The sequence below is a fragment of the Arthrobacter pascens genome (genome assembly GCF_030816475.1).
GTDB classification, from domain to species: domain Bacteria; phylum Actinomycetota; class Actinomycetes; order Actinomycetales; family Micrococcaceae; genus Arthrobacter; species Arthrobacter pascens_B.
Map to the genome: position 1 here is coordinate 2,463,586 of NZ_JAUSXF010000001.1, position 57,671 is coordinate 2,521,256.

Here is a 57,671-nt window from a genome sequence, read left to right on the forward strand (position 1 = left end):
ACTTGTGTAACTGCGAGTGATTATTGGTCCGCAATGCCACCTTCGCGAGGCGATGCATCTTGAAACCTCGATGCGCCTGTCGTAACGTTTTGCTCCATTGCGTGGTCCACCCGCACGATCTTCCTGCCTTCCGGCAACCGAAATGTAGACCTCCGATACGTGCCCGACCCGGTTCCGGCTGAGCAGGTCATCGCATTTGGTCCCGGCGTCACCGATCTGGAGCTCGCCGACAGTGTCGTTGTGTACCACATCAGTGGATGCGGGCTATGCCGCGACTGCCGCCTGGGATACCAGATCAGCTGCACTTCTTCAGAACGTCGCGCACACGGCTGGCAGCGCGGTGGCGGTCACTCCGACCTGCTTGTGACCGACAGCCGTGATCTACTCAGATTTCCTGACAGCATGACCTCTATCTGGACGGAGCCTGCGTTGCCTGCCTGTGGATTCGGAATCGCGTACGAGGCTCTCCTGAGGCTCGACCTTTCCGGAAGAGACAGATCGGCATCGTCTGGCAGGACCGACGATGCCCTGGCGCTGCCGCCCGGGTCCGTGCTGGTACTTACCAATCTCAAGGAAGAGCTAAGTAGATGAAAACCATTCCCAGTCACGCGATCAACTAACCGGTTCGCCGCCGTGTTCGGAGCAACGACGATGGCGGTGGGTGTGTTCGTTGGCGCCGCCGCGACTCTGCCCGCCCAAGCTGTCACCCGAGCGGAGCCGAGTGGCCCGGAATCGTCGGTAACGCTCAAGGGACCACATCTCTGAACTAATACGTGCTTCCGGCACCCACCGCCGGTAGCGCCCGAACCGGGCCCTTCAGATCGAGCGACCCGCTCGTGGATCAGCGCGACCGACGACTCGCCGATTACGGGCCCAGTGTGTTGATCGCTGCTGAAACGATTCGTCCCCGGCGCGTCCCTTTCGCTCATCAGGGTCATTTCTGTCGCAAAGATAGGGATTGACCTGCGAATGATGTGAGCGTAACGTTTCGCATTGGTAATTCCCGGGCAACTCCAGCTCCTCGTCGATAGGACATGCAAAGGTGCATTCGGCCAGCGAAGACGATGCTGTTGTCGAGCTTCGGTTGTCGTCATGACCCCTCGGGGCGGTCCAGCGATATGGAAAACGCCAGGATCTACCTGGTCGGGCGCGTACCGATCTTGCAGCCCTGGCACTTTTTACGACCATGTTCGACGTTCCGCAACAGCTACCTGCAGCGCATAATCGCGCTTCCCAATGACCAACCAAGCGAGGCTTCACTTCCCTAGTCGATTGGAAGCGCGGTTTGGTCGGAACCCAACGAAAGGAAGAGACAATGATGTACTCACCCGCCTCAAGACCGAAAAGAGCTGTCGCAAGACTCCTCGTTCCGGTGTTGATCGTGACTGCACTCGCGCTAGCGAGTCCATTCAGCGCAGCAGCAGCGACTAACCAGGCGACGGACGACTTCGAACGCGCCGACGGAGCCCTCGGGAGCTCGTGGACGTCGGACCGCGGTACTTGGAGCATCGCGAGCGGTGCCGCCCTGGCAACCAGCGCGACGAGCAACGCCGTCGCCACCTACAACCCCCTGCCAATTGCCGTCGACTACGCCGTCTCCGCGCGGATCAACCTCGTCACAACCGGAACTCCCGGTGGATCAGAGTGGGCAGGTGTTGCCGGCAACGTTCAGGGCACCACAGCCTCTAACCTGAACTACTACCTGCTCCGGGTCACGACCGGTTCTGGAACAGGCACCAACGGGCGCTGGCAGTTGCTGAAAATGACCAACAGCACTAGCACCGGACTGCTCGCCAGCGGCACCATCGTCGCCGCGTACGGCACGCAACTCGACTTGACGCTGACTCGCACGGGCAACTCCTTGCGGTCGCAAGTACTCAACGCCGGGTCGGGAGCCACACTCGCCGATCAGACGTACACCTCGGCTGATCCGAATGTCACCGGTGGCCGTGCTGGACTGTACTCCAACAGCGGAAACCTGCGAGCACAGACTTGGGGTCTGTCGACGACCATCCCCGCGGCGGACGACTTTGAACGCGCGGACGGAGCCCTCGGGAGTTCGTGGACATCAGATCGCGGTGCCTGGAGTATCGCGAGCGGTGCCGCATTGGCAAGCAGCTCGACCAGCAACGCCGTCGCCACCTACAACCCCCTCGCCCTTGGCGATGACTACACCGTCTCTGCGCGGACCAATATCGTCACGACAGGTACCCCGGGAGGATCAGAATGGGTGGGCGTCGTGGGAAACCTTCAGGGCACGAGTGCCACCAGCCTGAACTACTACGTGCTCCGGGTCACGACCGGTTCTGGAACGGGCACGAACGGGCGCTGGCAGTTGCTGAAGATGTCCAACAGCTCGACGGCCAGCGTGCTCGCCAGCGGCACAATCGTTGCCGCGTACGGCACGCAACTTGATCTCACGCTGACACGCACGGGCAACTCATTTCGGTCGCAGGTAGTGAACGTGGCATCGGGAGCCACGCTTGCGGACCAGACCTACACCGCTGCTGTCGTCGACCCGAATGTCACGGGGGGCCGTGCGGGGTTGTATTCCAACAGTGGAAACCTGCGTGCGCAGACCTTCAGCCTTTCGACGACGAGCCCGGCTGCTTCGCCTCCCGGCCCCCTGAACTGCGCACCGGGCGGAGAGAGCTACACCTACCCGGATCCCAACCTGACTGTCGTTTCGACCAGCACGGTCGGCACGACCTGGGCCGGAATGCAAGTGACGCAGCGAGTTCTCACCCACGGAAACGACCAGTACGTCGCGTACTACGACGTGAACCGCGGCATGACCGTCGCCAAGCACACGATCGGCGGCGCCTGGACCTACAAGACCCTTCCGTCAACTCTCGGATGGGACAGCCACAACTACGTTTCGATGGGGCTTGACCGGGATGGAAACCTTCACGTCGCAGGCAACATGCACAACGTTCCGTTGGTCTACTTCCGCACCACCGTCCCAGGCGACATCAGCACGTTGGTGAGAGTCACCAACATGGTGAGTGCCCCCGCGGAGGACTCCGTTACCTATCCCGAGTTCCTCAACCGCTCCGACGGAAGCCTTGTCTTCGACTACCGCGACGGTGGGTCCGGCGATGGCGTGACGTACTTCAATGTGTACAACGAGTCGACGAGCTCGTGGTCGCACATCGTCTCCGCGCCGATCTTCGACGGAAACGGGTCCGCGAGCAACCCTTCAGGAACGTGGAGTTCGTACTTTCAAGGTCCGACGAAGGGACCCGACGGCTGGTTCCACATGATCTGGGTCTGGCGTGACTCTGGTGACGCGGCCACGAACAGCATGCTGACGTACGCCAAGAGCCAGGACCTCGTGAACTGGGTAACGAACAACGGAACGCCTTTGACGACGCCTCTCAAGTACGGCCAAGGCGACGTGATCGACCCGGTCCCCGATCATGGTGGATTGCTGAACGGCAACGCGCGGATCGGCTTCGACGCCGCTGGCAAGGTGCTCATTACGTACCACAAGTACGACGCTCAGGGCCGGTCGCAGCTGTACGCCGCGCGTCCGACTACCTCCGGTACGTGGCAGATAAACCAGATCACCAACTGGACCGGACGTTGGAGCTTCGGGGGTGGCGGGAGTCTCAACTTCCAGGTCGCTATGCAGGGTTCTCGTCTCCTGTCCAACGGCGACATCAGCGTTGACTTCTTCTGCGACGGCACCAGCGGCAGGCAGTCCGTCATCATCGACTCGTCGCTTAATCGGATTGCCCAGGTGCCCACGCAGCCGCTGCCCGCTTCGGTGACAACGGTGACGGGCAGCTTCCCGGGGCTAGAGGTCCACCTCGAGAGTGACCTCGCCGGCGCCACAGCGAGCGGGCAGTACATACTGGGCTGGGAGACGTTGCCGGGCAACGAGGACCAGCCACGATCGAGCTACCCGACGGGAGGCAGCACCCTTCAGGTAATCCTGCTCCACTAACGATCAATCCCTCGGAGAACGGCCTCTGCTTGGCGGCGAGGCCGTTCTCCGCGCGGCTATTTGACCGCACCCATACCTAGGAGAATTACTGTGACCACAGAACTGTGGACACGTCTGCGAGCAGAGGAGCTCATTCCATGATTCACGGTTACGTTGCTCCAGGCTTCGAGCTAGTCGCCGATGCGTTCGAGCGTGGGCAATCAGACGATCCCGGCGCAGCCCAACTGTGCGTGTATCAGAACGGCAACGTCGTCGTCGATCTGTGGACGGGGGCCGACCCCGAAACACAGCTACCTATCGACGGCGACTCCCTGTTCGTGCTGTGGTCGACGACCAAAGGCATGATTGCGATCATCGTTGCGATGCTCATCCAGCGGGGCCAGCTCGACCCCGAGGCAGCTGTGTCGTCTGTCTGGCCAGAGTTCGGCGTCAAGGGCAAAGAGCACACAACCTTTGCCCACCTTCTCAGCCATGCAGCCGGTCTTCCCTTCTTTCCATCTGGCGCTGGAATCGAAAGTCGGCACTTGCCGAACTGGGAGCTGTGCACGGAGGTGCTGGCTGCCGCCGAACCACTGTGGGTGCCAGGGACCGCATCGTGGTACCACCCCTTCACCTTTGGCTATCTCAACGGCGAGGCGGTGCGCCGGGTGACGGGCACGAGTGTGAGCGAACTCTTCGCTGAACTCGTCGCCAAGCCACTGGGAGTCGACTTCTGGATCGGAGGCTTGCCCACGCACCGCGAGGGCGACGTCACACACCGCAGCGCGTGGAACTCTGCACCCCCCGTCGAACCCGCCGAGCTGTGGTCATCGCACGGAGTGGACATGTCGGATCCAGTCGTCCGTGAGCTGCTCGAAGAGGTGCAGTCGATCCCCGACATGGTCGAGTTTCTCAACAGCGCCGAAGGACATCAGATGGAGTTTGGCGGGGCAGGGGGCATTGCGAGCGCACGGTCGGTGGCAAAGATCTACGCCGCCACCATCGGTGAGGTCGACTCCATTCGCCTGCTCTCGCCCGGGACGCTAGACCTCGTGACCCGGCCGCGCACCGTGGGCCTCGGCCCCGTTCCTCAGCTGGCCGCCGTGCCCAACCAACAGCTTGCCGAGTTCGGGCTCGGTTTTTGGTTGGGGTCGCAGTTCGAGACCGGGCGGTTCGCGACCGGTGGAACCTTTGGGCACCCGGGGGCTGGTGGAAACTTCGCGTTTGCTCATCCTGCGTCGGGCATGGCCGTTGCGTACACCTGCACGAGCATGTCCAACCCCTCGCCACCTGACCCCCGACGGGTCTGGGCTGAGGCCCTCGCCGATCTGGCGGGTGCGTAGGAAAATTGGGAGACAACAATGCGTGAGCTAGCGGCATACGACCTGGGCGACATGACGGCCCACTATTGGGTGGACGACTCGGACCAAGTGGGACTCGTGCTTCGTCCTACTTCGCTGCAGCCAGTAACGGCGCGCAGTGGGATCGGCGACGAGCCATACATCGCAAGTCAACCCGGCGCCGGCAACCCGCCCGCGCGCCCGGTAGATCCGCTGGTGCACGTGAGTCTGCGGGGTGACGCCGCGACGGGCGGGTGGGGGCAAGGACGCACAATGCGGTGGTCGCCTTCCACCTCCCGTTTTCGGCTTGCGGAACACGTGGTCGAGCATGTCGGAGGCGTTCCCCGCATTCTCACCGCGATGCGGACCGTCGAGGGTCTCCGCCTTGAGCACACGCTGATCCACCGGGCCGGCGAGAACCACCTCGGGGTGGAGGTGGAGTTCGTCAACGATTCCCCAGAACCAGTCACCGTGGACGCCCTCACCTCCTTCAACTTTTCCGGTATCTCGCCGTTCGATTCTGCCGATAGCCCCGAGCGACTCGTCGTGCACAGGCTGCGCAGTTCGTGGAGCGCAGAGGCTCAACCGGTGAGCGACACGATCGAGAGCCTTCAGCTCGAGCGATCCTGGCTGGGGATCGCCCGACTGAGCGAGCGGTTCGGCCAGGTTGGCACGATGCCGGCCCGCGGCTGGTTTCCCTTCCTCGCGGTCGAGGACAAGGTGGCGCGGGTAACGTGGGGGGCACACCTTGCCTGGGCTGGGAGCTGGCAGATGGAGGTCGCCCGGCTCGGCGACGACGTGGCGATATCGGGGGGCCTCGCGGACCGCGAATTCGGTCATTGGTCTCACACCGCGATGCCGGGCGAACGCCTGGCTGCACCAACTGCCATCCTGAGCTGCACGCAAGGCACGGTTGACGACGTCGCCGATCGCCTGGTCGCAGCCCAGAACGAGGCCGCCGATGCGCAGCCTGAGAGCGAGCGCTCACTGCCAATCGTCTTCAACGAATGGTGCACCTCATGGGGCAACCCCGACCGCGAGCGTCTCATCGCCATCGCCGATCGCCTCTCGGGCGAGGGCGTGGAATACCTCGTGATCGATGCAGGATGGTTTCGCGGCACCTCTCCGGACGTGTCGTGGGCGCTGGCGCACGGCGATTGGATTCCAAGTCCGGATCTGTTTCCGCACGGATTGAAGGAAGTCGCCGACCGCATCCGCGATCGTGGGATGACCCCGGGTCTCTGGTTCGAGTTTGAGACCGTCGGGGAGGACTCCACCGCCTTCACACTGACCGACCACCTTCTGCAGCGCGATGGCGCGCCGTTCACAGTCGGCAACCGCCGTTTCTGGGATCTGACGGACCCGTTCGCTGTTGACTACCTCACTACCCGGGTCGTCGACCGACTCGAACACGATGGTTTCGGCTATCTGAAGGTCGACTATAACGAGCACCTCGGACTTGGCACCGACCACGCGGACGGGCTCGGTGAGGGCCTGCGCCGGCAGGTACTCGCCGGCTACCGGTTCCTCGATGGAATCCGTGATCGGTTGCCGCAGTTGGTGATCGAAAACTGCGCCAGCGGTGGCCACCGCCTCGAACCGTCCATGATCGGCAGAACGGCGATGAGCTCGTTCTCGGACGCGCACGAGGTGCCGGAGATTCCGCTCATCGCGGGGAACCTGCTGAGCGTCATGCTTCCCCGTCAAATGCAGATCTGGTCGGTGCTCCACCCCTCCGACTCCGACCAGCGCCTGGTCTACAGCCTGGCCGCCACTTTCATCGGCCGAATGTGCCTCTCCGGAGACGTAGTCGGTCTCGACGAGACGCAGTGGGACATCGTGCGTCGCGCGATCGCGCTGTACCAGAGGGCGTCGCCCATCATTCGAAACGGCCGGTCGCGCCGAGGAGGCGTGCACGGGCCGTCACTACGGCATCCAACGGGGTGGCAGTCGGTCACCCGGTACGTCGACGACGGCCGGGGACTGCTGGTCGTGCTGCACACCTTCTCGAAGGGACCCGGCAGCGTGCAGATACCACTTGACGGGTCCTGGCGCATCGAGGAATCACTGTCATGTGGTTCGACCTCGCTCCTCGTGGAGGAGGGCGAACTACGGATCGACGGCCTTCGAGACTTTGAAGGCGTCGTGGTGCGGTTGAAACCCGCCCGGACTGGGAAAGGAGAGAGCTTGTCAATGCCCAACCGTGACTGATCGTCGCGCTGCTTGTCGGGTTCGGCAACAGGACCGTTACGCCAGCCGAGACCTACGAGGGCCCTCCGGTGTTCGACAACGACCGGATCCGCTCCGCACCACCTCCAATGCCGGCAACCGTAAGGATACAGAAATGGCGAAACGTGCATCTATTTACGATGTGGCGTCGGCCGCAGCCGTTGCCGTGTCGACAGTGTCGAACGTACTGAACAGACCGAGCATGGTCGCCGCGCACACTCGTGAGCGCGTCCTAGTCATAATTGGGGAGCTCGGCTACGAACGCGACGAGAACGCAGCGTCGCTGAGATTGGGCAAGAAGGTGATCAGGAGTCAGTACCCACCAGGGCTGCCGCCTTGTGACCCTCTCCCCAAAGCGGTGCCCGCGGATGGGACCCGTGATGGACTAGCGGTTGGACGGGCTTCGACACTCCTGAATCAAGATTGGCGGGACTTTGCGTTGTCACGAGCCGTCCATGTCGCCAGTCACGGGGAAGAAGTCGGTGGCGGGATCATCGAAGCTTGCATGCCCGATGGTTCCGGTGCGTGGGTGAGGTTCGACGACGGCCGCGGCCGCCTCTTGCTGATGCAAGAGGACGGCTACTCCTTGCGCAGCGAGCAATAGGCTGGATGAATCGCAGGGGCCGGCTACTACAAGTGTGGCCACCCACACGTCGGGTCCGGGCTTGGTGGGCCGGTCAGCTCAGCCTACAGCCGGGGACCGCGTTGGCCTTGGCCCGGTCCCTCAGCGGGACCTGGCTGGTCCCGGCGGCCTCTCGCCTCGGCCGCTTCGGCTTCTGCTTATGACTCGAGGAGCTTTTCCACAGCCGATAAGGGGCCGGTTTGCTGGGCTGCCCGCGGTGCAGCGAGCGTATCTTCAGGTTCTGGAACGAGGCCATCCAGCTCTTCGGCGGATCGGTAGGTGAAGTGCGCAATCCGCCGGGCCAGCGCTAGGCCGGCCGTTGGCTCGGGCCCGCCATAGTAGTCCCCGCCCTTGAAATTCACGTCCTGCCGGATGGCCAGTGTCTGCGTCTGGGCGAAGGCAATCTGTTCGGCGGTGCTGCTGGCGCCGATGGAAATTACGCCGCAGCGGCGTACCCGCTCCGGATAGCTGACGGCCCATTCCAGAGCGCGGGCCCCGCCCATTGAACCGCCCAGCACCGCATACCAGCTGCCGATGCCCAGGGCATCAGCCAGCCGGGTTTCGGCCGCGGTGGTGTCGCGGAGGGTTACAAGGGGGAATCTGGAACCCCACGGCTGCCCAGGCGGGGCGGGCTGGACGGTCCCGTGGGGCCATAACAGCCGCCCACAATATTGATGGAAACAACGAAATACCGGTCCGTGTCCACAGGGGCGCCGGGGCCAGCCAGCTGCTCCCACCAGCCTCCTTCATCGCTGGCTCCCCTTGTCACATGCGTGTTGCCGGTCAGGGCGTGCTGGATGAGCACCGCGTTGGAGCGGTCCGGATTCAGGGTGCCACACGTTTCGTAGGCCAGCATGACATCAGGAAGGTGCCCTCCGCCTTCAAGGTCCAGGCTGCCGATGCGGAGGCACTTGACCGTGCCGTCAGGAACGGGCACACCGGCTTTCTCAATGTGGCTCTTTATTCCGGGTACACCGCTGCGGGCGACGGAAACCGTCATCTGAGGACCTTTTTCTTTGCCCTTACCCACCGTGATCTGACCGGCAGGCGACCCTCAGTGGTGACCACGAGGCGATGGCCGCCCGATGAAACCCCGCTGCGTCAGTGCAGCGTGTTGAAACTCTGCGCGCCGGTGGCTTGATAGGTGAAGCGGCCTCCGACGGCGGTGGCAAGCACTTCTAGTGCCCCTATGTCCGGGGCATCCAGGGGAGAACCTGAAAGCACCGTGAAGTCGGCCAGTTTTCCCGGCGTCAGGGAGCCTTTGATATCCATAGTTCCGGTGGCGGCCGCTGCGCCGTTTGTATATATGTCGAGCGCCTGGCGCGCGGTCAGCCGTTCGTCCGGGTTGCCGAACACTGCCCCGGAATCGGTGCGGCGGTCCACAAAAGCCTGCATGCCGCGCAGGACATTCCCGTCCGCCACGGGTCGATCCGAGCTTCCGGCCAGGGTAACTCCCGCTTCGAGGAAGCTTGCGGCCCGGTATGCCCAGGGCAAGCGGTCGGGTCCGAGAGACGTTGTCATGCCGTCGCCTCCTTTACGGAAGAAGCTTGCCTGTGGGGTGACCGCGATGCCTGCTGTTGCCAACCGGGCCAACTGGTCCGGCCTGGTAATGGAGGCGTGTTCGATCCGGTTGGGCACGGTCCTGGGGCCGTAAGTAGCCTGGCAATCGGCGATGACGTCGATGGCCAGGTCGATCGCACGGTCCCCGATGGCGTGGGCAGCTATGGACCAGCCTGCGGCGTAGGCCGCCTCGATCCGCTCCCTCAACCGCGCGGGGTCAGCCTGGAAGTATCCGATGTTCCCCGCGTTGTCCTTTTGTCCGTGGCTGCAGAACTCGTGGCTCACGGCCGCGGTCTCGCCGAGGAGCGAGCCGTCCAGGAAGACCTTGGTGGGTCCCAGGGACAGGTAGTCGTTCCCGAAGCCTGTGCTGATCCCCAGGTCCAGTCCCTTTGGAACGGCCCCGGGGCTGTCCAATCCGTGCCCGTCCAGTGCGTGCAGCACATCCAGGACCGGCATCACCTGCGCGCGGGCGTGCAGTCGTCCCCCGTTCGCGGCGCGCAGATAGGCGGCCAGTTCCGCCGGACTGTGCCCGATCCAGCCGCCTCCCACACCGGCCTCGGTGAAGCTGGTGATGCCTTCGGAGGCGTAACGGCGCGTGGCGCGATCAAGGGCGGCCTCGATGTCGGCGATTGAATAAGGCAGGATGAGTTGCTGGACCAGTTCTTGTGCCGTCTCCTGGACGAGTCCCGTGGGACGACCCGCGGCGTCGCGGACTATCACGCCGCCGTCGGGGTTCTGGAACGACGGCGATTCCGCACCTGCCAGCCGCAAAGCGGCTGAGTTGACCACTGTCATATGGCCGGAGTTGTGCCGCATGAACAGCGGCCGCTCGCCCGTGATCCGGTCCAGCACCGCAATGTCCGGGAACTCGCCGCCGTGCTGGGTCTGGCTGAAGCCCGTGGCCATCAGCCATTTGGTGTGCTGATCCGAGGTTTTCTCCTCGCCGGTGGCTCCAATCGTGGCCATGTCCGCTTCGAGCATGGCGTAGAGCTGGTCGAGGCCGCGGGCGCCGGAAACATCCACCTCGCCCAGGCCAAGCCCGAACCAGGTGGTGTGGCAGTGGGCGTCGATGAACCCGGGCGTCACTGTGGCACCGTCAAAGTCCAGGACCTCGGCCGCGTCCAGTCCGTCCAGCTCGTCATCGAGGCCGACGATGCGGCCCTGCCAAATTCCCAGCGACGTGGCGTGCGGGCGGCGGTCATCCATGGTGATGATGTCCGCGTTGCGCAGTAGCAGATCGAGTTTCATGGGGTTCCTGGCGTTAGCGGTGGGAGGTGGTGACGGACTTGATGCGGGTGTAGTCCTCGAGCCCGAAAACGGACAGGTCCTTGCCGGTCCCGGAGTGCTTGAAGCCGCCGTGCGGGGCCTCGGCCGGGATCACCTGGTGGCAGTTGATCCACACGGAGCCGAAGTCGAGCTCGTTGGAGACCCGGGTGACCACCCCGTGGTTGTTGGACCAGACGCTGGAGGCCAGCGCGTACTTGGTGCCGTTGGCAAGGTCGATGGCTTCTTTCTCCGTGGCGAACGGCTGCACGGTGAGCACGGGACCGAAGATCTCGTCGCACACCACCTCGTCGCTCTGGAAGACGCCGTCGATCACCGTGGGCTGGAAGTGGTACCCGGTGCCGGTGCGCTTGCCGCCGGAGAGCACCGTGGCGTTCGCCGGCAGCCGGGACATAAAGCCCTCCACCCGCTCCAGCTGCGCGGCACTGTTCAGCGGGCCAAGATCCGCGTCGTCGCCGCCCACGGTGAGCGCGGCTGCCGCGGACCCGAGGGCAGCCGCGAACTCGGTGTGGATGGACTGCTCCACCAGTACGCGGGTGACGGCGGTGCAGTCCTGGCCGGCGTTGAAGAAGGCGCTCAGAGCGATTTCCTTGGCTGTCAGCTGAATGTCGACGTCGCCGAAGACAATCGCCGGCGCCTTGCCGCCGAGTTCCAGGTGGACGTCCTTGAGTGTTTTGGCTGCCGCGGACATGACCTGCGCGCCGGCACGGGTGGAGCCGGTGATGGAGACCATTTCCGGGATCTCGTGATCGACCATCGCCGCACCGGCGTCACGGCCGCCGCAGACGATGTTCACGACGCCGGCCGGGAACACCTCCTGGGCCAGCTCGCCCAGGATCAGGGTGGACCACGGCGTGGTGTCGGCGGGCTTGAGGACCAGGGTGTTGCCGGCGGCCAGGGCCGGGCCGATCTTCCAGATGGCCATCATAAATGGGTAGTTCCACGGGGTGATCTGCGCGACCACGCCCAGCGGCTCGCGCCGGATGGTGGAGGTGAAGCCCTGGACGTACTCCGTGGAGGCCGTCCCTGACACTACCCGGCAGCCGCCGGCGAAGAACCGGAGCTGGTCCGCGCCGCGCAGGATCTCCAGTTCACGGGTCGCGGCCCGGGGCTTGCCCGTGCACGCGACTTCGGCCTCGAGCAGGCGGTCCGCGTTGGTTTCGATGAGGTCCGCGAGCTGCAGCAGCAGCGCCTGGCGTTCGCCCGGCGTCGTGCGCTTGTAGCTTTTGAATGCCTGCTGCGCTGCCTGGAAGGCGAGGTCGACGGCGGCTGCGTCGCTGTCCGGGGCTGTGCCGATCTGGCGTCCCGTGCTGGGGTCGACGAAGGGCAGGCTTGCCAGGGCGTCAACGGCCTGGCCGTTGATGATGTTCTTGAGCGTAATCACGTTGGGGCTCCGGTCAGTCGGTGGAGGTCGGTCGTCGGAAGTTTTGGAGGGGAACGGGCGCTTTCGCGGGGGTGTGGTGTTTAGGGCAGGCTGATTCTCTGGTCTGTGATGACGTGGATCAGCGCGGACCTGCGCTGCCCCATCACAGCCTTGAGGGCACGTTCGACGGCGCCGGCGGCCTCGGCGTCCGACGTCACGGTTTCGGCGTGGCCGCCGAAGGCGCGCACGAGTGCGGCGAAATCGGGATTGGACAGCTGGGTTCCGGAGACGCGGCCCGGGAAGTGGCTCTCCTGATGGTCGCGGATTGTGGCGTATTGGCCGTTGTCCATGACGATGCCGAGGATCGGGACGCCGTATTGGGCTGCTGTTGCGAGTTCCTGGCCGTTCATGAGGAACTCGCCGTCGCCGCAGACCGCGACGATGAGGCGCTCGGGGTTTTCCAGGCCTGCCGCGACGGCGGATGGGATCGAGTACCCCATTGAGCCGTTTCGTGTGGCGAGCTGGGACGGGAAGACGTTCGTGGGAAAGAAGCGTTGCGCCCAAATGGTGTGATTGCCCGCGCCCAGCGTGCACATGGCGTCATCCGGCAACCGCTGGATGAGCTCGTTGATAACCACGCTCATGTGTGCGGTGCCTTCGGCCGCGGCGGGCAGGTCGGCGTAGTCACCGATGGCCGACAGGGCCAAGTGGGCCTGGTGGCCCCTGGCGCGCCAGTTGTCCCACTCCGCCGCCCGGCCGAGGTCAAGGTCCTCGACGGCCTCGGCGAACGCGACCGGTGAGGCGAGCATGTGGGCCGTGACTGCTCCGGAGCGTCCACGGAGCGTCGTGTCGATACTCACGATGTAGTTAACGGCGTCCGGCCGCTGGCGGAGGGTGAATCCGTCGGTGGGGACATCTGTCGGGAGGGCGCCAATGGCGAGCAGCACGTCGGCCTCGTCGAACATTTCGGCGGCAGTAGCACCGCGGCCGTAGCCGAGGGTTCCGATGTTGACCGGTGATGTGAAGGGAATCCTGTCGGACGCGTGCCAATCCTGTGCGACAGGGATGCCGTTGCGCTCGGCGAAGCGCGTGATCGCAGCGGACGATTCCCGGGTCCATCGTTGCCCGCCCACGTAGATGAGAGGATTCTCGGCCGCGCTGAGGGCAGTGCGGAGCTGATCGAGTTCGCGCGGTGAAACTGCGCCTTCGGTGACCGGGATCGGCGTGGCGATCTCGCCGTCAAAATCCTTGGCGATGACGTCTTCGGGAAGCCCAACTATCACGGGCCCGGGCCGGCCGGACTTTGCAGCGAAGAACGCTTCGGCGACTATTTCGGAAGCCCGGCCGGGCTCATCCAGCACGAAGACGCGCTTGGTCTGTGTCCCGAACCAGGCATTCGGATCGAACTCCTGGAAGGATTCGCGCATGCGGTCAGCAATTGGAACCAGCCCAACGAAGAGGACCAAGGGGGTGCCGTCCTGCCATGCGCTGTGGATGGCAACGGACGCGTTCGCTGCCCCTGGACCGCGCGTGACCATGGCAACGCCGGGCTCCCCGGTCAACTTGCCATGGGCCTCCGCCATGTACGCCGCGCCGCCCTCATGGCGGGCGACGACGGTCTCGATGGACGTGCCGTGCAGCCCGTCGAGGACCGCGAGGTAGCTTTCGCCCGGGACCGCGAAGACGCGCTTAACGCCGTGGACGGCAAGCGAATCGACGATGGCCTGGCCTGCATGACGCAGTTTGTGGTTCAAAGAGGGTCTCCTGATCCGAACATTGTGGGGTCGGTATCAGTATTAGGAACGCCACTCCATGCTGTCCAATACATAGTTGGCACCAAGTCAATGCCAAACGGGCATTGAGTTGCTGAGCGTCATTCGTCGAGGGTGATGCCCTCGGCCCTGAGAAAGCCGCGGATTCTGTGTGCCATCCGCTGGATGACCTCTTCGGCGTAGTGGCCGGGGATCCAGGCCACGTGCAGCGGTAGCGCCAAGGGCTCCAATTTGCCGTCCGATCTGGCGTCGTGAAGCACTACGATCGGATGCGCACCGTACAGGGAGCCCTCGGTCACGAAGCCAACCCCCCGGCCGGCAGCAGCCAGTGCAACCACGGTTTGCCCGTCGTCGCACTCGGTCACCTCTGGGAACGTCATATCGGCCTTGCTGAGCGCGTCGTCCAGGATGTAACGGCTAACGCTGTGGTGCGACGCCAGAATTGCAGTCGACCCCGCGAATCCCGTAATCGGCAGCTCCGTCACGCCTGCGCGTGCCCACCGGTGGTCCGCTGATACGAACGCCCTGACGGCCACCCTCCCCAGTGGAACGTGCCGTAATGCCCCGTCGCGGGCTGCCGGAGAGATTGCGAAGTCGCTGCCACGCCGTAATGAGTCAGTCATGTCGAAGTGGCTGACCTCGCGCGGAATGATCTTCGGGTCATCCGGCCCCGTCGTGGCGATGAACGGCGCGAGGATGCGACGCAGCGTCGTGCTGGTCGTCGCGGCTACGAGTTCCTCCACACGCCCTGTCCGGAGAGCCGTGGCCGCTTCCTCGAATCCGCGCGTCTCGCCCATGAGCCGGCGCGCTACCGGTACGAGTGCCCGCCCCGCTGAAGTGAGGGCAAGGCGGTTGCCCTGGGCCTCGAAGAGTTCAAGGCGCAGCTCGCGCTCCAGCGTCTTGATCTGTCGGCTCAGGGCCGGCTGGGCGACATGCAGCGTTTCGGCAGCGGCAGTCACGGTTCCGGCATCGACCACTGCCAGAAAGTACTGAAGACGTTGAAAGTTCATGCCTCAATGATGTGGCATCAGCCTCTCCGCGCCATGGCCGCAATTCCGTTAGAACAAGGGAAGACAGGAAAGAATGAGCGGGAACCATGCCTAAACGGCATAGACGTTAGTGATTCTCGGTCTTAGACAGCATCCCTGGAAGGTCCGATAGTTGAGGGAACATCCGCACAATACCCGTCGTTCCCACATGCGAAAGGAACAGCTTCCATGGCGCAATCGCCACCCGCCCAGACTGCCTTCGACATCGCACTCTCAGACCGGGCCGAAGCCGGTCTGCCCTCCGCGGTCCGGAAGGTCTTTCGAGCGTCACAGCGCCCTGGCATGATCTCGTTTGCCAACGGAGCTCCGTTCCTCGGAGCGCTGCCGTTCGGCAAACTGGCCGAGGACGCGCAGCACATCCTCGCAGACCAAGGCTTGGTCGCCCTTCAATACGGGTCAAGCGATGGAATTCCGCAACTGCGCCGACACATCGTTGACATCATGGCGCTCGAGGGGATCACAGCCCATCCCAATCAGGTCATCGTGACGGCGGGATCACAGCAGGCCCTCAACATGGCCGCTCATGCAACGATCAACCCAGGCGACGTCGTTTTCGCCGAGGGTCCATCCTACGCCGGCGGCATGGCAGTCTTCACGAGCCACGAAGCCGATATCGTCCACGTTCCCAGCGACGCCGAAGGGTTGATCCCGGCAGAACTCGAAAGGCTCATCGCCGAAACCCGGGCTGCTGGCAAGACGCCTAAGGTGCTCTACACCATCCCCAACTTCCAGAACCCCGGAGGCGTGAATCTCTCCAGCCAGCGTCGACTGGACGTAGGGCGCATCTGCCGGGACAACGGAATGCTGCTCTTCGAAGACAACCCCTACGGCCTTCTTGGCTTCGACGGACAGATAATGCCGGCAATTCAACCCGATTTCCCCGACATCACGTTCTACTTCGGATCATTTTCAAAGATGTTTGCTCCCGGGTTACGCCTGGGATGGGTCATCGCTCCCGGTTCTATCCACGAGCACCTGATCAACATCGGGGAAACAGCGGCCTTGAACCCTGCCGTCTTCAACCAGTTGCTCATGTCGGCCTATCTCGACGATCCCGCATGGAAGGAAACCCTGGACGTCTACCGCGGAATCTACAAAGCGAAGTTCCAAGCCCTCGTCGAAACCCTCGAAAGAGTCATGCCGGCAGGGACCACCTGGAATCAGCCGACCGGGGGTTTCTATCTCTGGGTGAAGGTCCCCGACGGCATTGATACCGAGGAACTTGTCTACGAGGCGATCGAACGCGGCATCGTTTACGTCCCCGGGACGGCCTTTTACACGAACGGCGCGGGCCACTCGGAACTGCGCTTGAGCTTTTGCCTTCCGTCCATCGATGAAATCCGGAAGGGCGCGGCGATCCTCGGCGAGCTCTTCACAGAGGCACTGGCCTCATCCAAATAACTCATGCCAGGCATAATCAATCCGGTGATCCCGGAGGTAGTCGGGCCAGATGGCCCATGAGGTCATAGGTAACGATGCCACCGTCACCATGGTGGCGGAAACGGGCCAGTTCAGCTGAACGCCGTCGAACTGATCATTGTCGACAGCTTCACGAGAGCACCTTCTACCTGGAAGTCGCGTGCCGCACCCTCACGGCCACTGCATCCGGGGCATCACCGCGAAGATCGGAATGCTGCGCTTCACCATAGAGCAGCCGATCGGCATCGTCACAGCCCCCAACTACGCATATCCCCTACGCCTCCGACACCCCAAAAGGATTCCCATGACCAACGCACCCCTCACGGACCACACGGTCCCGCCGCAGGCGCACGCCACTGATAAGCTCCTTCACGCGGAGGACAAGGGCTACCACAAGAGCCTGAAGCCCCGTCAAATCCAGATGATCGCTATCGGCGGCGCCATCGGAACCGGACTGTTCCTGGGTGCCGGCGGCCGCCTCAACGCCGCCGGCCCCTCGCTTGCCATCGCGTACGCCGTATGCGGCTTTTTTGCCTTCCTGATCCTGCGCGCGCTCGGCGAACTCGTGCTGCACCGCCCGTCGTCAGGCTCCTTCGTCTCCTACGCCCGCGAGTTCTTTGGCGAGAAGGCAGCGTTCGTTTCCGGCTGGTTCTACTGGGTCACCTGGGCCACCACCACCATCGTGGACATCACCGCAGTAGCCCTCTACATGAACTTCTTCGGCAAATACGTCCCGTGGATCGGCGCCGTGCCTCAGTGGGCCTGGGCACTGATCGCCCTCGTGGTGGTCGTGGCCCTGAACATGGTCTCGGTCAAGGTGTTCGGCGAGATGGAGTTCTGGTTTGCGCTAATCAAAGTGGTCGCACTGGTGTCATTCCTTGTGGTCGGCGTCTTCTTTGTCGTCTTCGGCACGCCGGTATCCGGCCAGCAGGTCGGTTTCAGCCTCATCACGGACAACGGCGGCATCTTCCCCAACGGCCTGCTGCCCCTGGTCTTGCTGATGGCGGGCGTGCTGTTCGCGTACGGAGCAATCGAACTTGTGGGCACTGCTGCGGGAGAGACCGAGAACCCGGAGAAGATCATGCCCAAGGCCATCAACTCCGTGGTCTTCCGCATCGCCGTGTTCTACGTCGGCTCCGTCATCCTGCTGGCCCTGCTGCTGCCCTACACCTCCTACGTCAAGGGCGTCAGTCCTTTCGTGACGTTCTTCGGCTCCATCGGAGTCCAAGGGATGGATGTGGTCATGAACCTCGTGGTACTCACCGCTGCCCTGTCTTCCCTGAACGCAGGCCTGTACGCCACCGGCCGCATCCTGCGCTCCATGTCCGTCGCCGGCTCCGCGCCGAAGTTCGCCCAACGCATGAACAAGGCAGGCGTCCCCTACGGCGGCATACTCCTGACGGCTGGCGTCTCGCTGCTCGGCGTCCCACTGAACTACTTGGTCCCGGCCGACGCCTTCGAGATTGTCCTCAGCGTCGCTGCCACGGGCACCATCGTCACCTGGGCCACGATCGTCCTGTGCCAGATGCAGCTCAAACGATGGGCGGACAAGGGCTGGCTGGAACGTCCCTCCTTCCGGATGTTCGGCGCCCCGTATACCGGCTACCTCTCGCTGCTGTTCCTTGCTGGCGTGCTGGTGATGGTGTTCATCGACTCCCCACTCACCATGCTGGTCACTGCCATCGCCTGCGCCCTCTTAGTGGTCGGCTGGTACCTGAGCCGTAAGCGGATCCACGAAATCGCTGCAACCCGTGATGGCTTCACCGGCAGCGCGCCGGTCATCGCAAATCGCCCGCTGAACGGTCAGAAAATCAGCTAGCGGCAACCCAGCAACCCGGGCCTTTTCCCCTTAGAGGGTTCCAGATGATACCGGGAGAGAGTAGTCGCTATTGCCGTAGTGTCCGGGCACGGCATCCTTGGCGTTCCCTGGCTGCCCGTTTCTTCCTTCCCTCCTCATTGCGACACTGCGGGTTCCTTGCCGGAGCCCGCAGTGTCCAAGGGTGCCCCGCTTGGCGGGTCTGAATCTACACCGCAGTCAACACACGTCCGTAGTTTCCGTTCCAGTTCCCAAGAGGTAGTCATCATGACCCGCAAGCCCAGGACCGCACAAAGGTCGGGCACCCACTCACCGGCGGTCGCCGCAACCTGAAGCGTAGCGGTGGGCACATCAGGGGATCTGTTAGTCCGGACACCCGTCGAGAAACCAGGCGCATTACCAGCGGCAAGAACGGTGGTCAAGAGGTCCTCAACAGATTGGGCTAGGGTGGCGGCCGGTCATCAACGGAACTCTCCATTTCTTCGTACCGGCTACGCTGCGGGTCGCTTTACGAGCAGGATGACGAGTCTCGGGACTCGACGATTGCACACCCGCCACACTCCCCCGCCTCCATGAACTGTCGGAAGCAACTTCGCTGATTGTCATTCTGTTCCCCCATCATCGCTGGGCAGGTCCTCCGCGCAACCAGGGCGCTGCGCGCCGGACTCGCTTCAAAAGTTTCGTTCGGCGCTCCTCCGCCGCGAATGACCATCCGCGACGGGCTCCTCGTCGGAGAAAACACGGTCTCCCAGTACGACGGCGATCCCAGGACGGTCTCACACTCCCGCATAGGGCGACCCAGTCCAGCCAGATCAACACTGAATTCGTCTACCGCGGCAGCACCATCTCCCCAACAAACCGCATCACACTTCCGCCCTCGATAAAAGAAGGCCGCACAACGGACGCCGTCGACGACCGCGTGAAAACACTACACAAGACGACCACGGGCGAGGCCCTCGAGCATGCCAGGACGCTCTGGGAGGCATGCTGGACGTGATCAGATCCTGACCACGCCATGAAGGCCCCAGGGAAAGCCACTGCAAAAGCAGGGAAGTCTTTTCACAGCCGGAACCGGTCGTGTCGCCCACTCCGTAAAAGACAATGAAAAAGTAACAGACCCGAGCCATCGAGTCTTCAGTGGAAAGGAGCCACCGGCACAAAAACGGCCACCAACAAAAAATGGGCCCCCGGAAGGACCCATCAGTGAACAATCTGTGCACACTCAAAGGCCCACAAGCCCCTGACCTGCGCAAACACTGTGCCCGAGGTGGGACTCGAACCGCATTCCAACCCCTGAAAACACGGGGAACTCCAGACAACATACTGAATCCGGCCCAGTCCGGCCGATGTACGACCCAGTCCGAGGCCAAATCCGTTGACATTGCCAACACCCCTCTTCTGACAGATTTTGTGCAACTCCAAGCGACTGCCGCGCACCCTGACAGGAGCGCGGCGGCTCTGTGCTCTGGCCAAATCCTGCCGGGACAGACTCATTCCGGCCAGCCCTCAACCCATCACGTCACAGCACATGTACGAACTTGAGCCCCCGGTCGCAGCAGCCAGGATTCCCTTGGTCGGTGTTCGAGTAACTCATGCGTAACCATGAACCTTTGCCGGGTCGGACCGGCGCCGGAACAGCCCACAGCGATCACTGGCCGGCGGCGGAGTAGCGGAGCAGTACATTTTCCGAATTCTTGAAGCGACGGGCCTCCAGCAACCTCAGCTCGGCAGGCATCGCGAAGATCGGCGTACCGCCGCCCAGGGCCACGGGGCCAACCATCAGGTGGAGCTCGTCGACGAGTCCCCGTCGGAGCAGTCCGTTCCACATGGTCCGGCTGCCGAACGTGAGGATGTCTCCGGAGCGGCGCTCTCGTTCCTGTCCCAACCAGCCCCCACATCGCCGCGGGGTACGACGGTGGTGGTCTCGTACCACGGATTGACCGCAGGCGGTGAGTAGCTGTCGGTCACAACGGCCTTCTCAACCCTGTTGTAGATCCGGCTCAGCTCCATGTTGTCCTCGCTCAATGCGCGGTTGTCCGGGTCAATAGGCGCGTCCGCGATACCCGGCCAGTAGGAGCTGAATCCCTCGTACGACGTCCGGCCGAGCAACACGGTGCCCGCACTGCGGATCCGCTCCAGGTTGTAGGCGTCAAACGCCTCATCCATGTTCAGGGCCATGACATTCCGGCCCGGACCCTCGTAGTAGCCGTCAAGAGACATGATGTTGCAAACGATGACAGGGCGCATGACGCGATCCTTCCATGCGAGCCAATGATTCGCCGCCGGGTTCGCTCAAAGGCCAAGACCTCAGCAAAGTGACCCTGCCATATATGGTCCCGGAATTCTAGCCCCTCGCGTCTGCATCAACTGACTCTTCCAGTAAGCTGGCGACGTGACGGCCGGACCCGAAGCGAGAGCACGACAACCCGGGCGCCCCGCAGATTAAACATTGTCGTTCCCGTTCACGGAATCCTTACCTGCCACACAACATGCGGGTTGAGCGCCGACAATCTCGAAACCGATGTCTGGAACGCCGTTACCCGTCGTTCAACTGACAAAACGGCGGTTATCGGCGTTCAAATGGGAAGCGTTCAAAGCCGATGACGGAAGGCGCGCCGACAAGAAAAGAAATAGGGCAACAAACGTCAGGTTGAGCTTAGTACGACACTCCTCCGTCTCTCTGAGCGGAAACGTCCGTCAGGAACCGGGGCCGTATGCCGTTGCTAGCCCTCTTTACCCGCCATGCACCGCCCTGCACCTGACCGGTGTCTCTGCGACGCCTCCTGCAAATCGCGGCTGAACGGCGGACTCAGATTCCGTGGGGAATGTTGAAGGGCGTGATGACTTCGATTTGGGAGGCGTGGCCCGCGTCGGCCTCCGGTAGGGCGCCGTGTGCGTGCATGATGATTCGACAGCAGCGCTGGATGTCCTGCTTGAGATCGTGATGGAGCAGGGCGGACATGGTGCCTGAGCGCAGCAGGGCGGTGTTGTCGGGGGCCAGGTCGTGGCCGATGAACACATGCGGTTTCCGTCCCGCCGCTTCGAATGCTTGAATGATGCCGGCGTTGCCGCCGCCGATAGAGTAGACGGCGCTGACGTCGGGGTGGGCGTCCAGGGCTTCGCCCATCAGCCTTAGCGTTGTCTGATCCAGTCCATCGCTGGCGGGCAGATACAGGACCGCCCGCCCGGGATCCACGGAACGCATGGCTGAACGGAAACCCATCTCCCTTTCCTCCTCCCCGCGGAAGAAGTCGTTGCTCACCGTGATGGCAACCGATCCCGGGCTCATCCCTAACCACTTGTGGATCAGGTAAGCCGCCGTGGCCCCCGCGGACCGGTTGTCAATGCCTACATAAGCCACCCTGCTGCTGGCGGGGAGGTCGGTGACCAGAGTGACGACGGGGATCCCGCCCTCGGCAAGCCGGCTCAAGGCAGCTCTAACCACCGGCACGTCCGGAGCCTTGAGGATGACGCCGTGGCTGCCCCGTTTGCCGATCCTGTCCAGCTCGGCCGCACATTCCTCCGCTTTCCACTGCTCGTGCAGGTGGAACCGGGCCCTGAACACTGCAGGCCGCAGCAGCGGCAGCACCGATTCCAGTGCGTCTTTCACCGAGGTGGTGAACCTGACGGGGGCGTCAGCAACGACGTCGATCATGAACCGCCGCCCCGTCAGCTCCAGTTGGAGCCGCTGGGCCTCCATATCCCTGATGGCCTGGCGTACCTGGCCGGCGGTGCTTTGCCGCACGCCCGGACGATTGTGAAGGACGCGGTCCACGGTCGCGTCACTGACCCCTGCCTGGCGGGCGATTTCCCTAACCGAGTACGGGTGCGCCATCGGAGTCCTTGCGATCGATCAATGATGTTTTCCTGAGGCCTTTCGGGGCTACCAAGACTCTTGCACCGGTTCCCGCATGCTGGCAAGAGATCCGAGCCTCCTACGTAATATGCCTGAGTCCGAATTTGGCCATGATGGATTCTTGAGGGATTTCAGCGTTGCGCTGGACTCATCGGATGAAAGAAGCTGGAAACCGCACCGGCGCCCATATGAACACTGTTTCAAGCCGCATCACTGTTTCAAGGAGGAAACGCCATGACCACGACCGCATCGTCACACGCACCCGGAACCCACGCTCCACAGTGGTTCGGCCATGACAGCTGCCGGCTCGAGGATTTCGTTGCCGTCGTCGGCGAAAAGACGAAGCTGGAGGACTACGCGTACGCTGACGCCGTCGAGCAGAACGTGCTCATTTACGGCAAGCGCCTGCACAGCTATCTGGAGTCTCCCGAAGAGCGCGCTGACGTTCAGGCTGAACTTATCCGTGCCCTGACTGCCGGGCCGGGCATCGTCGTTTTCAAGGGCGCCTTCGCCGACACCGCTGTCGTGGACCGCGCCACCTCGGCGTTCAACAGCATCATCGCCGAGCAGAAGGCTTCCGGCGCCGCCGCCGGGGACCACTTTGCCAAACCGGGCGCAAACGACCGCATCTGGGGCGCGCTGGACAAGCTGGCCGTGCGCGACCCGCAGGTGTTCGCCGAGTACTACTCCAACGACATTCTGGCCCTCATTTCCGAGGCCTGGCTCGGCCCTAACTACCAGGTCACCTCACAGGTCAATGTCGTGAACCCCGGAGGTGCGGCGCAGACCGCCCACCGCGACTACCACCTCGGCTTCATGTCCAGCGAGCAGGCCGCCCGGTATCCGGCCCACATCCACCTGCTCTCCCCTGCGCTGACGCTGCAGGGCGCCGTTGCTCATTGCGACATGCCGGTGGAGTCGGGGCCCACCCTCTACCTGCCGCACTCCCACAAGTACGACGCCGGTTATCTCGCCTTCCACCGTCCCGAGTTCACCCGCTACTTCGAGGAGAACTACGTGCAGCTGCCGCTTGAGAAAGGCGATGCTGCATTCTTCAATCCCGCCCTGTTCCACGGTGCCGGCCACAACAAGTCCGCCGATATCTGCCGCATGGCAAACCTGCTGCAGGTTTCCTCCGCATTCGGCCGGGCCATGGAATCGGTGAACCGCACGGCCATGTCCGCTGCCCTGTATCCGACGCTGCGGCAGCTCAAGGCGGACGGCACCAGCGACAGGTTCCTGCGCAACGTCATCGCCGCATCAGCCGAAGGCTACGGCTTCCCCACTAATCTTGACCGCGACCAGCCGGTGGGAGGCATCGCCCCTGAATCGCAGGCTGAGCTGGTCTGGCGGAGCCTCCAGGAAGACGCCGAACCTGATGCCCTTCTTCGTGATCTGGAGGCGGCCGCCCGGCGCCGCCTCACGGATGGCCTGTGAGACCGCAGGGATCGCCATGAAGAAGCTGAACGTCGCCCTGTGCGGGTCCGGCCGCATCGGCCGGGTGCACGCTGCGAACATCGCGGCCCATCCGGGGATCAACCTGACCTGGGTTGCCGATCCGATGACCGAGAGCGCGGAGGAAGTCGCCACGCAGTACGGGGCCCGCCCTACCGGCTCCACTGCCGATGTCTTCGCCGACGCGTCACTGGACGCCGTCGTAATCTGTTCGCCGACCCCAACACACGTCCAGCTGATTGAGGCGGCGTCCGCGAGAGGCATCGCTGTGCTGTGTGAAAAACCGATCGATCTCGACATCGAGCGGGTGCGAAGCTGCCGGGAGACCCTGGCCGCGGCCAGCATTCCGCTAATGATGGGCTTCAACCGGCGGTTTGATCCCGCCTTCGCAGCGATTCGTCAGCGCGTGGCCGCGGGAGAGATCGGGCGGCTCGAGCATCTGTCCATCGTCAGCAGGGACCCGGCGCCGGCCCCTGCGGCGTATATCGCGGCATCCGGAGGAATTTTCCGGGATATGACCATCCACGACCTGGACATGGCCCGGTTCTTCATTCGGGACATTGTGGAGGTCACCGCGCACGGCGCGAACGTCTTCAGCGACTACATCGCCGAGGCGGGAGACTTCGACTCCGCCGTCGTGACCCTCCGTGGCCGGAACGGGGAACTCGTCAGCATCACGAACTCCCGGCACAGCGCCTACGGGTATGACCAGAGGCTTGAAGCCTTTGGAAGCGGCGGGATGCTGCGGGCTGACAACATTTCGCCCACTACCGTGCGCAGCTTTGGAAGCCGCGCTGTGGAGGCGGCAGACCCGTACGAGCCGTTCTTCCTGGAGCGCTACGCTGCCGCGTACCGGCGCGAGCTCGACCATTTCGTCGAGGCCGTCAACACCGGCACCCCTTGTTCGCCAGGGTTCGACGACGGCATATCCGCGCTGATCCTGGCCGATACGGCAGCTGAATCGGCAGCAACAGGCAGGACCATCACCGTTGAAGGAGCATTGCAGACATGACAGCATCAGGGCTGCTCAAGGACACCGTCGTACTAATCAGCGGGGGCACCCAGGGCCTCGGCGCCGGGATTGCCCGGCAGGCCGCGGCCGAGGGAGCTGCGGGCATTGCCGTCACCGGACGCTCCGCGGAGGCCGGCGGGAAAATCGCCGAGGGCCTCACCGGACTCGGGGTGCCTGCGGTATTCCTGCAGGCAGACCTCGGGGACACGCAGCAGGCAAGCAGCACGGTCATCAGAGCCATCGACCGCTTCGGCCGCCTCGATGCGGTGGTCAATGCCGCGGGCCTGACAACCCGGGGCAGCATGACCGACACAACGCCTGAGCTGTTCGATGAACATATTGGGGTCAACCTCAAGGCGCCGTTCTTCATCATGTCCGAGGCCATCAAGCACTTCAAGGAACGTGAAGCTCCGGGGAACATCGTCAACATCATCACCATGTCCTCACACGGAGGCCAGCCCTACCTGGCGCCATACGTCGCGTCCAAGGCCGGGCTCGCCGGACTGACCCGGAATGCGGCCCACGCGCACCGGTGGGACAGGATCAGAATCAACGGCATCAACATCGGCTGGACGGCAACGGAGGGCGAAGACCTTATTCAGCGCCGGTTCCACGGCGCCGGCGACGACTGGCTCGAAGAAGCCAACGCCTCCGTCCCTATGGGCAAGCTCGGCCAGGTCGATGAGATCGCCGAGTTTGTCGTGTTCCTGCTCTCTGCCCGCAGCGGCATAGTGACCGGTTCCGTCATCGACTGGGACCAGAATGTGGTTGGCGGCGCGGATTGAGCTGGGCGTCGCAGAATCTCTTTGTTCCGAGGCGCTGTACGGGGGTAGGATACACACATGTCAACCATGTTGATGGATGAACTCATCCGCATTGCCAAAGAGTCCGGGGAGACGGCGGAAAAGTCCCGGCAGCAAATGCTTTACGCCTCCGATCGCCGGGCAGAAGCGGTGTATGCCCTGTGGGTTGAGGGCAAGTCTGTGCGTCAAATTGCAGAGGCAATAGGTGTGAGCTCCTCGGTGAGCCAGCGCCTGCTGGAGAAGGCCCGGAAAGACAGGCCGCACTTTTCCCGCCGGGAAGAGCGCGTCTCCTATGAGCTGCATCGCGCCGTAGCCGACAAAGTTGCTGAGGATCCACAGGCCGTACTCAGTAAGGCCAGGACCAACCTCCGGAAGCTGTCGACTCGAGTGCGCGATGCCTATGCCCGCGGCTGGGTTGCCGAATGGGAGAAGCTGATCACGGTCGGTGACGTCCAGAAGCTTTGTGAAGTCATGCTCAGTCCTGATGGGCGTGGCATTGATCTTCGGCAGATGACGCCGTTCGCCGGGGTTCTGTCTCAGGATGAGCGGATGGTCGCCATCCACAAGGCATCACGTGCGGCGTAGCGAACTTGAGCATGCAATCCGTGCGGCTACGGAAATCATCAAGCAGGACGCCGTATTCATCATTGGGAGCCAGTCCATCCTGGGCTCGTTTTCAGAGGATGAGCTTCCGGAAGAGGCGACGATGTCCGAGGAAGTGGACATTGCCCCCATGCACGATGATGATGCTGAGTCTCTTGCCACCGAGCTGGACGCTGTCATTGGAGAGCTGTCTCAATTTCACGAGACCCACGGCTTTTACGTTCAGGGCGTCGGCAAGGACACCGCGGTACTTCCCTCCGGCTGGACAGACCGTTTGGTGAAGTTGAGCAATGACAATACCAAAGGCAGAACCGGACTATGCCTTGAACCTCATGACCTTTGCGTGGCCAAACTCATCGCCGGCAGGCCGAAGGACCACTTGTTCGTCGGCGCAGTGCTCAAGCATGGGATGGTGAGCGCCGAGGTCATCTGTGACCGCCTGCAGACAGTGGAGAACGACAATTTGCGGCGAGACCGGGCCCTTTCATGGGTACAGAGCTCCTTCTTTAGCTAAGCGTTGCATGGTACCGCTGCACGGCATCTTCCCTAAGAGATGCGCGCTCGTCGGGGGGCTGTTAAGGCTCAGTCATCGAAAGGCAGGACCCCCTGGTTGAAGCTCCACGTGCCTGGCGAATAGCTGTTGGTGTAAACGCCGTCGACGATGCCCTCCTGGCCAAGGTTGCTCTCCTGTTCTCGGCTTAGAACAGTCTTGATTTTTAGGGACTTTGTAGCGTGCAGGACTTCGAATGCAACGTCGACTTCCAACTCGTCGGCATCACCGAAAAGCGCTGCATGCTCAGGCAACAGGTCTTGAACTCTCAGTCCCAGCGGTACAGCACGTGGTGCGCTCAAAACAACGCCGTCACTTGGTCTTTGGAATGTGAAACGTGTTTGTCCCATAGGGACGGCGCCCTCTTCCTGCGGAGGGGTCACGGCGATATCGAACGCTTCGCCCTTCACCGTAACCCGGCCCCTCATTCCATGAGCCGGCAGGGTTACGATGCTGCCTGAATTATGCTCCACGTAGAGACGCAACTGACCCGTGACCTCCATCCGCTGGTCCCGGCCGGTTGTTCCTGGCGGATAGTAGTTAGCGCGAAGGTTGACGTACAGGACTAGAGTTTGGGGCAGCCGGACGGTCGGTATCAGTATGCGCAGCAGCTCGTCACGCCTGGCAGTCCTCGTTCCGGTCCCTTCACGCATTGGCACTTCAAGGCTGGGATTCGCGTTCCCGGTCTTCACCAAGTACGGGGCTCGGTCGGAAGCGAAGGCAACTGCCACAACATGTTTGCCGCCGTCCCCCACCGGTACTGATATGTGCCGAACCATCTCAGGCGGAAGCTGGTCAAACTTGGGCGTCATTTGCCCCCACCAATCGAGGACGTCGGTCCCAGAAACGTCGTGAACATCGCGGGATTTTTCATGGATGCCAATGATGTAAATCACCGGGTCACCACCAGCCCGGTTGAGACTCCCGGCCAGTTGACGCGCCTTGCTCTCCTGCGGCCAATCTCGCTTGCACTCGATGAGATCATGTTCGACCAACTCGCCAGCTCGTATCCGATCAATGGCAGAAATGACTCGGGCTTCAAGGTCTATGGCACGCATGGAATCAACGCTACCCAAACGCGCCGACAACTTTGGCAATGTCCTTGACCGGGGAGCGTGGGGTGCCAGAGATTTGACTCCTCGTCAAGGAACAGCACTCCACGTGAGTCCGGAGGCTGTATCGGCAGGGTGGCCCAATCCGCCGCCCATGATGGCTGCGGCGGCATCAGAATGGTATGGGTATTCAGAATCACGGCCACGGACTGCGCGCTCCAGCGTTCTCCAACCCTCCCATTGGTGCCGCGGTCGTCGCCAGAAATATAAGGCCCCTTGACCACCTCGACTTCAAAAGTCAAGCTTTGTCAACAGTAAAAAGACAAAAAGGCCGCTGACCTGCGGAAACACTGTGCCCGAGGTGGGACTCGAACCGGACTCCGGGCTGCAAATCCGCCACTTCCCCCCAAACATACGCAATCCGAGCCGAACCGGCCGATGTACGACCCGATCCGCAGCCCAGAGTGTGCACAATGTGCACACCTTTCTTTTGCCCATTTCGCTGCCCCATTTCGCCACCTCGCGCCCGGGATGGGCTGGACTTCACCGATTACTTGATCCACCACCTATCCCCCACGTCGTCCTCTCGCACTCCGCAAGGGTCGCTTGTCCGCCACGACAACAAAATCCCAGAATGGCGACGCGCACAGGCAAACCAGGAAGAGCTGGCTAAGGCCAGAACGACGAAACGTCGATTATCAGCGTTTTAGAATGACCGGGGAGGGGCTGCCGAAGCGGCTGTTTCCTGCCGTCATTCGTGGCGTTTTTCCGGCCTCCGACAAGTCAGAATCTCTGTGCGCCTCTAACTATTACGGTGGGTCACGTGTTGCGGCCGCGCTCAAGGTGCAAGACGACCAGGACGGCGGCGGTGATTGCACCGACCCGCACGGGCAACAAGATCACCTTCTGCAAGACACGGCAGTTCTTCCACCAAGCGTTGCCCTGTTCAACGCAGGCGCGCACAATCCCAAGAGGCGCCGGCGAAGGCGACATTATCGAACTTTGAACTGCGCTTGGCCCTGCCATCATCCACACTGACTACAGATCCGCAGGAGATTGCTTCCGCCGATCCAGCCCGCCGGGTACAACGGCCGGCCACCGCCCCATCAGAGAATGCCGGGCAACCCCACACGAACCACCGCTTTCCGCCGCCCCGGGTGCGCCCGGCCCCGGAAGCCCATGCCGGCCGAGAGCCCCTGTACATCCCGAGAGAAAGTGAGCTCAGTCAAATGACGGATGTCCCGGCCTTGCTGCACGGTCATGATGGACAAGTCCCGTCCAGGGATGCCACGCATAAGGCCGGCGAGACGCTGGGCGCGAGAGATCTCGGGCGGGGAAAGATTCGATACAGGGAATAACGTGACATGTCACGCACTTGATAAGAGTTGGTATTGCTCAACATGCTGCTCCAAGCGGAGCTTCAGAAGTCACGGCTCGGATAGCCCGTCACTAGAAGAGTGATGCTCAAAACGAGGAGAAAACGAATGAAGGTCTTAGTTATCGGTGCCACCGGCACTATTGCAAGCCGTGTAGCTCAAGAGCTGCTTGAACAGGGGGATGATGTTCGCGGGACCGTTCGGGACGCCTCGCGGGTAACAGCCCTTCCGGTGGGAGTAAAACCAGCGATCGCTGATCTCGATGATGCCAGCGCGGTCAACAAGGCAATGGAGGGCATTGATCGTGTGGTGCTTATCGCCGCCAACTCACCTCGGCAGGCTGAGCAGGAAGGCAACGTGATCGAGGCTGCTCGTCGATCAGGCGTGGAACGTCTGGTGAAGCTATCGGTAGGTGGGGCTAGCCCTGATGCGGGGTTGGCTCTGGCTCGGGCACACTGGGCCGCTGAGAAGCAACTACAAGAGAGCGGGGTGCCTTTCACGATCGTCCGTCCGGGATTCTTCATGCAGAACTTGCTGCAGTACGCTTCGTGGATTGAAGCGGACGGCGCCTGGCGCCTCCCGATGGGAGAATCTCCGATTGCGATGGTTCACGCCAATGACGTGGCACAGGTAATCGCCTCAGTTGTTCGTTCTGAACCGCTTGCTGAGGATGTGACCGTTACAGGTGGCGCCTCTCTAACCATGGCTCAGGCCGCGACAGCCATCAGTCTGGCCAGCGGGAGGCAAATCCGTTACATAGACGGTGACCCGGATGCGTATTTCGCTCAGATGGTCGCTGCAGGCAATGACGAGCAGTACGCACGGGATATGACGATCCTGTATGACCAAGTCATTCGCGCGGGCTACGCGGGTGCTGTTTCCAGCGATGTGCAGAAATTCCTGCATCGGGATCCGCTCGACTTTGCACACTTCGCTGCGGAATCGGCCGCGATTTTCCGGGCAGAGGCCCTGATCCGCGGCTAGGAACCGCAAGGTGACAACGCCTGCGTGTGCCTTCGGCTTGAGAGGAACCTGCCTGATAAGCACCCAGTCAAGACTCCCGAGAGCAGGTTGGCCACCTCGATTGTCCTGCGGCGGCGTGTGGTCTTTCTGCTGCGACAGTCGGGGAGGCGTGAAGCCTCCCGCATTACCTCAAACGTCAAGGCGGATAGTACCGCGCTATTGCTTTCTGCCGGGAGTAGTAGCGCGGTGGTCTGGTTCCATGACGTCATCGGCGGGCTCGGACCGCGGCTCTCGTTTCGGCGTACAGGGTGCTTTCAGCGGCCACGAGCAGGCCGGTGACGACTGCCACGAGGACGAGTGCCGCCAGCGGTGCCAGCGGGGCGGCTACTGGAATGAACAGGAGCATCACGGCGCTGCCGCCAAGCCGCCCCTTCTTCCAACCGCCTCCTATACGCCGCCAGAATGCCGTGCTGCCGAGCAGGTAGAGGGCCGTGCCGCCGTACAGCGCGGATGCCCCGAGTGTGCCGAAACCCTCGGTCTCAGTGGTGTGGGCCAGGACCTCCTCCACACCGAAAGCTGAGAGCACGATGCCGGCGACGAGGGGCAGGTGCAGGTAGGTGTAAGCATCGACAGCCATTGTTGCTCGTGCGCTTCCGCGGAGTGCGGCGAACCGGTGTTCGGCGGCTATGGCTGTGACGTCGAAGTGGAGCCACCATAGGCAGATGGAGAGAGTGACGCCCGCGAAGGCTCCCAGGAGGATGGGCACGCTGACGGGTTCAGCCGAGGCACCCACGCCGATAGCGACGATGGATTCGCCAAGTGCCAGGATCACAACGAGGCCGTAGCGCTCGGTCCAGTGTGCTGTTGAGTGGACACGCCAGTCGCCGCGTGCGGAGGTGACGTAGGTGATGCCGGCATCAGTGGCGACCCCTGCCGCCCAGAACCACGTTTGTGCCGAGCCTCCAACCAGTGCCCCTGTGACAATCAGGGCGGAGCCTAACATCATGCCCGCTGTAGCCTTCAGGACTTGCCGCCGCAGTGGCACGTCATCACCTGCTGCATAGGCGTAAAGACTGAGGTGCAGGACGCGGACGACGACGTAGGCCACCGACAGAACGAGCGGTCCGTTCAGCCCACCCTCGAGATCAGTAAATGATTCGGGGATGGCAAGTGCGGCGATGAACATTGAGATCATGGCGGTGGCTAGTCCGAGTCGCATGAGGCCTTCGTCCGCGTGGGTCTGGTTAGCCAGCCAGGAGTAGCAAACCCAGGACCACCACAGCATCGAGAGGATGATCAGGCCTTGAAAGACACCGAAGAATGAGTGCTCGTGCGTCATGAACCCCGTTACCTGGGTAAACGCAAACACGAAGACCAGGTCGAAGAAGAGCTCAAACGTGGTGACGCGATGCGACTCGTCGGATACGCGTGCTGTGGGAAGTGTTCGGCGCTGGCTTCGCATCACACAAAGTCCTTTCACTGGACGCCCGGAGGAGGACCACATCAGCTGCCATTATGCGCCGGTCAGAAGCAGCGAGATCGCCTAACTGAAACACTCTTCAAAGGCCGACCAGCATATCGATGCCGTCGTGGGAAGAAGAACTCGAAGGCTACTGACCGACAACCGTTGCTGAGGATCTTTCCGCAAGCATTGCTGCGGACAACAGCTTCTCCCGGGCATCATAAAGCGCTTTTGGGGCGCCGCCGTCTTTCGGCGCCCCGACCAGGCGCGGGTAGGCCGGGTGTCAGCTTCACCCCTGCCGCGCCTTGTTCCTTGGGTTTTTCTTGTTGATCAGGAGCGTCCGGCCTCTACGGAGGACCACTTGGCTGCCTGGATTGGTCTTGAGAGCGCGGAGCGAATTGCGGACCTTCACCTGTGTTCCATTCTTTATGGATCTGCGTTGAAATTCCTTGCGTTTATTCAACTGGAGGTAGCGTGCCGCTATTCCCTACCGTCCCCACTTGCGCCAACCAGGCCAAACGCGCCTTCACATTCGTCTTTCATCGATAAGGACGCGTGGAGATTTGAACCGAAGTTCGCGGAACGTCTCCGGGCACGCGCAGGCGTTGCAATTTCTGGATTGCCAGCCAACCACGACGACATGGGTGTCCGCACTTGCGTTCGGGGCACGTCCTTGGCTGCAGGGTATTTGTTTTTACGTTCAAAAGGCTTCGGCAAGGAAGCGATGTACGAAAGTCACAGCCATCGCTCCCTCTCCTACCGCTGAGGCAACTCTCTTGACGGACTTGTGCCGCACGTCTCCGGCTGCGAATGATCCGGGGACACTCGTCTCCAGGTAAAACGGTGGGCGCTCTAGGGGCCAAACGCCGTCGAGGTCCTTGTTCTGCAGGTCCGGGCCCGTCACCAGGTAGCCCAGCTGGTCCCGGATAATCGGGGTTCCGGCCGCCCATTCGGTTTCCGGTTCTCCTCCAATGCAAATGAAGAGTCGGCTCGCGCTATGAATGTCTGGCACGCCGGATGCGTCCACGAGAGTGACCCCGGCCAGGATCCCATCTTGGGCGTGCAGGTGCGAGACTCGGGTGTTGAGCCTGACTTCGACGTTCGGCTGGGCCATAATGCGGTCTGAAAGATAGCTTGAGAGTGTGGCAGCAAGGGAATCACCCCGCACCACCATAATTACGCGCGTTGCGTAGGCCGCCAGATTCATGACTGCTTGGCCGGCTGAATTGCCTCCTCCCACCACGACGACCTCTGTGTCGATGCAGTTCCCTGCCTCACTGGTTCCGGCTCCGTAGTACACGCCTCGGCCGATGAGCTCCTCCTCGTGCACCAGGCCAAGGCGGCGCCATCGAACCCCAGTTGCGCAGACGTTCGACCGGGCCACCATGGTCGAACCGTCAGCCAGGGTCGCGTACATCAGGCCATCGCGGAAGTTCCCCTTGATCCCCTCTCTCATGATGAGGATCTCTGCCCCGAAGTTTAGGGCTTGCTGGCGGGCACGCTCGGCAAGCTGCGCGCCTGCGATTCCCTGTGGGAAGCCTAGGTAGTTCTCAATCAAACTGCTGGACCCGGCCTGCCCTCCCACGGCGTCACGTTCGAGAACGACAACCCGCAGCCCTTCGGAAGCCGCGTAGACAGCGGCCGATAGACCTGCCGGACCAGCACCATAGATCGAAAGGTCATATTCACGAAGCGTAGGCTGTGATAACCACCCCAGTGCTCCAGCCACTGCCGATACGATGGCGTTGGTGACGCGCCGACCGTCGGGGAACTCCACAATGGGCAGCAGTGCAGAGACGGAAAGGTCCGTGAAAGTAACGTCCTCCCAGGCGTAGCTGACTCCGCTTCGGGTAAGGAAGTCGCGGATGGCGAAAGCTTCAGGGCTTCCTGGGAGTCCCAGCACCCGCACAACCGCGGGGTTGTGTGCTTCGTTCATGCGCGAGGTCCTGACAGGATGCTCCTCCAGTTCTCCGGCACCCTGGCTCGAGGTCCCGGTACGCCTTGCGATTCAGGGTGGCTGGTAGGTGGCGCCAGCTGTGGCCCTGCGAGCATCTGTTGCTCCGGGTAGCTCCAAAACCACGTTTCTCCGGGTTCGAAGCTTTGGACGTAAGGGTGACCCGTCTGCCTGTAGTGTGCGGTGGCGTGCTTGTTTGGGGAGTCATCACAGCACCCAACGTGCCCGCACGCAGCGCAACGGCGTAAATGCACCCACCAACTACCAGAGGCATCGCACTCGACGCATCCTTCCCCACTTGGAGGGACGAATTCGTCGATCCCACTCTCAATTCCCATGATGTTTCCTCTTCGCTTCCGTGCCTGTGTGTTGGTGACCAGGAGGAGATAGCGCTGTCTGTCCGCCACCGGCTCAGGACTCAGCTGACGGTTGTTCCTGAGCGGCATCGATGAACACATACAAGGCCGTGATAACGCCGTCTTTGATCGTCAGGGCGTCGCGGCCTGTCACAACCGCTTGTTGGCCCTGAGGACCTAGGGTCCATGTGTACGTTGAAAGTTCCTGCGCAGTTTGGATTGCGCCGGTGATCTCCAGCTGCATGCCGGGAAGGGCAGCGTGCAGCGCGTCAATGGCTTGCTCGACTCCGGATTGTCCAAAGTATGTAGCGTTTGACTCCGCTACGACAGCGTCCGATGCATAAATTCCAGCTACCGCCGATGACCGTTCCTCGCTCGGCTGGGAGTTCCAGATTCTGAGATGTTCAGCGGCGATTGCATTGATGGATTCGGTCATTTTGTTCTCCTTTTAACAGCCATCAGGTACACCGTGGCGGGATGGAGACGGTGAAAAATGATGTGACTTCACGCACCGATGCCTCCTGTCCCCGCTCCGTCATCAGGCCAGTGCTGCTTTCAGTGACGCAACAGCGAGCAGGATGGCGTGTTTTGCGGCCTCGGTATCGTGAAGCGAGTTGAGCATGACGAAGTCATGGACTATGCCGCCAAAGCGGGCGTTGGTTGCTTTGACTCCAGCCTGACGCAGCCGGGCTGCGAAAACCTCGCCCTCGTCACGCAGGACGTCGGCTTCAGCTGTAATTATCAGTGTCTCGGGCAGGCCTGCCAGTTCCTCGAGGGGGGCCCGCAATGGAGAGGCCGTTGACTTGGTGCGCTCTCCGTCCTGGGTGTACTGGTCCCAGTACCACTTCATGGCATCGCGGGTCAGGAAGTAGCCTTCAGCGAACTCGGTGTACGAGCCGGTATCGAAGGAGGCATCTGTTACGGGGTAGAACAGGATTTGCTTCGCGAACTTCAGGTCGCCACGTTCCTTCGCCAGGAGCGATACCGCGATGGTCATGTTGCCACCGACGGAGTCGCCGGCGATTGCCAACCTGCTGGCGTCCAGGCCTTGTTCGCTGCCGTTCGCCGCAACCCACTGCGCGACTGCGTAGCTTTGTTCGATGGCAACCGGGTATCTGACTTCCGGTGACCGGTCGTACTCGGGGAACACCACGGCCGCGTTCGTTCCGATAGCGAGGTCGCGGACGAGCCGGTCGTGGGTATGGGCGTTGCCAAATACCCACCCTGCGCCATGGATGTACAGGATCACCGGCAAATTCCCGGTGCTGTTCAAGGGCTTGACGATGCGGGCCTTTATCGATCCCGTCGGCCCACCCTGGACCTCTATCCACTCCTCATCGACATCCGGCTTCGCGATGGGCGAATCCTGGACTCCATCCACAGCCTTCCGCCCCTCGGCCGGCGACAGCTCGTACAGGAAGGGAGGGTTGGACGTCGCTTCCACAAAGTCCTGCGCTGCAGCTTCCAGCGCATAAGCTTTCGGGTTTCCGGGCATGACGGCTCCTTGCTACGAAAAAGGGGTGAGAGATCTTTTTATCTCCCCCTCCACCTTTGCCGAACGCCTTGTGGCCGCGCATCCGTCAACTGACGTATCCGTGGCTGAAGCCCATCGACGTTCACGCCTCCTCCTTAGGGGTGATCGACAGGACGCGGGAGTGTCCCGGAGCGGATCAATTCCTCGTAAATCATCTCGAAAGTCTCCGCGAGCAGGTCCGTACGCTGATCATCAAGAACGCCGAGAAACATCCCTTTGACCAACGCGATGTGACCAGGAGAGGCCGCAGCCAAGGATGTTCTACCCAATTTGGTCAGCGAGACTGCGGTCGACCGCTTATCTGTCGCACTGGGCTGCAGATGGACAAGCCCACGCTCAGACATACGCCGTGCATGGTGACTGACCCGGCTACGCTCCCACCCAATCCTTGTTGCAAGACTTGATACAGAGAGTGTGGCGTCCTCCTCGCTGATGAGAGCAACAAGTATGTCGTAGTCAGCAAGCGAGAGGCCGTGGTCTGCCCGAAGTTGGCGGTTCATCTCATAACGAAGCCGAAGCTGAACCTTCATATAGGCGTACCACGCCCTGGTTTCCTTAGTGGATAGAAGGGCATAGGGAGACTCTTCCGCAACTTCATACTCGCCAGGCACCGTCATTGTCCTCTCCTAACCCTGGTCCCCACGATACGGCGACCAGACACGACACCGCCCCAACACAACCCAGAGCACCGCCAACTGGCTAAGGTCCTGCTCCTTGACTAACGATCACACCCCGCGTATAGATTTGAATGATATTTCACGCAAAGTACCGAAAGAAGGCCATGTCCAGACCTCTGTGGGGGGCTAACAGTAACAAAGCCGTTGAGGAGGTTGCACCCGACCGTCTCGTTGGTCGCGATGAGGAGCTGACCCGGTTGACAGCTCTTGTCGGCGGAACAACGAGTACAGGCCAGGCTCTGATCATCGAAGGTGATCCAGGCACCGGGAAATCCATGCTTTTGGCTCTTGCTGAGCGGCAGGCACGAGAGGCAGGTTTCCGGACCCTCCGCTGCACCGGCATGCAAGGCGCTGCTGCGATCGGATTCAACGGTCTGCACGAGATGCTGTATCCGATACTGCACTACATCGACGCCATTCCTCCCCGTCAACGAGAAGCACTGATGACAGCGCTGGCAATGCTGGAAGGCCCTCCCCCCGGCAAACTGCTGGTATGCGTAGCGGCGTTGAGCCTGCTCGAAGAGGCTGCTGCTGATAAACCGATCTTCATCGCCGTGGATGATTTGCACTGGGTAGACCACTCCAGCACTGACGTCATCACCTTTGTCAGTCTCCGCTTGGAGAACTCCGCAATCGCCTTGCTCGCAACGACCCGACCGCCATGGGATGGGGCAGCAGTCAATGACATGCGTTTGGAACGACTCCTGCTTGGGCCCCTCAATTCCCAATCATCCGAGGAGCTCATCACCGTTGTTGGTGCCGGCCTCTCCCCCAGCGAACGGGCACGGGTACTGCGGGAAGCGGAAGGCAACCCTCTTGCGCTTTGCGAACTGTCCATAGCGCTCCGTCGTGACGGATCAGCGGACACGGCACTGCACGCGACACTTCCTACAACAAAACGGCTGGAGCATACCTTCCTCAGCCATAAGCGCACCTTGCCGGAACGAAGCCAGAAAATGCTGCTTCTGGCCGCGGTCGCGGATGATGCGAACCTTTCGGATTTACTCGACGCGGCACACACGTTCGATCTCACCTTTGCAGACTTCGGACCGCTTGAACGTGCCGGTCTGATCCAGATAGCAGAGGGCAGCCTGACGTTTCGCCATCCCGTGCTCCGGTCAGCTATCCATGGTGCTGCGACAAGTGATGACATCCGCCGAGCCCACGCGGCTCTGGCACTATCAATTTCCGACCCTGACCGTGCCGCGTGGCATCGGGCGGCGGCAACATTCGGACAGGACGAAGCCATAGCTGCCGAGTTGGACAACGTGGCCAGACGGGCCGAGAGCCGTGGAGCCCTCGTTGAAGCCGCAGTGACCTTCCGCAAATCTGCAATGCTCTCCACCAACCCAGCCAGGAAAGCCTCACGGTTAGCTTCAGCAGCCTCGACAGCACGGTCAGCAGGAAAAACGAGCGAAGCACTCGAAAGCCTGGAACACGCTGACCTGATCGCTGAGGATGCCGATACCGTCTCCCGCCTGGCAATCACTCGGAGCATCCTGAGCCTCACCGCGGGAGTTCGCGGACTGACACGAAGTGACCTGGACCTCATCCTGGGGAAACTTGCCGGCCCTGAAAACGTCGAACACCGAACCATTGTCTTGTGGTGTGCTGCCCTGTCCGCTCGGGGCCGGAATTCTCCAAAAGAGGACCGGCACTGGCTGCAGGACGAACTCTGCTCCACAAAAACACCCAATCCGCTAAAGACAGTGGCCCTGGCAGTCCTGGAACCACTCGGCGGCTTCCCCGAGCTTCGAACCGAACTGCCCCAGCTCGTGACCCAGCTCGTTGACCAGCCCCTCGGACTGGTATCTCTTGCGATAGCGGCAGAATCCCTTCAGGACACCGAAACCGCCCTCACCGCATGGAGTCTCGCATACGAGCGCTTCGCGGGCCGAGGGGCCGCCGCTGACGAGGTGCAGGCGCTGCGAGGGCGAGCCGGCGTCCGTCTCCTGTGGGGCCAGGTCCGGGAAGGCTTGGCCGATGCAGAGTACGCCATGCGGATGGCCCGGGATACCTCCCAACCAATGCTGGAAAGCACCGCCGCAGCCACGGTCGCACGCGCCAACGCCCTCCTCGGAGACTTCTCCAAGGCACAAGCCGCCCTCGCTCATAGTCGCGAACTGATGAAGACTTCACCGCTTGCTATGACCAGTGCAGACACGCGGTGGGCAGCTGGTCTCATCGCACTTGGGCAGCAACGTTTTCGTGACGCCCTCATCGAATTCACCCACATGAGTGTCCATCCAACACGTGCCCTGTGGGCGACCGCGGATCGTGCTGAGGCGGCAGTGCGTGCGGGCCGGCCCGAGAGCGTACTGGAGAATGTAGCGCAGGCTGACACCATCGCCAAGGTGTATCGCTCGCCACTTCTAGCTTCACTCGTGGAACGAAGCAGAGCTCTCCTCGCCGAACCCTCCACCGCGGCCGGGCACTTCGAACGGGCCATCCAGCACGGGGAGGTCAGTGAGTCAGTGCTCGAGCTTGCGCGTACCCAGCTCCTCTACGGTGAATGGTTGCGCCGGGACCGGCAACCGGCAGAGGCGCGGATCCATCTGTCAGCAGCGCTTCAGGCCTTCAACGCCGCAGGCGCCGCCCAGTTCGCGGATCGGGCTGCCAAGGAACTGAGGGCGGCCGGAGAAGTGCCGCGGACCCTGCCCGCGGCCGCACCCTCAGAACTGGATATGCTCACACCCCAGGAACTGCAAATCGCCACACTCGCCAGCCGGGGTCTGTCCAACAAGGAGATCGCAGATGAGATCTACTTGTCACATCGGACGGTAAGCACGCATCTATACCGGGTTTTCCCCAAACTCGGTATCACCAGTCGATTTCAGCTACGGGAAGCCTTCGAGCGCATCGGGCCGGCCGAAGGTTCAGTGCCGTCACCGAACGACGCCGCTCGTCATTCCCACCAAGAAAGCTGAGGCCGGCTCCCCGAGGGCTGGCGCTATCAACGGCACCTGCCCGCCCATGGTGTCCCCATGAACGCCAGGCAGGTGACATCAGCCGTCCTAACGCACTCGAGGACGCGAAGCCATCGGCCGCCAGTGGGATCTACCCGAGGAACTCGTCACTGAAGCAGCACGGTCAGGCAGCCGCTTCACCAAGCCCGGCCTTCCTCTCAAACACGGACTGACACAGCTGCGCCGTTCCAAAGTGCACACGGGCTTGAGCACCCCGCAGAAGCGCTGCGAGCATGGTGGTTTCATGGTGCCCCTGTCCTTGCTAGGCTCCCTCCATGAGCGCCAATGATCCATTGATCCAAGCAGGGAAGGACCTGATTACCCGCCGCCTCCACCCAGCCATCATCAACCACAGCATCAGGGTCTTCGGGTTCGCGCAGGCCATCGCTGAGCATGAAGGGTGCGCCGTGGACTTGCAGGCACTGCAGGTAGCTGCGCTTTTCCATGACGCAGGGACTGCCAAGGAATACGACGGGCCCCACCGGTTCGAGATCGAAGGCGCGGATGCAGCCGCAGGCTTTCTCGATGAACATGGGTGGGACGCTTCCCGCGTCGATGCAGTGTGGGAAGCAATCGCCCTGCACACCTCGCCACAGATCGCCGAACGCCGAGGCCCCTTAACTCGTTACCTCCGGCTCGGCGTCCGCGTTGATTTCGGTGATGAAACGCTGCTGCCGCACACAGCCCGTTACCGCTCCACGGCCGAAGCACTGCACCCCCGACTCATGATCGAGCAGGAACTTGGGAATGCCGTGGTCAAACAGGCAGCACGAAACCCCGCCAAAGCACCGCCCGCCTCATGGCCCGGAGCGCTGCTACAGGCTCACTTGGCCGACCCGAACCAGTCCGGCGTCAACCCTGCCTTCTGAGGACCTGTTGCGACCGCGGACACTGCGCGCCGCAACGTCCGCGGCCTGCGCCCGGACCTGGTCTGGTACGCCCTCCGAAGCCCAAAGCCGGCCAGTTGCTGCCGCAACTCCCCCGTTGGCCCGTCAGCTCGGCCTACTTGGTATCCGGTGCATATTAGATTTCAGATTATTCGTGCTTTTGAAGAGCGCCGTCACGGAGTTCGCCCAGCTGGGGCTACACGCCAACCTGACGTCTGGCAGGTGTTCAGGGAGAGTCAGGATGGGATTCGATTCTTCATATCTGACAGGGGGCTTGGGAACTCTAAGATCCAAGACACCTTCAGACTCCGCCGGAACGCGTGCATGATTGCGGATACTGGCATTCAGCACTGCCAGCACCACGTCCGGGATCTTGCTGCAGCGACTGTTACCGCAGAACCATGTGCTGTGAGACCGATGCAGCCGCGGTCGGAAATCAATGCAGCGGCAACCCCAACTGCAAGATCGAAGCCCTCGTTTGTATTGAAATCGTGCCGGTCATCACGCAGCCCAGTCCGGCACTGATGTCGCGGCGCCGCGCGTGGCGCCGCAAAACCAGCTCAGCCCGCTGAAGTAGGAGCGCAGACGCGGAACTGTGTTCCTCCGCAGCGAACTGCTCCAACCGCCGGTCGAGGTCTTCGGGTACCCGCAGATCAATCGCCATACCGAATGGTTCGACCTGGTACTACCCGGCGGACTAGCCGGCCCAAGGCGCGAAGCTATGCAACAACGAATCGGGCGCACGTTCCCACTACGCCCGCCACCGCAAAAAAGCGACGTAAGTGTGGACACTGTCAACACTCAATGTGGCAGGACAAACAGGGCATCAGCTGCTCCCAAGAGAACCTCCAGAAAACGCTCCAGACCGCAACGCGCGCGGTGTCATGTAGTTGCTGCGGCCCTGAACCATGAACTGGTGTTGGTCACCCAGGACCAACCGCGACAGAACCGAAACGAGGAACCGCAAAACTCAGCCGACAGCAGGCGGAGGGCCCACTCGCCAGGGCTCTGAGCCCGCCACCCACATAACCGAATAGGCCACCGCCTCAGCCAGGCCACAGCCCGCGCACCAGCGTCAGAGGGACGCCACCACAAGCTTTATACACACGTTAAAGCAAAAACCCCTCTGACGAGGGGATCTGCTGTGCCCGAGGTGGGACTCGAACCCACACACCTTTCGATACCGCATTTTGAGTGCGGCGCGTCTGCCAATTCCGCCACTCGGGCGCGGAATACATGGAGCCACCACGGTACGCCCACAGCTGATTGTGAGCAACGCGATCGCTTCACGTACGCGGAATTACTCTACATCCAGATAGGCTGAATTCCAGAATCGCGCCGCCGACGCCGCAATCGACCATGCAGATCATGTACAGCCGCGGGCGCACCTAAGATAGTGATGTTCCCGCCGTACCTTTCCAAGGAGATCCCGTGACTGAACCGACGGAGCCCAAACCCTCATCCCAGCCGGCGCGCCGCGTCATTGTGGCGGAGGACGAAACCCTCATCCGCCTCGACATCATCGAGATCCTGCGCGGCGAAGGCTATGACGTTGTGGGCGAGGCAGACAACGGCGAGAAGGCCGTCCAGCTCGCGGAAGAACTCAAGCCGGACCTCGTCCTGATGGACGTCAAGATGCCCGTCATGGACGGCATTTCCGCCGCCGAGAAGATCGTAAAGGCCCGCATCGCCCCCGTGGTCCTGCTGACCGCGTTCAGCCAGAAGGAACTCGTCGAGCGTGCACGCGATGCGGGCGCCATGGCCTATGTGGTCAAGCCCTTCACCCCGGCCGACCTCATCCCTGCCCTGGAGATTGCGCTCTCCCGCCACGAGGAAATCAAGGCCCTCGAAGGCGAGGTGTCTGATCTGCAGGAGCAGTTCGCCACCCGCAAGCTGGTGGAGCGCGCCAAGAGCCTCCTGACCACCAAGATGGGCCTCACCGAGCCTGAGGCGTTCCGCTGGATCCAGAAGACCTCCATGGACCGCCGCCTGAGCATGCGCGAGGTAGCCGAGACCATCATCAACCAGGTCAACTGACGCGGCAGTAGCCAAACAAAGACAACAAAAGCAAAAGGGAGGGTCCCCGCCAGTTCAAAACTGGCGGGGACCCTCCTTTGTCAGCTGATTAAGGCTTCTTCTTGCGTTCCGGCCACGGGCCGAGCTTTTCCTTGTTCCCGGCAGGCTCGCCCGGTCCGGAAGTGTCGGCGAGGTCGCCCACCTTGTGCACCTTGAGCGAGTTCGTGGAACCGGCCTTCCCGGGAGGGGAACCGGCGGCAATGACCACCAGGTCGCCGTCCTCGACGAGTTCCATCTCCAGCAGGCTGCGGTCAACCTGGGCTGTCATCTCATCGGTGTGGCCCACCATGGGGACCAGCACCGGCTGGATGCCCCAGGTCAGCGCCAGCTGGTTCCAGACGTGCTCCACCGGGGTGAAAGCGAACACCGGCTTGATGGGACGCAGGCGGGACAGCCGGCGTGCGGAGTCGCCGGACTGGGTGAAGGTACAGATGTACTTCGCTTCCAGCTGGTCGGCGATTTCGACGGCGGCACGGGTGATGGCGCCGCCACGGGTCTTGGGCTTGGTGCCCAGCGGCGGGACGCGCTCAAGTCCGTGGACCTCGGTGGACTCGATGATCCGGGCCATGACCTTGACGGTTTCGATCGGGTACTTGCCCACGCTGGTCTCACCGGACAGCATGACGGCGTCAGCACCATCCAGCACTGCATTGGCGCAGTCCGAGGCCTCGGCACGCGTGGGGCGCGGGTTGTCGATCATGGATTCCAGGACCTGAGTGGCCACGATGACCGGCTTGGCCCAGCGTCGGGCCAGTTCAATGGCACGCTTCTGGACGATCGGCACTTCCTCCAGGGGAAGCTCCACGCCGAGGTCGCCACGGGCCACCATGATGGCGTCGAAGGCGTCGATGATCTCGTGCAGCTGGTCCACGGCCTGCGGCTTTTCGATCTTGGCGATCACCGGCACGCGGCGGCCTTCCTCGTCCATGATCTCGTGCACGCGGACGATGTCGGAGGCGTCGCGGACGAACGAAAGCGCTACGAGGTCAACACCGCGGCGCATGGCCCAGCGGAGGTCATCCTCGTCCTTTTCGCTCAGCGCCGGGACGTTGACTGCCACGCCGGGAAGGTTGATGCCCTTGTTGTTGGACACCATTCCGCCCACTGTCACGACGGTCACGACCTTGACGTCGTCAACCTCGACGGCGCGCAGGGCTACCTTGCCGTCGTCGATCAGCAGGGCATCCCCCACGTTGACGTCCTCGGTGAGGCTCTTCAGCGTGGTGGAGCAGATCTCCTGGGTGCCCGGGACGTCTTCGGTGGTGATGGTGAACGTGTCACCCACGGCGAGGGCGTGGGGGCCGTCGACAAAGCGGCCCAGGCGGATCTTGGGGCCCTGGAGGTCAGCCATGATCGCCACGGGCTTGTTCAGCGAGGCCGAAGCCTTGCGGACGTTCTCATAGGTGTTGTCGTGCACGGAATAATCGCCGTGGCTCATGTTCATCCGGGCAACGTCCACACCGGCTTCCAGCACCGCGAGGGTGTTTTCAAAGCTGGCAATTGCCGGTCCAAATGTGGCCACAATCTTAGCGCGTCTCATATACCTACCCTAGTAGTTTGCTGCATTGGTTAAGTTGTTGTGGAGATGAACGTCAGGGGTTCATCCCGCGTCAGAGAACGGCGATGGCACGGTCGTTGGGCGCCACCGGCGCGGGCAGGATGGTGCTGCCCATCAGGAACTTGTCCACCGCTGCGGCGCATGCCCGGCCTTCGGCGATCGCCCACACAATGAGCGACTGCCCGCGGCCGGCGTCGCCGGCCACGAAGATGCCCTCGGTGTTGGTCATGTAGTAGCCGTCGCGTGATACGTTGCCGCGTCCATCGAACTCAGCGCTGACCTGTTCCGTGATGCCGGCAGGCTCGGCGCCTGTGAAGCCCAGGGACAGGAACACCAGGTCGGCGGGAATGATCCGCTCCGTGCCGGCCTTGGGCAGCCGCTTGCCGTCGACGAACTCGGTTTCGGCAACCTTGACCCCGGTCAGCTTGCCGTTTTCGCCGACGAACTCCACGGTGGAGGCGAGGTATGTGCGTTCGCCGCCTTCCTCGTGGGCGCTGGCAACCTCGAAGAGGGTGGGAAAGGTCGGCCAGGGCTGGTGGCCGGCCCGCTCGATAGGCGGCTGCTTGCCGATGGCCAGGGTGGTGACCGAGGCCGCGCCATGGCGATGGGCAGTTCCGAGGCAGTCCGCGCCGGTGTCGCCGCCGCCGAGGATGATCACGTGCTTGCCGTTGGCGTGGATCTGGTTCTCCACGGACTCCCCTGCCACCACACGGTTGGCCGGTACCAGGTAATCCATGGCGAAGTGGACGCCGTCCAGGTCACGCCCGGGGATGGGCAGGTCCCGCGGCACGGTGGCGCCGGTGCACACCACAACGGCGTCGTACCGGCGGCGAAGCTGCTCCCATGTGACGTCGGTGCCCACAGCCACGCCGGTGCGGAAACGGGTGCCTTCCGCCTTCATCTGTTCGATGCGGCGGTCCACCTGCTCCTTTTCCATCTTGAAGTCGGGGATGCCGTAGCGCAGCAGGCCGCCGATCTTGTCGTCCCGTTCGTACACCGCGACAGTGTGTCCCACCCGGGTGAGCTGTTGCGCTACGGCGAGTCCGGCAGGGCCGGAGCCGACGACGGCGACAGTCTTTCCGGTCAGGCGCGTCGGAGGCAGCGGGTTGACCCAGCCGTTCTCGAACGCCTCGTCGATGATGGAGACTTCCACCTGCTTGATGGTGACTGCCGGCTGGTTGATTCCCAGCACGCAGGAGGCTTCACAGGGAGCAGGGCAGAGCCGGCCGGTGAACTCGGGGAAGTTGTTGGTGGCGTGGAGCCGCTCAATCGCTTCCTCCCCCTTGTCCCGCCACATGAGGTCGTTCCATTCCGGAATCAGGTTGCCCAGCGGGCAGCCCTGGTGGCAGAACGGCACGCCGCAGTCCATGCAGCGGCCTGCCTGCGCCTTCAGGACACCCTTTTCCTGGGCTTCATAGACTTCCTTCCAGTCCATGATGCGGACCGGAACGGGGCGCCGTGGCTGGGTTTCACGCTGGCGTACTTTCAGAAATCCGCGTGGATCAGCCACCGGTCACCTCCAGGATTCGAGACCATACTTCTTCGCCGTCGGGGTCAAGGCCCTCTTCGATGGCGTCAAGACGGGTTTGCAGGACTGCTGCGTAATCGCGCGGCAGCACTTTGGTAATGCGGGCAGCGGTGTCGTCGAAGTTCTCCAACAACCGCCCGGCCAGCAGGGATTCCGTCTCCTCGTAGTGCTTGACCAGGAGGCCGTGGACGATGTCCCGGTCCTCGGCGTCGAGCTCGAGGAGCTGGAGCTCGCCCGACTGCAGGGCATCCTTGTTCACCCGGGTGGTCCGCAGGTCCAGCACGTACGCGGTACCACCGGACATGCCCGCGCCGAAGTTACGGCCGGTGCGGCCGATGATGAGCGTCTGGCCGCCCGTCATGTATTCGCAGCCGTGATCGCCGATGCCTTCGACAACTGCGGTGGCACCGGAGTTCCGGACCAGGAAGCGTTCGCCCACCTGGCCGCGCAGGAACATCTCACCGCTGGTGGCGCCGTAGCCGATCACGTTGCCAGCGATGACGTTGGCTTCGGCCTTGAACACGTTGGTGCGGTCCGGCCGGACGATGATCCGTCCGCCGGAAAGGCCCTTGCCCACGTAGTCGTTGGAGTCGCCGTAGAGCCGCAGCGTGATGCCGGCCGGAAGGAAAGCGCCCAGCGACTGGCCGGCGGTACCGGTCAGCGTGATGTCGATCGTGTCAGTCGCCAGCACGTCGGTGCTGAACGTCTTGGTAACGACGTGGCCCAGCATGGTTCCCACGGAACGGTCGGTGTTGATGACATCCACCGCGATCTTCACGGGGCTGCGGTCGGTCAGCGCTTCGGTGGCCATCGTGATCAGGCGCTGGTCGAAGTGCTTGTCCAGCTCGTGGTTCTGTGAGGTGAGGTTGCGCAGCGGAGCGTCGTCGTCGAACTCAAGACCGTGCAGGATCGGATCGAGGTCCAGTCCGTCGGCCTTCCAGTGGTTGATCGCGTCCCGGGCGTCCAGCATTTCGGCGTGGCCGATTGCCTCCTCCAGGGTGCGGAATCCAAGCTCGGCGAGGATTTCGCGGACTTCCTCGGCAAGGAATTCGAAGAAGTTGACCACGAACTCGGGCTTGCCATTGAAGCGGGCCCGCAGCTCAGGGTTTTGCGTCGCGACGCCCACCGGGCAGGTGTCCAGGTGGCAGACGCGCATCATGATGCAGCCGGACACCACCAGCGGAGCGGTGGCGAAGCCGAACTCCTCGCCGCCCAGCAGCGCGGCAATGACGACGTCGCGTCCGGTCTTGAGCTGTCCGTCCACCTGAACCACCACGCGGTCGCGGAGGCCGTTGAGCATGAGGGTCTGCTGGGTCTCTGCGAGACCCAGCTCCCACGGCACACCCGCATGCTTGAGCGAGTTCAGCGGGGAGGCACCGGTTCCACCGTCGTGTCCGGAAACAAGCACGACGTCGGCCTTCGCCTTGGTGACACCGGCGGCAACTGTGCCGATCCCCACCTCGGAAACGAGCTTGACGTGCACCCGGGCCGAGGGGTTGGCGCGCTTCGCATCGTAAATGAGCTGCGCGAGGTCCTCGATCGAGTAGATGTCGTGGTGCGGGGGCGGCGAGATCAGGCCGACGCCGGGAGTCGAGTGCCGGGTCCGGGCCACCCAAGGGTAGACCTTCTGGGCCATCAGCTGGCCGCCTTCGCCGGGCTTGGCACCCTGCGCCATCTTGATCTGGATGTCGTCAGCGTTGCTCAGGTACAGGCTCGTGACGCCGAAACGGCCGGACGCGATCTGCTTGACGGCAGAGCGCCGCTCCGGGTCCAGGAGGCGGTCCACGTCCTCGCCGCCTTCACCGGTGTTGGACTTGCCGCCCAGCCGGTTCATGGCGATCGCGAGGGTCTCGTGCGCCTCCTTGGAGATGGAGCCGTAGCTCATGGCTCCGGTGGAGAAGCGCTTGACGATGCTGGAGACGGGCTCCACTTCCTCAAGCGGCACTGCAGGACGCTCACCGGTCTTGAACTTGAGCAGCCCACGCAGGGTCATCAGGTTCTCGGACTGGTCGTCCACGCCCTTGGTGTAGGACTTGAAGATGTCGTACCGGCGCTCACGGGTGGCGTGCTGCAGGCGGAAGACGGTCTCCGGGTTGAAGAGGTGCGGCTCGCCATCGCGGCGCCACTGGTACTCGCCGCCGCCCAGGAGCGGGCGGTGCGGCAGTTCGATGCCGCCCTCCGGGTAGGCCATCTGGTGCCGCGCGGAAACTTCCGCCGCAATGACGTCAAGGCCCACGCCGCCAAGCTGCGAGTGCGTCCCGGCGAAGAATTCATCCACCAGTTCCTGCCCGAGGCCCAGGGCCTCGAACGTCTGCGCACCCGTGTAGGACGCCACGGTGGAGATGCCCATCTTGGACATGATCTTCAGGACACCCTTGCCGAGGCCCTTGATGAGGTTGTAGACGCCGTCCTGCGGCGTCACGCCCACCACGTCGCCGCTGCTGATCAGCTGCTCCACGGATTCCATGGCCAGGTAGGGGTTCACGGCGGAAGCCCCGTAACCGACGAGCACTGCAACGTGGTGCGTCTCGCGGACGTCGCCGGCCTCGACCACCAGGGCGGTCTTGGTGCGGTTGGCGCTGCGCAGCAGGTGGTGGTGCACGGCGCTGACCAGGAGCAGGGACGGGATGGGCGCCCACTGCGCGTTGGAGTCACGGTCGGAGAGCACAACGTACTGGACGCCACGGTTGATGGCGCCGGACACCTGCTCGCAGATTTCGGTGAGCCGGGCCCGGAGCGCGTTCTCGCCGCCCTCGGGGCGGTAGAGTCCGCGGACCTTCATGGCGACCTTGTCGCCGTCGGCGTTTTCAATGTTGGCGATCTTCGCCAGCTGGTCGTTGTTGATGACGGGGAACGGCAGCGAAACCTGCGGCTGGCGGACCTGCTTGGTGTCCAGCAGGTTGCCGTTCGGACCGATGGCGCACGTCAGGGACGTGACCAGCTCTTCACGGATGGCATCCAGGGGCGGGTTGGTCACCTGGGCGAAGGACTGCACGAAGTAGTCGAAGAGCAGGCGCGGACGCTTGGACAGCACAGCCACGGGGGTATCTGAGCCCATGGCACCCAGCGGCTCGGCACCGGTGCGGGCCATCGGACCGAGGAGGATCCTCAGCTCTTCCGTGGTGTAGCCGAAGGTGCGCTGGCGGATGTTCACGGAGGCGGCGGTGTGGACCACGTGCTCGCGTTCGGGAAGGTCGTTGAGGTCGATGAGGTTGTCCTTGACCCATTCGGCCCAGGGGTTGGCCGCGGCGACGTCGGCCTTGACCTCTTCGTCGTCGATGATCCGGCCGGCGTCGGTGTCCACGAGGAACATCTTGCCCGGCGAGACGCGGCCCTTCTTGACCACCTTGGAGGGCTCGACGTCGATCACGCCCACCTCGGAGGCGAACACGACCAGTCCGTCCTCGGTGATCCAGTACCGTCCCGGGCGGAGGCCGTTGCGGTCCAGGGTGGCACCCACCAGGTTGCCGTCGGTGAAGGAGACGGCGGCCGGGCCGTCCCACGGTTCCATCAGCAGCGAGTGGTACTCATAAAATGCGCGCCGCGCAGGATCCATGGTGGCGTGGTTTTCCCAGGCCTCCGGGATCATCATCATGATCGAGTGCGTGATCGGCCGGCCGGAAAGCCACAGCAGTTCCGCTACCTCGTCGAAGGACGCCGAGTCTGATGCCCCGGGCGTGCAGATGGGGTACAGCTCTTCCGGGGAGTCGCCCAGCAGCGGGTTGGCAAGCTGGGACTGGCGGGCACGCATCCAGTTGCGGTTGCCCTTGACGGTGTTGATTTCACCGTTGTGGGCAATGGTGCGGAACGGCTGGGCCAGCGGCCAGGACGGGAAGGTGTTGGTGGAGAAGCGGGAGTGCACGATCGCCAGCTTGGTCTTGAACCGCTTGTCCGAAAGGTCCGGGTAGAACGGCTCCAGCTGGGCAGTGGTGAGCATGCCCTTGTAGACGATGGTGCGGGAGGACAGCGACGGGAAGTACACGCCGAACTTGTTCTGCGCACGCTTGCGGATCCGCCAGGCCCGGGAATCGAGTTCGTTCCGGTCAAGTTCCTCACCGGTGGCGGAGGCCAGGAACGGCTGGGAGAAATACGGCATGCAGGCACGCGCCATGGCGCCGACGAGGTCCGCGACAACGGGCACTTCGCGCCAGCCAAGGACAACCAGGCCCTCGTCGGCGGCCAGGCCCTCGATACCGGCCTTCGCGGCGTCGGCTTCGCGCCGCTCCGCTGGCAGGAATGCCGTACCTGCCACGAATTGGCCCGGTGCGGGAAGTTCGAATTCGGTGACGGCACGGAAGAACTCATCCGGGATCTGCATCAGGAGGCCGGCACCGTCACCGGTTCCTTCGTCGGCGCCCACGGCGCCACGGTGCTCCAGGTTGCGCAGGGCAGTCAGTGCGGCGTCAACAATGTCGTAACCGGGCTCGCCGCGGAGGGTGGCAATGATCGCAAGACCGCAGGCGTCCTTCTCCTGCTCGGGGTTGTAGAGCCCACGGGCCTCCGGCAGGGCCGCGAAGCGCTTGAACGGCGACATGGCAGCCTCAGGCTGGTCCGGTTCAGACCAACTGGGAGTGTGAAGAGTTTGGGTCATGGGAGACGTCCTTCCTCCTGATCGTGCGTATGGAAGGGACACCGTTGGCCCCACTGAGAGCGCCTTTGTGACCGGCACAACAAAGTGTTAATTACAGGAAATTGTAGGCCAGCCGGGCCTGCTGAACTAACAGTTACGCAGACCCGTGACCCGGACTTGACCGGTCAGCAGCTCTTGCTGTCCGGGTTCAGCCCCGATGCCACGACGTTGTGGTGTGGGCGCTTCGAGCGGTAACTCTGCTGCCCATGACTCGGCTGCGTGCTACTTGGAAGTGCCCGCCTCCGGCGCGGATCCTGTGGCCTTGTGGCCGGAATTTCCGGCGGCTGGCGAATCCGTAACGGACTCGTTGCCCGCTGGAGTTGCCAGCACCTCTTCTGTGGGGGCAGAAGGGTGGCCGGAACCGCTGTGGTTATCAGGGAGATTATCACGCGATTCACTATCTGAGACAACGGCGTCCGCATCCCGGACTGACTTGTCATCTGCGTTTTCGTCGCCACCGGCAGGCTCGTGACCCGCCAGGTAGGGGCTGTCGGGCTCCGTCCGGCCCCTCATTCCGAGCAGGACAAAGACGGCCAGCGCCACGACGAACACCAGGATGCTGGTCCACACGTTCAGCCTTGCAGTTACGCCGAACAGGCTGATCTGCTCCGCATCGTCGATCCGCATGGCTTCGATCCAGACCCGGCCCAGCGTGTAGTACATGGCGTAGAGCCAGAACAGCCGGCCCCGGCGGAAATGGAATCTCCGGTCCAGGGCGAGCAGGATCAGCACCCCGGCAATGTTCCAGAGGGACTCGTAGAGGAATGTCGGGTGGAAGAGCGTGTCCGCCGGCATGCCGGCGGGGAAGTTCGCGTTGTCGGGATCGATCTGCAGGCCCCACGGCAGCGTGGTGGGTCCGCCGAACAGCTCCTGGTTAAAGTAGTTTCCCCAGCGGCCGATGGCCTGCGCCAGGAGCAGGCCCGGCGCTGCGGCGTCAAGGAACGCGGGGAGCTTCACCCCTGCACGGCGGCATCCGATCCAGGCGCCGACCACGCCCAGCACCACCGCGCCCCAGATTCCCAGGCCGCCTTCCCAGATCCTGGGAATGCGTGAGAGATCCCCTGTTCCGTTAAAGCCGGGGCCGAAGTAGGCCTCCGGGGAGGACACCACGTGGTAAAGGCGGCCGCCGATGATGCCGAACGGAATCGCCCAGATGACGATGTCCCACACGCTGCCTTCGGGTGCTCCGCGCCGCGCCCAGCGGATGGAGGTGAGCCACAGGCCCACGACGATGCCCAGCAGGATGCACAGGGCATAGGCGTGGATCCGCAGTGAACCCCACGGCAGCGGGATGTCGAAGCCGGACCAGTCCGGGCTGGGGATGCTCGCGGGGACCAGTGCCGCCGCCGAGAGGAGGGTTTGCATGTGGCTAGGCTTCTTCCCTGACGAGTCCGGCGCTGAGTTCCTTGGTAAGCTGTGCGACTGCCGGGACCCCGCCGTCGCGGATGGCTGCTACCAGCGCGGTACCGACGATGACGCCGTCGGCATAGGCGCCGATCTCGCGGACGTGCCCGGCATTGGAAACACCGAGCCCCACGCACACGCGCTCGGCGCCTGCCGCCCGCGTGTCAGCCACCAGCTTTTCGGCGCTGCTGCTGACCGCCTGCCGGGTACCGGTGATGCCCATGATGGAGACTGCGTAGACAAAGCCGCGGCTTGCCTTGACCGTCATGGCCAGGCGCTCCGGAGAGGAGGACGGAGCCACCAGGAAAACCCGGTCCAGTCCGTACTTGTCCGAGGCCGCGAACCATTCGGATGCTTCATCCGGGATGAGGTCAGGGGTAATGAGTCCCGCTCCCCCGGCCTCGGCCAGCCGGCGGGAGAACTCGTCCACGCCCATCCTGACCACGGGGTTCCAGTACGTCATCACCAGCACGGCGACGTCGGTGGCTGCGGTAATGCCCGCGACAATATCGAATACGCTCGCCACCCGGAAGCCGCCGGCGATGGCCTCCGTGGTGGCAGCCTGGATCACGGGTCCGTCCATGACGGGATCGGAGTAGGGGATGCCGATCTCGATCAGGTCCGCGCCGTTCTCCGCCATGGCGATGCCCGCGTCGATGGTGGACTGGACGTCCGGGTACCCGGCGGGCAGGTAGCACACCAGGGCCGGTCGTCCGGCGTCACGGGCACGGTCGATGGCGGCTGCTGACTTGCTGGCCGTCTGTTCAGTCATCACTTCTGGTCCTCGTTGCTTTCAGCGCCGGACGCGTTGCGTGCTGCTGGAACGCTGGTGGCGGGAACGGCTTCGGTTTCTGCCCTGTCCGACGGTCCCTTGGGCTTGCGGGTTGAGAGGTTGGTGCCCTTGACCTTGCCCTCTTCATCCAGCATGTTGAACCATTCGGCGGCGGTCTCCACGTCCTTGTCGCCGCGGCCGGAGAGGTTGACGATGACCACGGTTTCGGACGGGTCTGCCTTGCCCTCAGTAAGGCGCCGTCCCACTTTAATGGCGCCGGCAAGTGCGTGCGAGGACTCGATGGCCGGAATGATGCCCTCTGTCCGGCAGAGCAGCCTGAACGCGTCCATGGCTTCGCTGTCAGTGATGGGCTCGTAGGTGACGCGGCCGATGTCCGCCAGGTAGGCGTGCTCAGGTCCAACGCCGGGGTAGTCCAGTCCCGCGGAAATCGAGTGTGACTCGATGGTTTGGCCGTCGTCGTCCTGCATCAGGTAGGAGCGCGCGCCGTGCAGTACTCCGGGTTTGCCCAGGGTGATGGTGGCTGCGTGCCGTCCTGTGTCCACGCCGTCGCCGCCGGCCTCAAAGCCGTAGATCCTGACAGAAGGATCGTCCAGGAAACCGTGGAAGATGCCGATCGCGTTGGAGCCGCCACCAATGCAGGCGCAGACGGCGTCGGGAAGCTTGCCCGTCTGCTCCAGGATCTGGGCCCGGGCCTCCTCCCCGATGACTTCGTGGAAGAAACGCACCATGGCGGGGAACGGATGCGCACCGGCCGCCGTGCCCAGCAGGTAGTGGGTGGTGTCCACGTTGCTGACCCAGTCCCGGAGGGCGTCGTTGATGGCGTCTTTCAGCGTCTGGGAGCCGTTCACGACCGGGATCACAGTTGCACCGAGGAGCTGCATCCGGGCCACGTTGAGCGCCTGGCGGCGGCAGTCCTCAGCGCCCATGTACACCACGCACTCAAGGCCCAGCAGTGCAGCGGCGGTGGCGCTGGCCACGCCGTGCTGCCCGGCGCCGGTCTCGGCGATGACCCTGGTCTTGCCCATGCGCTTGGCGAGCAGCGCCTGCCCGAGCACATTGTTGATCTTGTGCGATCCGGTGTGGTTCAGGTCCTCGCGCTTGAGGAAGATCCGTGCCCCGCCGGCGTGCTCCGAGAAGCGCTTGGCCTCGGTCAGGAGGGAGGGCCTGCCGGAGTAGTTCTTGTTGAGGTCGGCGATCTGGGCCAGGAACTCGGGATCGGCCTTGGCCTTTTCAAAGGTGTCTTCGAGCTCGTCCAGGGCGGCGATGAGGGATTCCGGCATCCAGCGTCCGCCGTAGCCGCCGAAGTAGGGCCCGGGGGCGTGCTTGAGGGAGCCGGCCTGCAGGAATGCGTCCGCGGCGTTGTTGTCAGCGTTCCCTGAGGGTGCGTCAACCATCAGTCTCACCGTCCTGTTCCAGTTGGTCGTTCAGAAGTGTGGTGCTGCCGGCCCGCAATGCAGGCCAGCTGCGAAGGCCTAGGCTCGTGCTGCGATGGCGGCAGCGCCCGCCGCGGTGAATTCGGCAATCCGCTCACGGGGAGTGGAGTGGCTGACGAGGGCTTCGCCCACCAAAATGGCGTTGGCGCCGGCCGCAGCGTAATGGGTCACGTCGTCCACGCCGCGCACGCCGGATTCGGCGATCACCAGCGACTCGGCCGGAATCAATCCGGCGAGGGAGGCAAAAATGGAACGGTCGACGTCGAGCGTCTTCAGATTGCGCACGTTCACGCCGATGATCCGTGCCTCGGCGGCTACGGCGCGCTCGATTTCCTCTTCGGTGTGCGTTTCCACGAGGACGTTCATGCCCAGCTCGCGGCTGAGCGCGCTGAAGTCCTGGAGCTGCGCATCCGAAAGCGCGGCCACGATCAGCAGGATCAGGTCAGCGCCATGCGCCCGGGCCTCCCAGATCTGGTACTCGTCCAGTGTGAAGTCCTTGCGCAGCAGCGGGACGTCAACCCTGGCACGGACGGCGTCCAGATCCGCCAGGGAACCATTGAACCGCCGCCTTTCGGTGAGGACGCTGATGACTGCGGCGCGCGCCGTCGGCATACTGCTCCGCGAGCGAGGCCGGATCCACGATGGTGGCCAGATCTCCCTTTGACGGGCTGCGCCGCTTGATCTCGGCGATGACCTTGAGCTGGTCCCGTCGGGGCGATGGCCCGCCGAGTGCTGCCCACGCGTCGCGTGCGGGGGCGGCCGCCAGGGCCCGGTCCTTCAGTTCTGCCAGCGAAACGAGCTGCTTCCTTGCCTCCATATCCTCCCTGACACCGGCGTTGATGTCATCGAGAACAGTCGCCATCAGTGGCCGGAGTTCTTGAGCTTGCTGCCTTCGACGCCGTAGCCTGCCTTGCGCATGATGTAGCCGGCGATGAGGCCGAGGACCATGACTACCGCGCCGGCAATGAAGATCGGGGTGCTGGCGATGACAAAGGCGATGGAAGCGATCAAGGCACCGACCAGCATCACTATCACGCAGGTCCAGGCAGCCGGGCTGTTGCCGTGGCCGAGTTCCTGGCTGTGGTCAACGCCGTGGCGGACAACGGACTCCGGGGCGGTCTTGGATGCGGATGCAGGTGCTTTGCTCATGTGAATCTCCTCAGGATGAATGCTGCTTACATTCTGCCATTTTTTGATTGCCCTCCGCTTATCGGCAGCCCGTGGCATGCGGAGAGCCGGCGGGGTCAGGTCGGATCGTCACCGCGGGAGAGCCGGTCCCAGCTCTCGATTTCATCCACCGGTCCGGCAGCGGCCGGCACGCTGCCCGCCACGTCATATTTGGTGCGGGACTTCCAATGCCGGCCCGCGGGGATGATCAGCAGGGCGCTCAGCGCCAGCAGGGAACCGGCGACGACGGCGAGGGCCGGGTAGGCGGTCAGGGTCACCTGAGCGTTGCTTCCGCTGATCCCGGTGGCAGCGGCGATGGAGCCTTGCGCGGCTGACAGCGGGTCTGCCAGAACAGTGGCGGCCGCAGCGATGATGCCAGCGGAGGCCAGGACAATGATGGCCGTGGTGATCCACCGCGCGATCCTCCCGGCGATGGACGCGGCCAGCCCGCCCGCAAGTGCAACGAGGGCCAGTGCCGTCACCGCGGTGGCAGCCTTGCTGCCCTGGACCTGGAGTGCGTTCCGCGCGGCCTGGCCGACCTGGTCAGCGTCCAGGGTGACAGTGATCCAGGTCTGCGTGGTGGTGCCGAACACCGCCAGGGCCAGGAGTGCGATCAGGAGCACCAGGGTTGATTTCCGCGCCCACCGGGGAACGGAGGGGCTGGTGCTCCTGACCGTGGTGCCGTCGCTCATCGGTTCCCTGTCGCGGCGTCGGGAAGCGACCCCGCGTCTGGGAGCGAATCGGCGTCGGGAAGCGAGTCGGCGGAAATGTTGTGCAGCGAGCCTGCCGTGTGGACGGCCCGGAGCGGAGCGGCCGCTTTGTTCACGGTTTCCAGGGCCTCCGTGGGGTTGACTGAGTCAGCCACGATGCCGCCGCCGGCCTGCACATATGCGCGTCCTTCCCGAAGCAGTGCGGAACGGATGGCGATGGCCATATCCATGTCGCCCGCAAAGTCCAGGTAGCCCACGACGCCGCCGTAGACGCCCCGCCGGTGGGGCTCGAGCTCATCCAGCAGGCGCAGGGCCCGGGGCTTCGGGGCGCCTGAAAGGGTTCCGGCGGGGAACGTGGCTTTCAGGACGTCGTAGGCGTTGGCCTTCGGTGACAGCCTGCCCACCACGGTGGACACGAGGTGCATGATGTGGCTGAACCGCTCCACCTCCATAAACTGCGTGACGTCTACGGTTCCCGCCACGCAGACCTTGGACAGGTCGTTGCGGGAAAGATCCACCAGCATCAGGTGCTCTGCGCGTTCCTTCTGGTCAGCCAGGAGTTCCTCGGCCAGGGCCTTGTCCCCTTCGACGGTTTTGCCGCGGGGCCGTGAGCCGGCGATGGGGTGTGTGATGACCTCTTCGCCGGTCACGGTCACGAGCGCCTCGGGTGATGAGCCGACAATTGAGTACTCGCGGCCGTCGGCATCCTCGAGGCTGAAGATGTACATGTAGGGGCTGGGATTGGTGTTCCGGAGGACGCGGTAAACGTCTAGGGGCGAGGCGCCGCATTCCATTTCGAAACGGCGCGAAATCACCACCTGGAACACTTCGCCGTCGACAATTGCCTCCTTGCCCCGGTCCAAGGCGGCCAGGTAGGCAGACTCGTCCCAGCGTTCCTGGACGCTGGAAGCGAAATCAAGGGCGGCCGGCTCCAGCACGGAAACGGGCTGCGCAATCGGGGTGCTGATCTGTGTGAGCAGGGACTTCACCCGCGCCACGGCGTCATGCCAGGCGTCGTCCACCCGGTCTGGGCTGTCATCAAAGTTGATCGCGTTGGCGATGAGCAGCACGGTGCCGTCAACGTTGTCGTGCACAGCCATGTCGGTGACCAGGTTGAGGGCCATTTCCGGAAGCTGGAGGTCATCCTCGGGCGGGCTGGTCAGCCGTTCCCAGTGCCGGACGGTTTCCCAGCCCAGGAAGCCCACCAGTCCCGAGGTAAACGGCGGGAGCCCGTCAAACCTGTCGGTTCGCAGTGCCTCGACGGTGTCCCGGATGGCGTCGACGGGGTTGCCGTCCACGGGGACGCCCACAGGAGGCTGCCCCAACCAGTGCGCGCTGCCGTCCTTGGTGGTAAGCGTGGCACGGGATTTTGCGCCGATGAACGAATACCGTGACCACGCCCCGCCCACGGCCGCCGATTCCATCAGGAAGGTTCCCGGCTGCCCCTGCGCCAGCTTCCGGTAGAGACCTATGGGCGTCTCGGCGTCCGCCAGCACTTTAAGCCGGACGGGGATGACACGGCTGCTGCCGGCGAGTTCGCGGAACTCCTCGAGGCCCGGGCTGATGATTCCAAGGTCCTGCATGGCTATGCTTTTCCGCCTGTTCTTGTGCGGCGCCGGTCTGGGGGCGCCGGTATTGGTGCTGCCTGAAAGTGTGGAGGCCTGCCCGCCAGGCTCAGAGGGCCTGGCCGGCGGTGCCGGTGTTTGCTGTGCTGACCTGCAGTTCCCTGCCGTCGAAGCAGGTGCGGGTGCCGGTGTGGCAGGCTGCGCCTACCTGGTCTACGCGGATAAGGAGGGCATCGCCGTCGCAGTCCATGGCCACTGACTTGACCCATTGGACGTGCCCGGAGGTGTCCCCCTTGCGCCAGTACTCCTGCCGGGACCGCGAGTAGAACGTGACGCGCCCGGTGGTCATGGTGCGGTTTAGGGCTTCGTCATCCATCCAGCCGAGCATCAGCACTTCGTTCGTATCGAATTGCTGGACCACGGCGGCCACCAGTCCGGCGCTGTCACGCTTCAGTGCGGCTGCGACACTCGCGGGCAGCGGGCTGGCGAGCGGGCTTGCGGAGCGCGCTTCGGCCGGCAGGCCGCCAGGGCCTGCGGGCAGGGCGGAAGCGGGTGCGGGGGCGGGGGCGGGCTGCTCAGACATCAGACCAAGTCTAGTGCCTCCGAAGGGGCCGGTAAGGAGTGTGAACAAGCGCACGGTTTCGGTGGCGGTTCTGCTGCCCAACTCCGGCGGTGTCGTGCTACTTTCACAAGTGATGCATTTCGTCGAACCGTCCCGAGAAGTCCTGGCCGAAACCCTGCTGGCGGCCGGTCCTGATGCCCCCACGCTCTGCCGCGGCTGGCGCACCAGGGACCTTGCCGCGCACCTTTACCTGCGTGAACGCAAGGCGGCGGTGGGGCTTGGCCTCATCATCAAGAGCCTTGCCAAGGCCTCGGACAAGGCGACTGCCAAACTCGCCGCGAAACTGAAAACGGCTGA

At 63.1% G+C, this 57,671-nt stretch carries 43 protein-coding genes, 1 tRNA gene and 3 pseudogenes (1 of these 47 running past the window's edge); 17 read left to right on the forward strand and 30 right to left on the reverse strand.

Features of this window, described 5'->3' with window-relative positions:
- Positions 1-159: 159 nt before the first annotated feature.
- The 5 genes and pseudogenes from QFZ40_RS21700 to QFZ40_RS21705 form a co-directional block, all read left to right on the forward strand.
- On the forward strand, positions 160-591 hold the full coding sequence (locus QFZ40_RS21700) for an alcohol dehydrogenase catalytic domain-containing protein (protein ID WP_373427426.1): 432 nt from the start codon (positions 160-162) through the stop codon (positions 589-591).
- Between the two features lie 790 nt (positions 592-1,381).
- A complete protein-coding gene (locus QFZ40_RS11345; protein ID WP_306904473.1) occupies positions 1,382-3,949 on the forward strand; it encodes a BNR repeat-containing protein in 2,568 nt (855 codons plus the stop codon).
- Positions 3,950-4,086: 137 nt separating this feature from the next.
- Complete coding sequence (locus QFZ40_RS11350) at positions 4,087-5,271, forward strand: serine hydrolase domain-containing protein (protein ID WP_306904474.1); 1,185 nt, start codon at positions 4,087-4,089, stop codon at positions 5,269-5,271.
- Between the two features lie 270 nt (positions 5,272-5,541).
- Complete coding sequence (locus QFZ40_RS11355) at positions 5,542-7,479, forward strand: glycoside hydrolase family 36 protein (RefSeq protein WP_306904475.1); 1,938 nt, start codon at positions 5,542-5,544, stop codon at positions 7,477-7,479.
- Positions 7,480-7,612: 133 nt separating this feature from the next.
- Positions 7,613-7,750: pseudogene (locus QFZ40_RS21705) on the forward strand (LacI family DNA-binding transcriptional regulator); the annotation flags it as partial.
- A 189-nt stretch (positions 7,751-7,939) separates the two neighbouring features.
- On the opposite strand, the gene QFZ40_RS11360 reads toward QFZ40_RS21705, so the two are convergent.
- From QFZ40_RS11360 to QFZ40_RS11385, 6 genes and pseudogenes are all read right to left on the reverse strand, one after another.
- Positions 7,940-8,068 carry a hypothetical protein gene (locus tag QFZ40_RS11360; RefSeq protein WP_306904476.1) on the reverse strand — a complete coding sequence of 43 codons (129 nt, stop codon included), beginning with the start codon at positions 8,066-8,068 and terminating at the stop codon, positions 7,940-7,942.
- Positions 8,069-8,373: 305 nt separating this feature from the next.
- Positions 8,374-9,119 (reverse strand): annotated as a pseudogene (locus QFZ40_RS11365) (homoserine O-acetyltransferase family protein); the annotation flags it as partial.
- 101 nt (positions 9,120-9,220) lie between these two features.
- Complete coding sequence (locus QFZ40_RS11370) at positions 9,221-10,927, reverse strand: amidohydrolase (protein WP_306904477.1); 1,707 nt, start codon at positions 10,925-10,927, stop codon at positions 9,221-9,223.
- A 13-nt stretch (positions 10,928-10,940) separates the two neighbouring features.
- Positions 10,941-12,347 carry a gamma-aminobutyraldehyde dehydrogenase gene (locus tag QFZ40_RS11375; RefSeq protein WP_306904478.1) on the reverse strand — a complete coding sequence of 469 codons (1,407 nt, stop codon included), beginning with the start codon at positions 12,345-12,347 and terminating at the stop codon, positions 10,941-10,943.
- 80 nt (positions 12,348-12,427) lie between these two features.
- Positions 12,428-14,080: a thiamine pyrophosphate-dependent enzyme gene (locus QFZ40_RS11380; protein WP_306904479.1), complete on the reverse strand. Its 1,653-nt coding sequence runs from the start codon at positions 14,078-14,080 to the stop codon at positions 12,428-12,430.
- Between the two features lie 119 nt (positions 14,081-14,199).
- The gene (locus QFZ40_RS11385; RefSeq protein WP_306904480.1) at positions 14,200-15,108 is read right to left on the reverse strand and encodes a LysR family transcriptional regulator; all 909 of its coding nucleotides are present in this window, start codon (positions 15,106-15,108) and stop codon (positions 14,200-14,202) included.
- Between the two features lie 207 nt (positions 15,109-15,315).
- On the opposite strand from QFZ40_RS11385, the gene QFZ40_RS11390 reads away from it, so the two are divergent.
- On the forward strand, positions 15,316-16,548 hold the full coding sequence (locus QFZ40_RS11390; RefSeq protein ID WP_373427427.1) for an aminotransferase-like domain-containing protein: 1,233 nt from the start codon (positions 15,316-15,318) through the stop codon (positions 16,546-16,548).
- 322 nt (positions 16,549-16,870) lie between these two features.
- Positions 16,871-18,385, forward strand: a complete 1,515-nt coding sequence (locus QFZ40_RS11400; RefSeq protein WP_306906901.1) for an amino acid permease — start codon at positions 16,871-16,873, stop codon at positions 18,383-18,385.
- A 1,645-nt stretch (positions 18,386-20,030) separates the two neighbouring features.
- Here QFZ40_RS11400 and QFZ40_RS11405 read toward each other — a convergent pair.
- From QFZ40_RS11405 to QFZ40_RS11415, 3 genes are all read right to left on the reverse strand, one after another.
- Positions 20,031-20,210, reverse strand: coding sequence for a dihydrofolate reductase family protein (locus tag QFZ40_RS11405; protein ID WP_306904481.1), 180 nt, complete (start codon positions 20,208-20,210; stop codon positions 20,031-20,033).
- Positions 20,162-20,629, reverse strand: a complete 468-nt coding sequence (locus tag QFZ40_RS11410; RefSeq protein ID WP_306904482.1) for a dihydrofolate reductase family protein — start codon at positions 20,627-20,629, stop codon at positions 20,162-20,164. The genes QFZ40_RS11405 and QFZ40_RS11410 overlap by 49 nt, the downstream gene beginning before the upstream one ends.
- Before the next feature lie 562 nt (positions 20,630-21,191).
- The gene (locus QFZ40_RS11415) at positions 21,192-22,217 is read right to left on the reverse strand and encodes a LacI family DNA-binding transcriptional regulator (protein ID WP_306904483.1); all 1,026 of its coding nucleotides are present in this window, start codon (positions 22,215-22,217) and stop codon (positions 21,192-21,194) included.
- Positions 22,218-22,472: 255 nt separating this feature from the next.
- On the opposite strand from QFZ40_RS11415, the gene QFZ40_RS11420 reads away from it, so the two are divergent.
- The 5 genes from QFZ40_RS11420 to QFZ40_RS11440 are packed head-to-tail and all read left to right on the forward strand — an operon-like array spanning position 22,473 to position 26,625.
- Positions 22,473-23,675, forward strand: a complete 1,203-nt coding sequence (locus tag QFZ40_RS11420; RefSeq protein WP_306904484.1) for a phytanoyl-CoA dioxygenase family protein — start codon at positions 22,473-22,475, stop codon at positions 23,673-23,675.
- Between the two features lie 16 nt (positions 23,676-23,691).
- Positions 23,692-24,705, forward strand: coding sequence for an inositol 2-dehydrogenase (iolG, locus tag QFZ40_RS11425; protein ID WP_306904485.1), 1,014 nt, complete (start codon positions 23,692-23,694; stop codon positions 24,703-24,705).
- Positions 24,702-25,490 (forward strand): SDR family oxidoreductase, encoded by a 789-nt coding sequence (locus tag QFZ40_RS11430; protein ID WP_306904486.1) that lies wholly within the window; start codon positions 24,702-24,704, stop codon positions 25,488-25,490. Before iolG ends, QFZ40_RS11430 begins: the two co-directional genes overlap by 4 nt.
- A 57-nt stretch (positions 25,491-25,547) precedes the next feature.
- Positions 25,548-26,093 carry a hypothetical protein gene (locus tag QFZ40_RS11435; RefSeq protein ID WP_306904487.1) on the forward strand — a complete coding sequence of 182 codons (546 nt, stop codon included), beginning with the start codon at positions 25,548-25,550 and terminating at the stop codon, positions 26,091-26,093.
- Positions 26,083-26,625, forward strand: coding sequence for a DUF6036 family nucleotidyltransferase (locus QFZ40_RS11440; protein ID WP_306904488.1), 543 nt, complete (start codon positions 26,083-26,085; stop codon positions 26,623-26,625). Before QFZ40_RS11435 ends, QFZ40_RS11440 begins: the two co-directional genes overlap by 11 nt.
- A 68-nt stretch (positions 26,626-26,693) precedes the next feature.
- On the opposite strand, the gene QFZ40_RS11445 is transcribed toward QFZ40_RS11440, so the two are convergent.
- A complete protein-coding gene (locus QFZ40_RS11445; RefSeq protein WP_306904489.1) occupies positions 26,694-27,719 on the reverse strand; it encodes a hypothetical protein in 1,026 nt (341 codons plus the stop codon).
- Between the two features lie 1,478 nt (positions 27,720-29,197).
- Between QFZ40_RS11445 and QFZ40_RS11450 the strand changes: the two genes are divergently transcribed.
- Positions 29,198-30,073 (forward strand): NAD(P)H-binding protein, encoded by an 876-nt coding sequence (locus QFZ40_RS11450; RefSeq protein WP_306904490.1) that lies wholly within the window; start codon positions 29,198-29,200, stop codon positions 30,071-30,073.
- 244 nt (positions 30,074-30,317) lie between these two features.
- On the opposite strand, the gene QFZ40_RS11455 is transcribed toward QFZ40_RS11450, so the two are convergent.
- The 7 genes from QFZ40_RS11455 to QFZ40_RS11485 form a co-directional block, all read right to left on the reverse strand.
- On the reverse strand, positions 30,318-31,514 hold the full coding sequence (locus QFZ40_RS11455; protein ID WP_306904491.1) for a low temperature requirement protein A: 1,197 nt from the start codon (positions 31,512-31,514) through the stop codon (positions 30,318-30,320).
- Positions 31,515-31,803: 289 nt separating this feature from the next.
- The gene (locus QFZ40_RS11460) at positions 31,804-31,926 is read right to left on the reverse strand and encodes a ribosomal protein bL36 (RefSeq protein WP_306904492.1); all 123 of its coding nucleotides are present in this window, start codon (positions 31,924-31,926) and stop codon (positions 31,804-31,806) included.
- Positions 31,927-32,214: 288 nt separating this feature from the next.
- A complete protein-coding gene (locus QFZ40_RS11465; RefSeq protein WP_306904493.1) occupies positions 32,215-33,450 on the reverse strand; it encodes an NAD(P)/FAD-dependent oxidoreductase in 1,236 nt (411 codons plus the stop codon).
- Positions 33,447-33,806: a UBP-type zinc finger domain-containing protein gene (locus tag QFZ40_RS11470; protein WP_306904494.1), complete on the reverse strand. Its 360-nt coding sequence runs from the start codon at positions 33,804-33,806 to the stop codon at positions 33,447-33,449. Before QFZ40_RS11470 ends, QFZ40_RS11465 begins: the two co-directional genes overlap by 4 nt.
- Before the next feature lie 73 nt (positions 33,807-33,879).
- Positions 33,880-34,260: a nuclear transport factor 2 family protein gene (locus tag QFZ40_RS11475; protein WP_306904495.1), complete on the reverse strand. Its 381-nt coding sequence runs from the start codon at positions 34,258-34,260 to the stop codon at positions 33,880-33,882.
- Positions 34,261-34,362: 102 nt separating this feature from the next.
- Positions 34,363-35,319, reverse strand: coding sequence for an alpha/beta hydrolase (locus tag QFZ40_RS11480; protein WP_306904496.1), 957 nt, complete (start codon positions 35,317-35,319; stop codon positions 34,363-34,365).
- Between the two features lie 134 nt (positions 35,320-35,453).
- The gene (locus QFZ40_RS11485; protein WP_306904497.1) at positions 35,454-35,975 is read right to left on the reverse strand and encodes a MarR family winged helix-turn-helix transcriptional regulator; all 522 of its coding nucleotides are present in this window, start codon (positions 35,973-35,975) and stop codon (positions 35,454-35,456) included.
- A 164-nt stretch (positions 35,976-36,139) separates the two neighbouring features.
- Between QFZ40_RS11485 and QFZ40_RS11490 the strand changes: the two genes are divergently transcribed.
- The gene (locus QFZ40_RS11490; RefSeq protein WP_306904498.1) at positions 36,140-38,962 is read left to right on the forward strand and encodes a helix-turn-helix transcriptional regulator; all 2,823 of its coding nucleotides are present in this window, start codon (positions 36,140-36,142) and stop codon (positions 38,960-38,962) included.
- A gap of 314 nt (positions 38,963-39,276) precedes the next feature.
- The gene (locus tag QFZ40_RS11495; protein ID WP_306904499.1) at positions 39,277-39,870 is read left to right on the forward strand and encodes an HD domain-containing protein; all 594 of its coding nucleotides are present in this window, start codon (positions 39,277-39,279) and stop codon (positions 39,868-39,870) included.
- A gap of 454 nt (positions 39,871-40,324) precedes the next feature.
- Here the strand turns inward: QFZ40_RS11495 and QFZ40_RS11500 are convergent, their stop codons facing one another.
- Both QFZ40_RS11500 and QFZ40_RS11505 read right to left on the reverse strand, forming a co-directional pair.
- Positions 40,325-40,552, reverse strand: a complete 228-nt coding sequence (locus tag QFZ40_RS11500) for a hypothetical protein (protein ID WP_306904500.1) — start codon at positions 40,550-40,552, stop codon at positions 40,325-40,327.
- Between the two features lie 481 nt (positions 40,553-41,033).
- Positions 41,034-41,115 (reverse strand) — tRNA-Leu (locus QFZ40_RS11505).
- Between the two features lie 204 nt (positions 41,116-41,319).
- On the opposite strand from QFZ40_RS11505, the gene QFZ40_RS11510 reads away from it, so the two are divergent.
- Positions 41,320-41,925 carry an ANTAR domain-containing response regulator gene (locus tag QFZ40_RS11510; RefSeq protein ID WP_306904501.1) on the forward strand — a complete coding sequence of 202 codons (606 nt, stop codon included), beginning with the start codon at positions 41,320-41,322 and terminating at the stop codon, positions 41,923-41,925.
- A gap of 88 nt (positions 41,926-42,013) precedes the next feature.
- On the opposite strand, the gene pyk is transcribed toward QFZ40_RS11510, so the two are convergent.
- From pyk to hisI, 11 genes and pseudogenes are all read right to left on the reverse strand, one after another.
- Positions 42,014-43,504, reverse strand: a complete 1,491-nt coding sequence (pyk, locus tag QFZ40_RS11515) for a pyruvate kinase (protein ID WP_306904502.1) — start codon at positions 43,502-43,504, stop codon at positions 42,014-42,016.
- A gap of 70 nt (positions 43,505-43,574) precedes the next feature.
- Positions 43,575-45,032 carry a glutamate synthase subunit beta gene (locus tag QFZ40_RS11520; protein ID WP_306904503.1) on the reverse strand — a complete coding sequence of 486 codons (1,458 nt, stop codon included), beginning with the start codon at positions 45,030-45,032 and terminating at the stop codon, positions 43,575-43,577.
- Positions 45,025-49,641, reverse strand: a complete 4,617-nt coding sequence (gene gltB, locus QFZ40_RS11525) for a glutamate synthase large subunit (protein WP_306904504.1) — start codon at positions 49,639-49,641, stop codon at positions 45,025-45,027. The genes QFZ40_RS11520 and gltB overlap by 8 nt, the downstream gene beginning before the upstream one ends.
- 261 nt (positions 49,642-49,902) lie before the next feature.
- On the reverse strand, positions 49,903-51,045 hold the full coding sequence (gene lgt / locus QFZ40_RS11530) for a prolipoprotein diacylglyceryl transferase (protein WP_306904505.1): 1,143 nt from the start codon (positions 51,043-51,045) through the stop codon (positions 49,903-49,905).
- Positions 51,046-51,049: 4 nt separating this feature from the next.
- Entirely contained in the window at positions 51,050-51,856 is an 807-nt protein-coding gene (gene trpA, locus QFZ40_RS11535) for a tryptophan synthase subunit alpha (RefSeq protein ID WP_306904506.1), read from the reverse strand.
- A complete protein-coding gene (trpB, locus tag QFZ40_RS11540) occupies positions 51,856-53,271 on the reverse strand; it encodes a tryptophan synthase subunit beta (RefSeq protein ID WP_306904507.1) in 1,416 nt (471 codons plus the stop codon). The genes trpA and trpB overlap by 1 nt, the downstream gene beginning before the upstream one ends.
- A gap of 78 nt (positions 53,272-53,349) precedes the next feature.
- Positions 53,350-54,172, reverse strand: a pseudogene (gene trpC, locus QFZ40_RS11545) (indole-3-glycerol phosphate synthase TrpC).
- Positions 54,172-54,459 (reverse strand): HGxxPAAW family protein, encoded by a 288-nt coding sequence (locus QFZ40_RS11550; RefSeq protein WP_306904508.1) that lies wholly within the window; start codon positions 54,457-54,459, stop codon positions 54,172-54,174. Before QFZ40_RS11550 ends, trpC begins: the two are co-directional and overlap by 1 nt.
- 95 nt (positions 54,460-54,554) lie before the next feature.
- Entirely contained in the window at positions 54,555-55,169 is a 615-nt protein-coding gene (locus QFZ40_RS11555) for a Trp biosynthesis-associated membrane protein (protein WP_306904509.1), read from the reverse strand.
- The gene (locus QFZ40_RS11560; protein ID WP_306904510.1) at positions 55,166-56,770 is read right to left on the reverse strand and encodes an anthranilate synthase component I; all 1,605 of its coding nucleotides are present in this window, start codon (positions 56,768-56,770) and stop codon (positions 55,166-55,168) included. Before QFZ40_RS11560 ends, QFZ40_RS11555 begins: the two co-directional genes overlap by 4 nt.
- Before the next feature lie 91 nt (positions 56,771-56,861).
- The gene (hisI, locus tag QFZ40_RS11565) at positions 56,862-57,335 is read right to left on the reverse strand and encodes a phosphoribosyl-AMP cyclohydrolase (RefSeq protein ID WP_306904511.1); all 474 of its coding nucleotides are present in this window, start codon (positions 57,333-57,335) and stop codon (positions 56,862-56,864) included.
- 112 nt (positions 57,336-57,447) lie between these two features.
- On the opposite strand from hisI, the gene QFZ40_RS11570 reads away from it, so the two are divergent.
- On the forward strand, positions 57,448-57,671 hold the beginning of the coding sequence (locus QFZ40_RS11570) for a TIGR03085 family metal-binding protein (RefSeq protein WP_306906902.1). 421 nt of this gene lie beyond the right edge of the window; only the first 224 of its 645 coding nucleotides appear in the window; the start codon lies at positions 57,448-57,450; its stop codon lies beyond the right edge, outside the window.

Excerpts from the sequence above, each read along its gene's own strand:
- lgt (WP_306904505.1), bottom strand. The coding sequence starts at position 51,045 with ATGCAAACCCTCCTCTCGGCGGCGGCACTGGTCCCCGCGAGCATCCCC.
- QFZ40_RS11490 (WP_306904498.1), top strand. The coding sequence starts at position 36,140 with ATGTCCAGACCTCTGTGGGGGGCTAACAGTAACAAAGCCGTTGAGGAG.
- QFZ40_RS11475 (WP_306904495.1), bottom strand. The coding sequence starts at position 34,260 with ATGACCGAATCCATCAATGCAATCGCCGCTGAACATCTCAGAATCTGG.
- QFZ40_RS11410 (WP_306904482.1), bottom strand. The coding sequence starts at position 20,629 with ATGCGCCCTGTCATCGTTTGCAACATCATGTCTCTTGACGGCTACTAC.
- QFZ40_RS11485 (WP_306904497.1), bottom strand. The coding sequence starts at position 35,975 with ATGACGGTGCCTGGCGAGTATGAAGTTGCGGAAGAGTCTCCCTATGCC.
- QFZ40_RS11550 (WP_306904508.1), bottom strand. The coding sequence starts at position 54,459 with ATGAGCAAAGCACCTGCATCCGCATCCAAGACCGCCCCGGAGTCCGTT.
- QFZ40_RS11470 (WP_306904494.1), bottom strand. The coding sequence starts at position 33,806 with ATGGGAATTGAGAGTGGGATCGACGAATTCGTCCCTCCAAGTGGGGAA.
- QFZ40_RS11400 (WP_306906901.1), top strand. The coding sequence starts at position 16,871 with ATGACCAACGCACCCCTCACGGACCACACGGTCCCGCCGCAGGCGCAC.
- QFZ40_RS11405 (WP_306904481.1), bottom strand. The coding sequence starts at position 20,210 with ATGTGGAACGGACTGCTCCGACGGGGACTCGTCGACGAGCTCCACCTG.
- QFZ40_RS11370 (WP_306904477.1), bottom strand. The coding sequence starts at position 10,927 with ATGAAACTCGATCTGCTACTGCGCAACGCGGACATCATCACCATGGAT.
- QFZ40_RS11445 (WP_306904489.1), bottom strand. The coding sequence starts at position 27,719 with ATGCGTGCCATAGACCTTGAAGCCCGAGTCATTTCTGCCATTGATCGG.
- trpB (WP_306904507.1), bottom strand. The coding sequence starts at position 53,271 with ATGGTTGACGCACCCTCAGGGAACGCTGACAACAACGCCGCGGACGCA.
- QFZ40_RS11435 (WP_306904487.1), top strand. The coding sequence starts at position 25,548 with ATGTCAACCATGTTGATGGATGAACTCATCCGCATTGCCAAAGAGTCC.
- QFZ40_RS11480 (WP_306904496.1), bottom strand. The coding sequence starts at position 35,319 with ATGCCCGGAAACCCGAAAGCTTATGCGCTGGAAGCTGCAGCGCAGGAC.
- iolG (WP_306904485.1), top strand. The coding sequence starts at position 23,692 with ATGAAGAAGCTGAACGTCGCCCTGTGCGGGTCCGGCCGCATCGGCCGG.
- QFZ40_RS11415 (WP_306904483.1), bottom strand. The coding sequence starts at position 22,217 with ATGGCGCACCCGTACTCGGTTAGGGAAATCGCCCGCCAGGCAGGGGTC.
- QFZ40_RS11560 (WP_306904510.1), bottom strand. The coding sequence starts at position 56,770 with ATGCAGGACCTTGGAATCATCAGCCCGGGCCTCGAGGAGTTCCGCGAA.
- QFZ40_RS11385 (WP_306904480.1), bottom strand. The coding sequence starts at position 15,108 with ATGAACTTTCAACGTCTTCAGTACTTTCTGGCAGTGGTCGATGCCGGA.
- QFZ40_RS11430 (WP_306904486.1), top strand. The coding sequence starts at position 24,702 with ATGACAGCATCAGGGCTGCTCAAGGACACCGTCGTACTAATCAGCGGG.
- trpA (WP_306904506.1), bottom strand. The coding sequence starts at position 51,856 with ATGACTGAACAGACGGCCAGCAAGTCAGCAGCCGCCATCGACCGTGCC.
- pyk (WP_306904502.1), bottom strand. The coding sequence starts at position 43,504 with ATGAGACGCGCTAAGATTGTGGCCACATTTGGACCGGCAATTGCCAGC.
- QFZ40_RS11555 (WP_306904509.1), bottom strand. The coding sequence starts at position 55,169 with ATGAGCGACGGCACCACGGTCAGGAGCACCAGCCCCTCCGTTCCCCGG.
- QFZ40_RS11390 (WP_373427427.1), top strand. The coding sequence starts at position 15,316 with ATGGCGCAATCGCCACCCGCCCAGACTGCCTTCGACATCGCACTCTCA.
- QFZ40_RS11500 (WP_306904500.1), bottom strand. The coding sequence starts at position 40,552 with ATGGCGATTGATCTGCGGGTACCCGAAGACCTCGACCGGCGGTTGGAG.
- QFZ40_RS11465 (WP_306904493.1), bottom strand. The coding sequence starts at position 33,450 with ATGAACGAAGCACACAACCCCGCGGTTGTGCGGGTGCTGGGACTCCCA.
- hisI (WP_306904511.1), bottom strand. The coding sequence starts at position 57,335 with ATGTCTGAGCAGCCCGCCCCCGCCCCCGCACCCGCTTCCGCCCTGCCC.
- QFZ40_RS11420 (WP_306904484.1), top strand. The coding sequence starts at position 22,473 with ATGACCACGACCGCATCGTCACACGCACCCGGAACCCACGCTCCACAG.
- QFZ40_RS11355 (WP_306904475.1), top strand. The coding sequence starts at position 5,542 with ATGCGGTGGTCGCCTTCCACCTCCCGTTTTCGGCTTGCGGAACACGTG.
- QFZ40_RS11450 (WP_306904490.1), top strand. The coding sequence starts at position 29,198 with ATGAAGGTCTTAGTTATCGGTGCCACCGGCACTATTGCAAGCCGTGTA.
- gltB (WP_306904504.1), bottom strand. The coding sequence starts at position 49,641 with ATGACCCAAACTCTTCACACTCCCAGTTGGTCTGAACCGGACCAGCCT.
- QFZ40_RS11350 (WP_306904474.1), top strand. The coding sequence starts at position 4,087 with ATGATTCACGGTTACGTTGCTCCAGGCTTCGAGCTAGTCGCCGATGCG.
- QFZ40_RS11455 (WP_306904491.1), bottom strand. The coding sequence starts at position 31,514 with ATGCGAAGCCAGCGCCGAACACTTCCCACAGCACGCGTATCCGACGAG.
- QFZ40_RS11495 (WP_306904499.1), top strand. The coding sequence starts at position 39,277 with ATGAGCGCCAATGATCCATTGATCCAAGCAGGGAAGGACCTGATTACC.